The sequence below is a fragment of the Yonghaparkia sp. Soil809 genome (genome assembly GCF_001429705.1).
In the GTDB taxonomy this organism is placed as follows: domain Bacteria; phylum Actinomycetota; class Actinomycetes; order Actinomycetales; family Microbacteriaceae; genus Microcella.
Genome location: NZ_LMSV01000001.1, coordinates 1,347,378 through 1,401,977, shown reverse-complemented (window position 1 = coordinate 1,401,977; position 54,600 = coordinate 1,347,378). Strand labels below are relative to the sequence as shown.

Sequence of the window (54,600 nt, the reverse complement as noted above, 5' to 3'; positions counted from 1 at the left end):
CTGCGCCATGACCTCGGGGCGCCCCGTGGCCTCGATCACGACGCTCGCGCCGCGCCCGTCGCTCTCGCGAGAGAGCACGGCCTCGAGCTCGTCGGGCGACACCGCGACGTGCGCCCCGAGCGAGAGCGCCTTCTCGCGGCGGTGCTCGCTCGGCTCGACGACGATCGTCTTCGCGCCGAGCTTGGCCGAGGCGGCCGTGACGCACAGGCCGATGGGGCCCGCGCCGAGGACGACGAGCGTGTCGCTCGCGTTGACGTTCCCGACCCTCATGAGGGCGTAGTAGGCGACGCTGAAGGGCTCGACGAGGGCCGCGTTCGTCCAGGAGACGCCCTCGGGCAGCTTGTGCAGCCACGACTCCTTCGCGACGAAGAACTCGGCGGCGGCGCCGCTGATCGAGAAGCCGAAGTGGTCGTCGCCGATGACGCACTCGCCGACGACGCCGTCGCCCTTCTGCAGTCCGGTGACCTTCGAGCCGACCGCCATGACCTCGCCCGACCACTCGTGGCCGGGGATGATCGGGTACTGGAACGGGATGATGTAGCGGCCCTCGAGCAGCTCGATGTCGCTGTGGCAGACCCCGACGGAGCGCGCGGCGACGAGAACCTCGTCGTCGGCGATCTCGGGGATCGGCAGCTCGTCGACCTGCGGGGTGTCTTGCGCGACGTAGCGCAGTGCCTTCATGGCGATGCTCCTCGGTTCGGGGGTGATTAGAAGGCGCGGACGAGGACCTTGACCTGGTCGCCCGTCGGCGAGAGGAGGGTCTCGAAGCCCTTCTCCACGATGTCGGCCATGTCGATCTTGGCGCTGACGACCTTCTCGACGTCCATGCGGCCGCGGCCGATGAGGTCGATGATGCGCGGCCAGTCGGTCACCGGGTAGCACCAGGTGCCGCGGAGCGTGATGTCGCGCTCCGACAGGACCATCGGGTCGATCGCGGCGGGCTTCGTGTGCAGACCCGTCTGCGAGACGCTGCCGGATGCCCGCACCGAGGCCAGCGCCGTCTGCAGCGCGATCTCGTTGCCCGAGCACTCGATGACCGCGTCGACGCCGATGCCGCCCGTGCGGTCGCGGAGCTCTGCCGCGACGTCGGTCGAGCGCGGGTCGAGCAGCTCGCCCACGTCGAGCGAGCGCGCGAGCTCCTGGCGCTTCGGGTTGACCTCCGACATGAACACGGTGGCGCCGAGCGAGGCGGCGTACATCGAGGCGAGCGCGCCGATCGGGCCGAGGCCCGTCACGAGCACGGTGTCGCCGGGGCGCACCTGCGCCTTGTCGACGCCGTAGGCGGCGACGGCCGTGGGCTCGACGAGGGCGCCCTGGATGTCGTTCATCGAGTCGGGCAGCTTCGCCACCTTCGACTCGTGGACGATCGCCTGCTCGGCGATGCCGCCCCAGCTGTCGCTCAGACCGACGCAGGCCATGGAGGTGCAGAGGTGGTTGAGGCCGCGCTGGCAGAAGTAGCAGGCGCCGCAGAACAGCAGCGGCATGACCGAGACGCGGTCGCCGGCGCGGACGCTGCGCACGTCCTTCCCCACCTCGAGCACCTCGGCGGAGAACTCGTGCCCGAGGATCTGCGGTGCGGTCGACCCGTTGAGCCTGTGCGGCTGGGTCGGGATGACGATCGGGCCCACGGCGTACTCGTGCAGGTCGGTGCCGCAGATGCCGCACCAGAACGGCTTGAGCCGCACGTCGTTCGCGCCGAGGGCGCCGGGCTCGGCGACCTCCTCGACACGGATGTCCTTGGCGTCGTGGAAAACGGCTGCTCTCATCGCAATGGCCTCTCTGTGGGTAGCGGCGGTGTCAGGACGTGCGGGTGGGGTCGAACAGGACCTTCCCGCGGATCTCGCCGGCGGCGAGCCGAGTGAGCTGGTGCGGAACCTCGTCGAGCCCGAAGACGGCCTCGACGAGCTCGTCGCCGAGGTTCGTGCGCGCGAGGATCTCGAGCGACGGCGCCATGTCCTCGCCGCACACGTGGGCGACCGTCGTGGCGATCGTCACCTCGCTCAGGACGAGGTGGTGGACGTCGAGCTCCTGCGGCTTCGAGGGCAGGCCCACCCCGAGGATGGTCCCTCCCTGCCGCACGAGGTCCACGCACAGCTCGAGCTGGCCCGGAGCGCCAGTGGCCTCGATGACGACGTCGGCGCCGACCGGTCCGACGATCTCGCGCAGGGCATCCTTCAGGCCGTCGTCGACGGGCACGACGCGCGTGGCCCCGAGACGGAGGGCCCGGTCCAGCCGCTCCCCCGCGAAGTCGACGACGGTGATGTCCGCATCGGCGAGGGAGGCGAGCCCGGCGAGGATGAACGTGCCGATCGCGCCTGCGCCGAACAGCACGACGCGGTCGCCGTCGGCGACGGTCGACCGGCGCGCGGCGTGCAGGCCCACCGCGAGCGGCTGCGCGACGCCGGCGGCGTCGAGGTCGCAGTCGGCGGGGATGCGCACGAGCGTCGACGTCGCGACGGCGACGTACTCGGCGAGACCGCCGTCGATGTTGAGCCCGTGCGTGACGTAGTGCTCGCACAGGTTCGTGCGACCCTGCCGGCAGCGGAGGCACTCGCCGCACGCGACTCCGGCGCCCGAGGCGACGTGGTCGCCGATCACGAGTCCGCTGTCGGAGCCGCCGGGGAGGTCGACGATCTCGCCGACGAACTCGTGGCCCATGATCAGCGGACCGTGGTGGCCGCTGTGCGGGTGGGGCCGATCGATCGGGAACATGATCGGGCCGGCCTTGTACTCGGTGGCGTCCGTGCCGCAGATCCCGCTGCGGAGGACGCGGACGAGCGCCTGGCCCTCGACCGCGATCGGGACGGGGACGGTCTCGACGCGCACGTCGCCGCGGCCGTGGTAGACGGCTGCGCGCATGGTTCCGGTGACTGCGGGCATGGTGATCGCCGTCACTTCCCGCCGCGGCCGTCGAACGTGTTGAGGTGCGACTGCGAGTCGCGCAGCGTGCTCAGCTCGCCGCCGACCGAGTAGTAGCGCTTGCCCGCGACGAGCAGCTCCTCCGCGGGGAACTTCGTGATGACCTCGCAGCCGGTGGCGGTGACCACGACCTCCTCCTCGATGCGGGCCGCGCCCCAGCCGTCGGCCGCGGGCCAGTACGTCTCGAGGGCGAACACCATGCCCTCCTCGAGCACCTCGGGGTGGTCGAACGAGGTCAGGCGCGAGAAGATCGGCTTCTCCCAGATCGACAGTCCGACTCCGTGCCCGTACTGCAGCGCGAACGCGGCCTCCTCGTTCGGGAACCCGAACTCCTCCGCCTTCGGCCACACCGCGACGACGTCGGCCGTGGTCGCGCCGGGCTTCACGAGGGCGATCGCGCGATCCATGTACTCGCGAGCGCGGGTGTACGCGTCGCGCTGGGCGACGCTCGCCGAGCCGACCGCGAAGGTGCGGTAGTAGCAGGTGCGGTAGCCGTTGTAGCTGTGCAGGATGTCGAAGAACGCCGGGTCGCCCGGGCGGATCAGCCGGTCGCTGAAGACGTGCGGGTGCGGCGAGCAGCGCTCGCCCGAGATCGCGTTCACGCCCTCCACGTACTCCGAGCCGAGATCGTACAGGGTCTTGGCGACGAGGCCGACGGTCTCGTTCTCGCGCACCCCGGGCCGCAGGAACTCGTAGAGGTTCTCGTAGGCGGCGTCGACCATCGAGGCGGCCTGGGTCAGCAGGCGGATCTCGTCGTGGGTCTTGATGCGGCGGGCCTCGAGGAAGATCTGCTGGCCGTCGACGACCTGGATGCCCTCCCGCTGCAGCGCGAAGAGGATGGGCAGCTCGATCACATCGACTCCGAGCGGCTCGTTCGCGAGCCCGAACTTCTCGAGCTCGCGCTTGACCTTCCGCGCGACCTCCTCGGCGATGCCCGCATCCGGCGGGAACGCGCCGCGCAGGGTCGAGATGCCGGCGCGCGAGCCCGATTCGAGCCGCGGGCGCGTCGCGCCATGGTGCGGCGCGTGCGGGTCGGCGTCGGCCTCGGAGTGCGTGTGGTCGAGCCACGGGTTGTAGAGCGAGTGGTGCTTCGCCGCCGAGCCGAAATCCCACACGATCGGGTCGGTCTTGCGCGTCAGCAGCGAGAAGCGGATCAGCTTGTCCATCGCCCACGTGCCGATGTGCGTGGCCGACATGTAGCGGATGTTCGAGAAGTCGAACGCGAGCACCGCGCCGACATCCGACTTATCGAGCTGCGCCTTCAGCCGCATCAGCCGCTCGGTGCGGAGGCGATCGAAGTCGACGCGCGCCTCCCAGTCGACGGCGTTCGTGCCCGTGGTACCAGTGCTCTTCATGGTCGTCGCTCTCTCTGCGAGGGAGGGAAGGGTGATCTCGTCGATCAGACGAGGATCATCCCGCCCTCGATGGGGATGATCTGCCCGGTGATGTAGTCGGAGTCGCTGCCCGCGAGGAAGATCCCTGTGGGCACGATGTCGGAGGGGTCGGCCGGACGACCGAGGAGGATGCCCGACGACATCGACGCGAAGTTGTTGTGCGCCTCGCCGATCGCCTCGAGGTCGCGGTCGAGCTTGTCCCAGAGCGGGGTCGCGACCACGCCCGGGGCGAACCCGTTGACGGTGATGCCCTGATCGGCGAACGCTCGCGCGCCCGACTGGGTGAGCGAGATGACCGCGGCCTTCGCGGCGCTGTACGGAGCGAAGGAGGAGAAGCCCTGGCGGCCGGCGATCGACGCGGTGTTGACGATCTTGCCGCCCCCGCCCTGCTCGAGGAACTGCTTCGCGGCCTCCTGGGTGCCGACGAGAACGCCGAGAACATTGACCTTCATGAGCAGCTCGAAGTTGCTCTCCGTGATGTCGAGGTACTTCATCGGGGCGTTCATGCCGGCGTTGTTGAAGTAGGCATCGAGCCGTCCGAAGCGCTCGACGGCCGCGGCGATTCCTGCGCGCACCTGGTCGCGATCGGTGATGTCGACCTTGACCGCGAGAGCGCTGCCACCGGAGTCGCCGATGCGGTCGGCGAGCGCCTGGCCCGCCTCGAGATTCAGGTCGGCGATCACGGCGTTGGCGCCTTCGGCTGCGAAGCCCTCGCACAGCGCTGCGCCGATGCCCGAGGCGCCGCCCGTCACGATGATCGTGCGGCCGTGCAGTCGTCCAGCCATGAGGAGGCTCCTTTGCGTCCGGGTGTGCAACCGTCGAGCCCTGCGGCTCGTGTGTTCACTATAAGTGAACTTACCCAGCGTCGCCATCCAAATCAAGTGAACACGGATGCTCGATCCGTGGCTTCCAGGACGGCTCCAGCGAAGCCAACTCGGGAGCGATGCGTCCCCGCTTCCGGGGCGATCGGCGGGATACCGGCGTTGTGCGTCTTGCCGGGGCCCCATCGAGTGGTGTTGAGTCTGGGTACAAGCCGTTCAGCGAGCATCCGCTCGATCGAACGAACTCAGACCCGCAAGGAGCGACCATGGCGTTCACCGTCACCGGCGTGCACCACGTCGGCATCACCGTGCGAGACATGCAGCGCTCGTTCGACTGGTACACCCGCATGTTCGGCGTCGAGCCCGGCCCCGTCAACCACGGCGAGGGCCCCGACCTCGAGCGCGGCGTGCAGGTGCCGGGCGCGAAGCTGTCGTTCTCGATGATCCGGATCGGCAACGTGAACGTCGAGTTCCTCGAGTACCACGAGCCCGAGGGCAAGGAGTGGGATCGCACCAACGGCGACGTCGGCTCGGCCCACATCTGCCTCGAGGTCGACGACATGGACGCCGCCTACGCCGAGCTCATCGAGCGCGGGGCGGTCTTCAACGGGCCGCCGGTGACGCTCGCGGACGGCGACCTCGCCGGCTCGCAGTGGGCGTACCTCCGCGACCCCGACGGCATCCAGCTCGAGATCTGGCAGTACCCCAAGGAGTAGGGGGCGTCCGTCGGGAGACGAGCCCGTCAGCTCGGGATGCGCGGCGGCGGCCTTCGGGCCGTCGCCGCGTTCTTGTTCACAAAAGCTCAACAGAACGGTCGGATAACGCTTCTAGATTCAGTTTGGTCAAACTCTTTCTATGTGAACGCATGAAGATGTACAGTGCGGCTGAATGCACCGCCCGACGATCACCGTCGATCGTCGCTCCCCCTGCATCGGTTTCAAAGGAGAAATCACATGAGGAAAGCACAGCCGGCGCGGTTCCGCCGACTTCTCGCGGTCAGCATGACCGCCGTCGCCGCTCTCGCCCTCGCGGCGTGCGCGAGCGCCGAGCCCGCCCCCGTCGCCGAGGGCGACGCCCCCGCCGAGGAGACCCTGCAGGTCGCCTTCATCTCGTTCGCCGTCGCCAACACCTACGACGAGCCGATGCTCGCCGAGATCGAGCGCGTCGCGGCCGAGAACAACATCGAGATCACCGTCTTCGACGGCAACCTCGACCCCAACCTCCAGGTCACGCTCATCCAGGACGTCATCGCCTCGGGTCAGTACGACGGCATGATCACCCAGCCCGTCTTCGGGCCGGCGCTCGTCGACGTCGTGCAGCAGGCGATCGACGCCGGACTCACGGTCGTCAACATCGACCAGATCCTCGGCGACGACTTCACCACCGGTGCGACGCAGCTCGAGGGCCTCGCGGCGAACGTCGTGTTCGTGCCGAGCGACCTGGGCACCAAGCTCGGCGAGCAGGTCGTCGACGCGTGCGCGACGCAGGACCTCGACCCCTGCAACGTCGCCTTCCTGCACGACGTCAAGGCCTCGGCCATCGGCATCGCGCTGTACGACGCGTTCAACGCCGTCATCGAGGGCACCCCGGTGACGATCGTCGCCGAGGGCGAGACCTTCTACAACCCGGCCGCAGCGCAGACCGCGGTGAGCGACATCCTCACGGCCAACCCCGACATCGACCTCATCGCGACGTCGGACCAGGGCCTGCAGGGCGCCGTCCAGGCGATCGAGTCGGCCGGCGGGGCGCTCAGCGACTACCTCATGGTCGGCTACGGCGGCTCGGTCTGGTCGCAGCAGCGGGTCTCCGAGGGCGCCGTCTACGCGAACGTCCTCCAGGTCCCCGCGACCGAGGGTCGCCTCGGCATGGAGGCCATGGTCGACGCTCTCCGCAACGGCAACAACCAGGGCGACGTCGACCCGTTCGCCGACCTCCCCGGCGGTGGCGTGATCACCCAGGAGAACGCGGCCGAGTTCACCGGCGAGTGGGCCGGATAATCCATGCCCCACACGGCAGCCGCCGGCGCCCCGCAGCTCCTCGTGGAGCTGCGGGGCGCCGGCAAGTCCTTCGGCGGTCTCCCGGTCCTCTCCGACATCGACCTGCGGCTCGAGCCCGGCTCGGTGCACGCGCTCGTCGGTGAGAACGGCGCGGGCAAGTCGACGCTCAGCAAGATCATCTCCGGCGTGTACACGGCCGACTCCGGTCAGCTGCTCGTCGACGGCGAGGAGGCCAGCTTCAGCTCGCCTCGCGAGGCGCTCGACCGCGGCATCGCGACGATCGCGCAGGAGCTCGCCCTCGTGCCCGAGCTCTCCGTCGCCGAGAACGTGTTCCTGGGGCGCGAGCCCCGCACGCTCGGCTTCATCGACCGGCGTAAGCTCCGACGCGACTACCTCGCGATCGCCGAGAGCACGGGCTTCGAGCTCGATCCCGACGCGCCCGTCGGGGGGATGCGCACGGCCGACCAGCAGAAGGTCGAGATCATGCGCGCCCTCGCGCGCGGGGCATCCCTCATCATCATGGACGAGCCGACGGCGGCGCTCTCGGCGCACGACACCGTCCTCCTCCACGGCGTCGTGCGGCAGCTCGCCGCCTCGGGTCGCACGGTCGTGCTCATCTCGCACTTCCTCTCCGAGGTCCTCGACCTCGCCGACACCATCACGATCCTGCGGGACGGTCGCCTGATCCGGACGGCCCCGGCCTCCGAGGAGACCGAGTCGACGCTCATCGAAGGGATGCTCGGCCGCTCGCTCGGCTCCGTATTCCCCGACAAGCCCGACGTCGTGTCGCAGGGCGAGGTCGTGCTCACGGTCACCGACCTCGTGGCACCCGGCGTCTACGGGGTCTCGTTCGAGGTGCGGGCCGGGGAGATCGTCGGCCTCGCCGGCCTCGTCGGCGCGGGCCGCAGCGAGATCGCCCACGCGATCTTCGGCTCGGTCGCCCGCGCTGCCGGCACCGTCGAGATCGACGGGGTGGGGGCGCCCGCGTCCGTCCCCGGCGCGCTGAAGAGCGGCATCTTCCTCATCCCCGAGTCGCGCAAGGAGCAGGGGCTCGTGCTCGGGCGCCCGATCCGCGACAACGTGACGCTCTCCAACATGGGGCAGGTCGCCACGGGCGGATGGGTGTCGGCCGCGGTCGAGCGCCGCGCCTCGCGCACGCTGCTCGACCGCGTCACCGTCGCGGGCGACGACCGCCGCAGCATCTCGGCGCTGTCGGGCGGCAACCAGCAGAAGGTGCTGTTCGGCCGGGCGCTCCAGCGCACGCGCAAGCTGCTCATCGCCGACGAGCCCACGCGCGGCGTCGACGTCGGCAGCCGGCGGGCCATCTACGACCTCATCGTCGAGCAGGCCGCGAACGGCATCGGCGTGCTCGTCATCTCCTCCGACGTCGAGGAGGTCATCGGGCTCGCCCACCGCGTGCTCGTCGTCCGCGGCGGCACGATCGTCGGCGAGTTCGCCGGCCGTGCCATGACCGAGGAGAACATCATCACCGCGGCCTTCGCGGATCCGATCACGAACGGGAGCGAGTGAGCTCATGAGCAACGACACCCTCGAGAAGCCGCGGGCCGCATCCCCCGCCGGTCTCCGTCCTCCGACGCGCCGCATCCCCTGGCGATCGCTCGCGATCGTCGTGCCCTTCCTCGCCGTGTTCCTCGCGCTGACGATCGGAAGCCCCGCCTTCTTCTCGGTGCAGAACATCGGCAACGTCCTCGACCGCCAGTCGGGCATCCTCATCGTGGCGGCGGCGGCGACGCTCGTCCTGATCGCGGGCGGCATCGATCTGTCGATCGGTGCGACCTACATGTTCACCGCGGTCATCTGCGGCACGATCATCGTGCGCGTGGGCGGGGAGACGGGAGCGGCGCTCGGCATCATCGCGGGCATCCTCGCCGGACTCATCGTCGGCCTGCTGAACGGCGTCATCAGCACGTACCTCAAGATCAATCCGCTGATCGCCACGCTCGCGATGAGCTTCATCATCCTGGGCGCGACGAAGCTCGTGTCGCAGTTCGGCAAGGAGGGCATCGGCCAGATCCGCGTCGACGTGCCCGAGTTCCGCTGGCTCGCGCTCACGAAGCCGCTCGGCGTCTCGCTGCCGACCTGGATCGCCCTCATCGTCATCGTGATCCTCGGCGTCGTGCTGTGGCGCACCACCTTCGGCCGCTACGTGTACGCGGCGGGCGGCAACGCCGAGGCGGCGCGGCTCGCGGGGATCCGGGTCAACGTGGTGCGGATCACGACCTTCGCGCTCGCCGGCACCGCCGCCGGGCTCGCGGGCGTGATCGACCTCGCGCGCACGCCCTCAGCGCCCGAGAACGACGCGATCGCGACGACGCTGACCTTCACGGTGCTCGCGGGAATCGTCGTCGGCGGGACCTCGATCATGGGCGGCGAGGGCGCCGTCTGGCGCACCGTGCTCGGCATCCTGTTCATCGCGATGCTCTACAACGGCTTCACGCTGCTGCGCATCGACCCGCTGTTCCAGGGAATCGCGCTCGGCGTGATCATCCTGGTGGCTGTCGGGTTCGACGCCTGGTCGAAGGTCCGACGGACCTGAGGCGTCCGCTCCTGTGGTGAGGGGCGACGGATGGCGGCCGGGGTGCTCACGCACCCCGGCCGCTTCCGTGTGCGGGCGCGCGCTGCTCGCCCCACTCCGCACGAGCGGCAGCAGAGGGGGAGGCACCGCGCCCGCCGTCGGCGGTGCAGTGCTGCCTAGTGCTGGTGCCCGTCGTCCTCCGAGAGGTACATGTACGGGTTCGCGATGGGCTCGTCCTCGGGCAGAGCGGGGTTCATCCACTCCTTCCAGGCGTCCTCGCCGAGCTCGCCGCGCACGTACTCGACCGAGGCCGCGACTCGGTCCGCGACCGGCTTCAGGGGCAGGCCGATGCGCTGACCGTCGTACTTGACGACCTTGCCGTTGACGACGACGGTGTGCACGTCGGCGGTGCCGGCCTGGTACACGACGTGCGCGTACGGGTTGAGGATGGGCGTCATCGCGGGCGACTCGTCGTTCTTGAGCAGCACGAGGTCGGCCTTCTTGCCCACCGTGATCGAGCCGATCTTGTCGGCCATGCCGAGCGTGTGCGCGCCGCCCATGGTGGCCTGCCACACGGCGTCCTCCGCCTTCATGCGGTTGACGTTGACGGTGTCGCCCTTGCTCTGCGCCTCGAGGTGGTCGCGCGAGCGGAACGACGACAGGGTCGCCCGCATTGCCGAGAAGAAGTCGGCGCTCCACCACACGCTCGTGTCCATCGACAGCGACGCGGTGATGCCGTACTTCTTGGCGACCCACGCCGAGGGGTAGCCCTGGCCGGCGCTCTGCTCGCTCTCGGTGGCGATCGAGATCGTCCCGCCCGTGGCGGCGATCTTGTGGTAGCTGTCCGGCCCGAGCGACGAGGCGTGCACGTACGTGACCGTGTCGGTCATGAAGCCGTTGTCGTACATGTACTCGATGTTGGGATCGCCGTTGACGCCCCAGACGCCCGCGTGGGTGGTGACGCGCAGGCCCAGCTCGCGCGCCGCCTCGAAGGCCGCCTTCTCGTGGAAGTCGGGGCCCGAGTTGACGTCGAAGGCCACCTGCAGGCCCATCATGTCGTCGGCCCTGAAGTTCTTGACCCACTGCTGGAAGCCGGGCTCGTTCATCCACTCCCACGGGGCCCCGAGGTAGTTGCCGTACGCGAGCACGAATCGACCGGGGATGCTCCGCAGAGCCTCCACGGCCGCGTCGGCGTAGTCGGGCGTGCGCAGGGCGTGCGACCAGTCGACGGTCGTCGTGACGCCCTGGTCGACCGACTCGAGCGCGCTGAGCTGGTTGCCCGCGGCGATGTCCTCCGCGCGGAAGACGTGGCCCCACGTGAGGTAGTAGAAGACGAAGTACTGGCTGAGGGCCCAGTCGCCGCCGTAGCCGCGGAGGGCGGTCTGCCACATGTGGCGGTGGGTGTCGATCATGCCGGGCATGATGATGCCGCCCTTGGCGTCGATCTCGAGCGTGCCAGCCGGCACCTCGAGGTTGTGCCCGACTCCCGCGATCGTGTCGTCGGTGACGAGCACATCGGCGTTCTCGAGAACGCCGGCGGAGTCGACCGTGATCACCGTGGCATTCCGGAAGACGACGGGTCGTCCGGGAACGAAGTCCTCCGCGCGGGGCGCGACGGCATCGGTCATGAGTTCCTCCTCGTTGAGCAATTCACTATTGGTGTACGACTATGTACAGCCTCAATGAAATACTAAGTCTATTCGTCCGCATAAATCGAGTGCTCGGGCCGAATCTCCAGGGAGGATCCGCGGATGTCCGTCGACGAGCGCGATTGGGGGCGACGGGTCTCCGTCATGGCGGTCATCGCCGCGACGGGCGTCGCCGTCATCTACATCCCGCAGCCCATCCAGACCCTCGTCGGCGCCGAGTTCGGCGTCGAGGGATCGGCGACCGCGGCGGCCGCCATCGCGATCCAGGCCGGCTACGCGCTCGGCGTCGTGCTGCTCGTCTCCCTCGGCGACCGCTACTCGGCTCGACGACAGGTGACGACGCAGCTCGTCGCGACGGCGATCGCCCTCGCCGGAGCCGCGCTCGCCCCGAGCTTCGCCCTCTACGTGGCCCTGTGCTTCGTCGCGGGGGCGACGGCGACGATCGGCCAGATCCTGGTCTCCGCCGCGCTGCGCCTGGCCCCGCCCGCGGTGCGCGCGCGCACGACCGCCGTGCTCCTGGGCTCCTTCATCGTCGGCCTGTTCGTCGTCCGCACCGCGCTCGGCGCCGTGGCCGACGCGATCGGGTGGCGCGGTGCGCTCGTCGCGTGCGCGGTCTTCGTGCTCGCGCTCGTCCCGCTCAGTCTGCGCTTCTCGCCGCGCGATGCCCCGGCGGAACCGCCCGCCTACGGGCGCATCCTCGCCTCCATCCCCCGCGTCGCGGCCCGGTCGGCGACGCTGCGCATCATGACGGGCATCCACGTGCTCGTCTTCGCGGCGTTCATCGCTCTCTGGTCGATGACGACCGTCCATGCCGTCGGGGAGCTCGGGCTCTCGGTCTCCCAGGCGGCGCTCCTGGGTCTTGCCGGTCTCGCCGGCGGCGTCGCCACGATCGCCGCCGCATCCGTGCACGCGATCGTCGGGCAGCGCCTCTCGCTCGCGACGTGCGTCGGGGCCGCCCTCGTGGGGGTCGTGCTCGTCACGATCGCGCCGGGCTCGCTGCCGGTGCTGGTCGTCGGCCTCTTCCTGGTCTCGCTGGGCATGAACAGCGAGCAGGTCTCCACGCAGGCGATCGCGCTCGCCTCGGTCGACCCGAGCGAGAACGGTCGAGCGAACACCGTGTTCATGGGGGCGACGTTCTTCGCGGGGGCGATCGCGACGGCGGTCGCCGCCCAGCTCGTCGCGATCGGCGGCTACGTCGCGGTCGGGATCCTCGCGCTCGTCCTCGTCCTGACAGCAGCATCCCTCGCCGTCGTTGCCGATCGGCGAGGGATGCTGGGCGGGCGACCGGCTGGCCGGGCGCCGGGCGGTGCGAGCGCCTAGGTGAGGCGCCAGCCGCGGTCGACGTAGAGGCTCGTGCCCGAGATCCCCTTGTTGTCGAGCAGGAACATCGTGGCGCCGACGATGTCGGCCATCGTGGCGAGCTTGCCGCCGGGCGTGCGCGACTCGTAGCCCTCGAGCACCGCGCTCGGCTTGTCCGCCCAGAAGGGGCTGTCACCGATGATGCCCGGGTGCAGGCCGTTGACGCGCATGGGGGCGAGCTCGAGCGCCATCGAGTGCGTGAGGCCCTCGACGCCGCCGTTGATGGTCGCGACCGTGGTCGAGCCCGGGTACGGGGCGTCCTTCGCGCGGCCGCCGAAGAGCACGATGCCGGTGTCGTTGGTCGCCGGCAGGCGGTCGAGAAGCGCGTGAACGGTCTCGGTGTAGCCGACGAGCTTGAGGGTCACGAGGCGGCGTGCGCGAGCGATGTCGTACTCGCGCACGCTGTTGGCGTCGCGCTCGATCGCGGCGAGGACGAGGCCGTGGACCTCCTCGATCGGCTTGAGGCTCTCGGCGATCGCCTCGGGCTCCGAGATGTCGACGGCGAGGCCGCTCGCGCCGTCGCCGAGCGAGGCGGCGATCGACTCCGAGCGCTCCTTGTCGCGCCCGGTCAGGATCACGCGATCGCCGCGGTCGACGACCTCCTTCGCGATCTCGAGTCCGATGCCGGACGTCCCGCCGACGACGAGGATGGTTCTCTGGGTCACTGCTCCTCCTTGAGCTGTTCGGCACCGAGCTTGTCGGTGAGGTAGGTCCAGTCCCGCGCGAAGCGGTAGGCGTGGCGCGGAGGCATCTGGGGCGACTGGGTCTCGAGCCAGCGCACCGGCTCGCCCACGGCCGTGAACGAGTGCACGCAGCCGACTCCGGCCCAGGCGATGTCGCCCGGCTTCATGCGCACCTCGTGGCCGTCGAAGGTCGCGTCGACCTCGCCGTCCATGATCAGGTACGCCTCCTCGAGCGGGTGATCGTGGGGCCCGGCGACGCCGTCGGGCTCGTACTGCACCATGAACATGGTGTGGAGCACCGAGCCGAGGTCGCTGTCGACCATCATCTTGAGCGAGATGCCGCTGTAGACCAGCAGCGCGGTGCGCATGCTCGCCGACTGCGCGAGGAGCTCCTGCGACTGGCGTCCCGGGTTCATCTGCTCGGTCGTGATGGCGCCGAACGAGCGCGTGCGCGGGTCGCGCGCGTCGACCTTCACGGGCGTGCCGGGCTCGACGTCGGCGACGCGGTACGTGTCGGAGCCGTGCTCGATGCGCGGGGGCGGCGAGAGGATGTCGCTCCACACCGCGGCGGTGTCGCCGACCGAGAGCCAGGAGTGCGGGACGCCGAGCGGGATGACCCCGTAGTCGCCGGCGACGAGGTGCACGGTCGCCTCGGGGGTCACGAGGATGACCTCGCCCTCCACGAGGTGGAACGACTCCTCGAACGAGTGGATGTGCGTGGGAACGGCACCGCCGGGCTCGAGCCGCGACATCCCGAAGTCGGTGTGCACGGCGCCGTCCGCGTAGCCGACGGCGCACCAGCGGGTGTACCCGTGGGAGTCGGGGGCCAGGGGGCCCGGGTCGCGGTAATCGGCTTCCTCCGACGTGCGGACGACGTATCGCGTGGTCATCTTCGACTCCTTCGGGACGTGCTCGTGGTGCGGTTTTCGTTCACCGACGGTGAACACAAGTCAATGCGATCGCATGCAGTCTGTCAAGCGCCCAGGGCGCCGATGAGGAGGTCCACGTTCGCCGGCGACGGGTTCAGCTCCCCGCGCTCCACGCGCTCGGCGATGCGCAGCACGGCCTCGTTGACGGGCGCCCGTCCCCCGAGCCGAGCGCGCTGCTCGACGATGTAGCCGCTGAACGCGTCGAGCTCGGCGCGGCGCCCCTTCTCCCAGTCCTGCAGCACCGCGACCCGGGTGGTCGGGCGCGAGAAGCTCTCGAGGATCGTGTCGAGCAGGTCGAGCGCGTACTGGTCGGAGTCGGGCACCTGGTCGGCGGTCTTGCCGAGGGTCGGGAGCATGGTGATGCCGAGGTCGATGGCGAGGGCGTACGCCTCTCGCGACATCGCGTCCATGACCGGGCGCACCCCGGGCATCCGCGCCGCCTCGAGCAGCGGGACGCCGAGGATGGCCGACGGCAGCATCTCCGGGATGTTGGCGATGAGCTTCATCCACTTGGCCGAGCGGATGTCGTCGGCGATCTCCACGTGCGCGGCGTGGGAGAGCACGGCGGCGACCTGCTCGAGCCGCTCGGTGCGCTCGCCCGACATGGTGCCCACCGAGAACCAGGTGTCGGCGGGGGCGAACTCGCGCACCACGACCCCCGGCTCGTACATGTTCGCCGCGATGCCGAGAACGCAGCCGATCGAGCGCTCGGCGCCGAGGATCTCGGCGACGGCGTCGATCGTCATGCCGTTCTGCAGGCCGACGAAGACGGAGGTCTCGTGCATGAGCGGGCGGATGAGCTCGGCCGTCCAGCGAGTGTCGTAGGTCTTGACCGACGAGAGCACGATGTCGAAGGGCTCGCGCAGCTCGGCGACCTGGCAGACGTGGAAGGGCTGCACGGGCGTGACCTGGGTCTCGTCGGGCAGGTGCACGGTCAGACCGTGCTCGCGCATGGCCTCCACGTGCGCCGGCCACTGCTCGATGAAGGTGACGTCGAGCCCGGCGCGGATGAGGTCGGCGCCGACGGAGGCACCGTTCGCACCCGTCCCGACCACGGCGATGCGCAGGCCGCTGAGATCCATGATTCTCCCTCGAACATGTTCACCACTGTTGAACATTTTCGAGCGTAGCGCGACACGGCCCGCCCGTCGAGGGGAGGGCTTGCCGTGATCGGCGCAGCGCGGCTCAGCGCAGCGAGCGCCTCCGGGCGACCTCGTAGAGCGTGACGCTCGCCGCGATGCCCGCGTTGAGCGACTCGGTCGCCGCCGTGATCGGGATCGACACGATCGCGTCGCAGGTCTCGGTCACCAGCCGCGAGAGCCCCTTGCCCTCGCTGCCCACGACGATGACGATCGGCTGATCGGCGAGCTCGAGCTCGGGCAGCGACACGTCGCCGTCGCCGTCGAGCCCGAGGATGAACAGGCCTTCGCTCTTGAGCTGCTTGAGCGTCTGGGTCAGGTTCGGGGCCATCGCGACGGGCGTGCGCGCCGCGGCGCCCGCCGAGGTCTTCCACGCCGCGGCCGTCACGCCGACCGACCGACGCTGGGGCACGATGACGCCGTGCCCGCCGAACGCGGCCGTCGAGCGGATGATCGCACCGAGGTTGCGCGGGTCGGTCACGCCGTCGAGCGCGATGATGAGCGGCGCCTGGCCGCGCTTGCTCGCGGCCTCGACGAGGTCGAGCGGGTGCGCGTACTGGTACGCGGGCACCGAGAGCGCGATGCCCTGGTGCACCGAGTCGGGGCCGGTGAGCCGATCGAGCTCGGGCCGCATGATCTCGAGGACGGGAATGCCCCGCTTGGTCGCGAGGCCCAGCGCCTCCTTGACGCGGTCGTCCATCTCGACGCGCGCCGCGAGGTAGAGCGTCGAGGCGGGGATCTTCGCCCGCAGCGCCTCGAGCACCGAGTTGCGGCCGCTGAGGATCTCGGCGTCGCCCGACTTCTTCGCCGACCGCGGGCCGCCGCTCGTCGAGGTCGCGCCGGAGGGCTTGCCGCCGGCAGCCCTGCCGCCGCCCGCGCCGCCGCCGCCCGCGCCACCGCGGCCGGTGCGCGAGCGCGCCGCCTCGAGGCGATCCTGCGCGGCCTTCCGCTTGCCGGCGACGTGCCAGGAGCGGTCCTCCGCCTTCGGGGTCGGCCCGCGACCCTCGAGGGCCTGCCGGCCCTGACCGCCCGAACCGACGGTCGGGCCCTTCTTCTTCTTGCTCGCTCCGGGGCGTGCGGGCTTAGCCATCGATACTCCAGTCGGTTCCCGTGGGGGTGTCTTCCACCACGATGCCGGCCGCCGCGAGGTCGTCGCGGATGCGGTCGGCAGTGCTCCAGTCTCGCGCATCGCGCGCGGAACGGCGTTCGACGATGAGGCGATCGACGAGGGATGCCAGGGCCCGGTGCGTCGCATCGGCTCCGCTGCGGGCATCCGCCGCCTCGAAATCGAGCCCGAGCACGTCGATCATGGCGAGCACCGCGGCCCGCGCCGCGCCTGCCGCCGCGACGTCGTCGGCGTCGAGCGCGGCGTTGCCCGAGCGCACGGTCTCGTGCAGAGACGCGAGCGCCGACGGGGTGGAGAGGTCGTCGTCCATGGCCGCGCCGAAGGCCTCGGGCACCTCGGCCGGCAGCTCGGCGAACCGCGTGCCGTCGACGCGCTTCGCGGCGCGGGCGAGGAAGGTCTCGATGCGATCGAGCGCGGACTCCGCCTCGGCGAGCGAGCCCTCCGTGTAGTCGATCGTCGAGCGGTAGTGGGCCGACCCGAGCCAGTACCGCACGACCGCGGGCCGCGCCGACGCGAGCAGGTCGGCGGCGAAGACGGAGTTGCCGAGCGACTTCGACATCTTCTGGCCGCCGACGGTGACGAGACCGTTGTGCACCCAGTGGCGCGCGAACCCGTCGCCGGCGGCGCGCGACTGCGCGAGCTCGTTCTCGTGGTGCGGGAACCGCAGGTCGAGCCCGCCGCCGTGGATGTCGAACGCGTGCCCGAGGTAGCGCTGCGCCATCGCCGAGCACTCGATGTGCCAGCCGGGGCGGCCCGGGCCCCACGGCGATGCCCAGTGCGCGCTCGCCGGCTCCTCGGCCTTCGCACCCTTCCAGAGGGCGAAGTCGCGCGGGTCGCGCTTGGCGCGCGCGGGCGCGTCGCCGGCCTCCTCCATGTCGTCGGGCGACTGGCGGGTGAGCTCGCCGTAGGCGGGCCAGCTGCGCACGTCGAAGTAGACGTCGCCCGAGCCATCAGCGGAGGCGTAGGCGTGCCCGCGCTCGATGAGCGCCTTGATGATCGCGTGCATGCGATCGATGGATGCCGTGGCGCGCGGCTCGTAGGTCGGCGGCAGGATACCGATGGCGCGGTACGCGGCCGCGAACTCGAGCTCGACGCGGTACGCGACCGCGTACCAGGGCTCGGCCGCCGAGGCGTTGGCGAGGATCTTGTCGTCGATGTCGGTGACGTTGCGGATGAACGTGACGGCGTAGCCGCGGTGCGCGAGCCAGCGCCGCCACAGGTCGTAGACGAGGGCGCTGCGCACGTGGCCGATGTGCGGGGCCGACTGCACGGTGGGGCCGCACACGTACATGCCGACGCGGCCGGGCTCGAGCGGTTCGAAGTCGACGACCGCCTGCTGCAGGCTGTCGTACAGGCGCACACTCACGCGGGCCAGCCTATCGGCGGGTGTCGGCGGCGGGAGGGTCGGCGCTCGCGGCGAGCAGCGCGGTCGCGACGGCCGTGACGCCTTCGCCGCGGCCGGTGAAGCCGAGCCCGTCGCTCGTCGTGGCGGCGACGCTCACGGGTGCGCCGACGACACGGGAGAGGTGCGCCTCGACCTCGTGGCGGCGCGGCGCGAAGCGCGGGCGGCGCGCGACGATCTGCACCGCGACGTTGACGACGGCGAAGCCGGCCGCGCGCACGAGCTCGAGCGAAGCGGTGAGGAACACCTCGCCGCGCGCGTCGGCGAAGCGCGGGTCGTCGACGCCGAAGCGGGAGCCGATGTCGCCGAGCCCGGCCGCCGACAGCAGTGCATCGCACACGGCGTGGCTGATGGCGTCGCCGTCGCTGTGACCGGCGAGGCCCGGCTCGTCCGGCCAGTGCAGCCCGCCCAGCCACAGCGGAGCGCTCTCATCGTAGGCGTGCACGTCGATGCCGATGCCGGTGCGCAGCGCGGGGCGCTCGGCACCGAGCAGCTGCTCGGCCCGCCGGAGGTCCCACGGCGTCGTGATCTTGAAGCCGCGCGCATCGCCCTCGACGACGACGACGGGATGCCCGGCGGCGCGATGCACGCCCGTGTCGTCGGTGTGGTCCGCAGCCGCCTGCGCGAGCGCCTCCCGGTAGAGCTCGAGCGGGAAGCCCTGCGGCGTCTGCACGATCGCGAGATCGGAGCGGTCGACGGGCTCGACGACCCGGTCGTCGACGTCGCGGCGCGCGATCGTGTCGACGACGGGAAGCACCGGCACGACGCCCACGCCGTCGGCGCGGACGCGCGCGACGACGCGCTCGAAGACCGCGACGGGCTGGAGGGCGCGCGCTGCGTCGTGGATCAGGACCTCGCGCGTGCCCTCGGGCAGGGCAGCGAGCCCGGCGCCGACCGACTGCTGCCGGGTCGCCCCGCCCGTGACCACGCTCACGCTCGCGACGGCCGGGCCGGCCACGCGCGACGCGATCGCGACGGCCTCGTCGCGGTGCGAGGCGGGAGCGACGACGACGATCGTGGCGGGCTCGGCGAGCGCGAACGCCGCTTCGAGCGCGTGCTCGAGGAGCGTGCGCCCGCCGACCGCGACGAACGCCTTCGGCTGCGGATGCCCGAGTCGGGTTCCGCTGCCCGCGGCGACGATGACGATGCCGACCGCGGGAGCCGCGGACGGATCAGCGGGCGTCACGGGTCAGGACGCGAGGACCTCGTCGAGGACGCTCGAGGCCTTCTCCTCGTCGGTCTTCTCGGCGAGGGCGAGCTCGGAGATCAGGATCTGACGCGCCTTCGCGAGCATCCGCTTCTCGCCCGCGCTGAGGCCGCGGTCCTGATCGCGGCGCCAGAGGTCGCGGACGACCTCCGAGACCTTGATCACGTCGCCCGACGCGAGCTTCTCGAGGTTCGCCTTGTAGCGACGCGACCAGTTGGTCGGCTCCTCCGTGAAGGGGGCGCGCAGGACCTCGAAGACCTTGTCGAGGCCCTCCTGCCCGATCACGTCGCGAACGCCGACGAGGTCGACGTTGTCAGCAGGAACCTCGATCGTGAGGTCGCCCTGGGTCACGTTGAGCTTGAGATAGAGCTTCTCTTCGCCTCGGATGGTTCGGTTCTTCACTTCGATGATCGTCGCGGCCCCGTGATGGGGGTAGACGACGGTCTCGCCGACCTGGAAAAGCATGGATGGTGGTCCTTCCGCAGAACCTTGATTCTACCACAGGCATTTCTCAGCATCCCCGGGTGGGTCGCGCCCCGACGTCGCCCCGTGCGCGCGGTAGAGAGTCCGCGACCTGGCTAGACTGGGGGAGGTCGCTCCTGGGCAGACGGAGGTTTCGCGCCGGCGACCGCCGACTCGACGGGCTCTGGAGGCTATTCGTGAAAAACCGCTGGGCGATGACGACTGCCCTTGCCGCGGCACTGATGGTGGGCACGAGCGGGTGCACCTTCGGCGCCGCGATCGCCACGAACATCCCCTACTCCCCCAGCGACGGCACCGGCACCGTGGTCGGCGACATCGCCGTCCGCAACGCCCTCCTCATCACCGACGACGGCGACCGGCTGAACCTCGTCGTCTCCCTGGTCAACCGGGGCGAGGCCGATCGGGCCGTCACCGTCCAGTGGGAGGGCGCGAGCGGTCGCGAGAGCGAGCGAATCCTCGTCGACGGCAACGACACCGCGCAGCTCGGTGGCCCCGACGAGCCCCAGATCATCATCGAGGGCGTCGACGTCACGCCCGGCTCGCTCTACCCGGTCTTCTTCCAGTACGGCGACGAGCCCGGCAGCGAGCTCCAGGTTCCCGTCCTCGACGGCACCCTGCCGGAGTACGAGCTCTACGTGCCCGAACCCGCCACCGGGCCCCAGCCGGGCAACTGAGCGCGGCCGGCGCGCGCGGCCCGATCGATGGGGCTGCCCCTGCCGGGCATCCGCCGCCCGCTACGCCTCGAAGCGGTAGCCGAGCCCTCGAACCGTCAGCAGCAGCTGCGGGTTCGAGGGGTCGGCCTCGATCTTCGAGCGGATCCGCTTGACGTGCACGTCGAGCGTCTTGGTGTCGCCGAAGTAGTCGGCGCCCCACACGCGGTCGATGAGCTGCCCGCGCGTGAGCACGCGGCCGGCGTTGCGCAGCAGCAGCTCGAGCAGCTCGAACTCCTTGAGCGGCATGGCGACCTCGCGCCCGTTGACGCTCACCTGGTGGCGGTCGACGTCGACGCGGACTCCCCCGGCCTCGAGGACGCCGTCGTCGATGTCGTCCTCGTCGACCCGGCGGCGCAGAACGGCCCGGATGCGCGCGAGGAGCTCGCGCGTCGAGTACGGCTTCGTCACGTAGTCGTCGGCGCCGAGCTCGAGCCCCACGACGATGTCGACCTCGCTGTCCTTCGCCGTCAGCATGATGATCGGCACGCTCGACCGCTGGCGGATCTCGCGGCACACCTCGGTGCCCGGAAGTCCCGGGAGCATGAGGTCGAGCAGGATCAGGTCGGCGCCCGCCCGATCGAACTCGGCGAGGGCCGCGGGGCCGTCCTCCGCGACCGCCGTCTCGTACCCCTCGCGGCCGAGGAGGTAGGCGAGGGGCTCGCTGAGCGAGGGCTCGTCGTCGACGATGAGGATTCGGGTCATGAGCGTGCTTTCGACGGGAGGGACGTGGTCGGGGAGTCCGCGGTCGCCCGCGGCAGGAGGAGCGTGAAGGTCGAGCCGTGGCCGGGCTGCGACCAGACCCGCACGTCGCCGCCGTGGTTCTGCACGACGTGCTTGACGATGCTGAGGCCGAGGCCCGTGCCGCCCGTCGCGCGGGCCCGCGCCTGGTCGACGCGGAAGAAGCGCTCGAAGACGCGGTCGAGATCCTCCTCGGGGATCCCGATGCCCTGATCGGTGACGGCGATCTCGACGATGTCGTCGTGCGCGGTCACGCCGATGCCGACGCGCGACGGCGAGGGCGAGTACTGCACCGCGTTGATGATGAGGTTGTGGACGGCGGTCACGAGCATCCCCTCGTCGCCCCACACGCGCTCGCCGCTCGCGGCGCCGGAGACGAGCGAGATCCGGTTCGACTCGGCGGCGACGCGGTTCTGGTCGATCGCGGCCTGGATGACGCGGTCGACCTCGACCACCTCGGGATCGGCGAGGGCGTCGGCCGCCTGCAGCCGGCTGAGCTCGATGATCTCCTGCGTCATGTGCGCGAGCCGCTTGGACTCCTTGCTCATGCGCTTGGCGAAGCGCCGCACCTGCTCGGGGTCGTCGGAGGCCTGCTCGAGCGCCTCGGCGAGCAGGCTGATCGCCCCGATCGGCGTCTTGAGCTCGTGGCTGATGTTGGCGACGAAGTCGCGACGCACCGCCTCGAGGCGCACCGACTCGGTGCGGTCCTCCGCGAGCAGCAGCACGAAGCGCGTGCCGAGCCGCGCCACGCGCACCGTGAGGTGGATGCTCGCATCGCTGAGCGGGCCGCGCGCGATGTCGACGTCCTCGGTCAGCGGATCGCCCGAGCGCCGCACGCGGTCGACGAGCTCGATGAGCGGGGCGTGCACGAGCGAGCGCTGCCACACGAGGCCGAGGGTCAGCGCCCCCGGGCTCGCGTTGACGACGTTGTTGCTCGGGTCGAGCACGACGCCGGCCGACTCGAGCACCTCGAGCACGTGGCCGACGCCGTCGGGCACCGCGGTCGACACCACTTCGGCCGCGACACGACCGCGCCGGGCTGCGGCGACGACCGTGGCGACGGCGCCTCCCCCGATGATCGCGCCCAGAAGCAGCGCGAGGGGCACCAGCAGTGCCGAGTCCATGAGGACTAGATTAGACACCAGTCACCGCCCCGGATCGCCGGGGAGGGGGGCCCGGGCACCGGAGACCCAGAGTTCATCCTCGGGTCACCTCCCGTTCACCGGCGGTGGCCAGTGTGGGCCGCGACTGTGCGCCCCGAGAGACAGAGCTAGGACGTGACCTGATGCGCGAAGTTTTCCAGCAGGAGCTGCGAGAGGTGCAGGAGCGCCTGGTCGAGATCTCGACCCTCGTCGCCATCTCGATCGAGAACGCCACGCGCGCCTTCACCGAGTCGAACGTCTCGCTCGCCGAGACCGTCATCGCCGACGACGACAAGATCGATGTGGCCGCCGCCGAGCTCGACGAGCTCGCGATCAACATCCTCGCCCGTCAGCAGCCGGTCGCCCGCGACCTGCGCATCGTCGTGAGCGCGCTGCGCATCAGCGCCTCGCTCGAGCGCATGGGCGACATGGCCGAGCACATCGCCCAGCTCGCCCGCTACCGCTTCCCCGAGAAGGTCGTGCCGAAGAGCCTGCGCCCGACCTTCGCCGAGATGGGCCAGATCGACGTGCAGATGGCGCGCATGCTCGTCGAGCTGCTCAGCACGGAGGACGTCACGATCGCCGAGGCGATCCGCAACGAGGACGACAAGGTCGACGCCCTCCACCTCAGCGTCTTCGACAAGGTGCTCGGCGAGACCTGGAAGGGCCAGGCCGTCGACACGGTGGACGCGACCCTCGCCTCGCGGTACCACGAGCGCTTCGCCGACCACGCCGTGTCGATCGCGAAGAAGGTCCAGTACCTCGCGACCGGCGACTGGGTGCCCCAGGGCGCCTGACTCTCACGACGGGCGGCGGCGCCGTGCAGGCGGCGTCGCCTGCGACTCCTGAGCTAGTCTCAGCGGATGCCCCGCCTCCCGCTCCTCGTGCCGGTCTCGCTCGCCGCCGTCGCGGGCGTGCTCGCGGGCGTGCTCGCGGGATGCGCGCCCGCGCTCAGCGAGGGCGAGAGCCGAGCGCTCACCCTCGCTGAGCGCGTCGCCATCGGCATGGCCGACGACGTCACGCGCAGCCGCGTGGTCGTGGGCCTGCCGATCGAGCGGCTCGCCGCCGAGATGCTCACGGACCCGCGGCTGCCCGACGACCCCGGCGTGCGACCCGATTCCTTCACCATCGACGTGCTCGACTGGGGCGGCATCACGTCGTGGACGGACCCCGGCTTCATCGATCTGCGCATCCGAGCCGACGTGGACGCCGGCCAGGGCGAGGCCAGCGGGTTCATCCCGACGCAGACGTTCCCGGCCGGCGAGGCGACGGCCTGCTTCCGCGTGCTGATCCCCGTGGCCGGTGACGACCTGAGCGCCGGCGTCTCGCGCGAGGAGTGCGTGGCCGGCGCAGTGGCCCGCACTCCCGCGGGAGCGGAGACATTCGCACTGCCGCCCGACGCGCGTGAGCGCGTGAGCGCGCTGCTGCTGAGCGACGCGCCGCTGAGCGAGGCGTGGACGCTCTTCGACGCGCCCGTCACGGTCGACGCGCGCGTGATCGAGGGGCGACGCGTGATCGCGGCACGGGGCAGCGACGTCGAGGACTGCATCGTGCTCGCGCTCGTCGACGGAGTGGTGACGGAGATTCCGCTCACGCGCGAGCAGCGGATGCCCGGCGAGATCGGCTGCGTCGCCGACGCCGTCCGGCTTCTCGACTGAGGCCCTCCCCCTCGGGCGAACCACAACGCCTCTCAGCTCGGGGAGCGGAACATCGCCGCGAAGCGGTCGAGCGACGACTGCAGCGCGTCGTCGTAGCCGAGCTCGGCGAGCTCGTAGAACGCGCGACGGCCCGCCGCAACGGCAGCGCCGCCGCGCGCCGCTCCCTCGAGCCACGCGACGACCGCCGGTTCGACCTCGGCCGGCTCGCGCACGGCGTTCACGAGGCCCACCTCGCGCGCCCGCTCGGCCGTGAACGGCTCGCCGCAGCCGATGTTCTCCATCGCGAAGCGCGCCCCGATGCGGTGCACGATCGGAACCTGCGCGATCATCGGCCAGACGCCGACGCTCACCTCGACTGTGCCCAGACGCGCGGTCGGGGTCGAGACGGCGTAGTCGCAGACGGCGACGATCGAGGCTCCCGACGCCACGGCATCCCCGTTCACCGCGGCGGCGATCGGGGTGCGGAGGGTCGGGAAGACGCGGAGCAGGCTCACGAGGGCCGACGCGAAGGCGACCGGGTCGGCGCCCGCGCGGATCGCGCCGACGTCGAGGCCGCCGCAGAAGCTCCCGCCCGCGCCGGTGAGGAGGATGCCCGTGACCTCCGGGTCGGCGTCGGCGTCGAGGATGCTCCGCTCGAGCCCGGCCATGACGGCCGGGTCGAGCAGGTTCGGGCCAGAGCCGCTGATCTCGATGCGAGCGATGCGCGTCATGGTGGGGCCTCTCTGCACTAGCGGACGGTGACTGACGGTTCCCGCTGCTACAGCAGCGGGAACTGATCCACGACGCGGACGCGGTCGGGGTCGCCGTCGGGCGCGAGGTCGAGCACCGCGACGGCGCGGAGCTCGAGGCGCTCGCCGCGCTCGATGCGGCCCGCGCGGTCATCCGACTCGGCGGCGACGGCCACGAACGGCCGGTAACGCCGCCCCACCGTGGACGGGTCGACGACGCGGACCCCGAGATCTCTGAGGTCGACGACGAGCGCGAGGTGGGCATCCGCCAGATCGCCGTCGTCGACGACGAGCGTCGCCTCGACCTCGTCGGCGCCCACGAGCTCATCGTCGCCGCCGCGCGCGACGAAGACGCCGTGGCTCGAGTACGCGGCCTCGACCGCCGAGACGACCTGGTCGAGGTCGGCCTCGGTCGATGCGGCGCCGAGCAGGCTCACGTGCAGAGGCACCTCGTCGGGCTCGAACTCGGCCTCGAGCGCGACGTCGTCGAGGAAGGCGACGACTGCGAAGCGCAGCATGGGCGCGGGGCGCTCTCGGCTACTTCTTGCCCTGGCTCGCGACCGCGGCGGCGCCCGCGGCGGCCGCCTCCGGGTCGAGGTACTCGGCCGGCTTGACCGGCATGAAGTCGTCGCCGAGCTCGTACACGAGCGGGATGCCCGTGGGGATGTTGAGGCCGGCGATGTCGTCGTCGCTGATGCCGTCGAGGTGCTTCACGAGCGCGCGCAGCGAGTTGCCATGAGCCACGACGAGGACGGTCTCGCCGGTCGCGAGGTCCTTCGTGATGTCGCTCTCCCAGTAGGGCAGCATGCGGTCGATGACGAGCTTGAGGCTCTCGGTGCGCGGCACCTCGCCGTCGATGCCGACGTAGCGGGGGTCGTGGACCTGGCTGTACTCGGCGTCGTCGGCGAGCGGCGGCGGCGGGGTGTCGAAGCTGCGGCGCCAGGTCATGAAGAGCTCCTCGCCGTGCTGCTCGAGGGTCTCCGCCTTGTTGAGGCCCTGCAGCGCGCCGTAGTGGCGCTCGTTGAGGCGCCAGCTGCGCTTGACCGGCAGCCAGTCGAGGTCGGCGGCGTCGAGCGCGATGTTCGCGGTCTGGATCGCCCGCTTGAGGAGGCTCGTGTAGAGCATGCGCGGCGCGAGGCCCGACTCGGCGATGAGCTCGCCGGCCCGGTGCGCCTCGGCGCGGCCCTGCTCGGTGAGCTCGACATCCACCCAGCCGGTGAAGATGTTCTTCTCGTTCCAGACGGAGTGGCCGTGGCGGAGCAGGATGAGCGTGTGCGACATGGGATCCAGCCTAGCCAGCGCCGGGCATCCGCGAGAATGACGGCATGACGGCGACGCGGGGGGCGAGGGGCCGCATCACGCGCGGCACGACGGGCGTCAACCGGCTGCGCCGCATGGACCGCTGGATCGCCGCCCACCCCGCGCTGCGCCACGCGGCCGACCCGCTCGTCGTCGACCTCGGCTACGGCGCCTCGCACCGCACCCCGCTCGAGCTGCTCTCGCGGTTGCGCGCCGTGCGGGCCGACGTCCGGGTCGTCGGCATCGAGATCGACCCGGCGCGCGTCGCCGCCGCCGCGCCGTTCGCGCGCGACGGGCTCGCCTTCGCGGTCGGCGGCTTCGAGGTGCCTCTCGCGGGGGATGCCCGGCCCGCCGTGATCCGCGCCGCGAACGTGCTGCGGCAGTACGACGAGGCCGAGGTCGCCGAGGCGTGGGCGACGATGCTCGCGCGGCTGCACCCCGGCGGACTGCTGCTCGAGGGCACGTGCAACGAGGTCGGCCGGGTCGGGAGCTGGGTCGGGCTGCGGGCCGCGGGGGTGCCGGGGCTGGAGTCGCCGGGGCCCGAGACCTTCACGATCTCGCTGCACCTCGACTCGCTCGCCGACGCCGGCGGGCCGTCGGTCGTCGCCGAGCGGCTGCCGAAGGCGCTGATCCACCGCAACGTGCCGGGCGAGCGCGTGCACGAGCTGCTGCGGGCGCTCGACGCGCAGTGGGCGCGGCACTCTCCGCTCGCGACCTTCTCGGCGCGGCAGCGCTGGGTCGCCGCGGTGCAGGGGCTGCGCGATGCCGGCTGGCCCGTGCGCGACGGGGTGACGCGCTGGCGGCTCGGCGAGCTGACGCTGCCGTGGGCTGCGGTCGCGCCGCGCGACGGCGCACTCGCGCTCGAGGCGTAGGCGCGGCGTCCGCTAGATCGGCGGGAGCGCCTGCCGCGCCTGCTCGGGCGTGAGCCCGACGGTCACGAGCACGTCGAACACGAGCGAGCGCAGCAGCACGACGATGACCTGGTCGGGCACGGTGACGGCACCCGGCACGAGCTCGGGGGCGAGCTCGCCCGCCATCGCGAGCCCGAGCAGTCGCGCGCGATCGCGCTCGGCCGGGTCGTCCACCGAGCCGCCGAGCGCCCGCACGATCACGGCCGACTCGTCGAGCAGACCCGCGAGCCCCGGGCGCTCGACGCCGTCGCGCACGAGGATGTCGACGCGGCGCGCGATCGAGCGCACGTGGCGGGTGACGAGGTCGGCGGCGGCCAGCTGGGCCGACTCGGCCGCGAGCCGTGCGCGCCCGCGACGCAACCACGGCGAGTACGCGGCGACGGCGCGGGCCGAGTCGAGGGTCTGCGTCCACTCGTCGATGAGGGGCTGCGTGCGGCGGCTGCGCGCGAGCGCGAGGTCGGCGGCGGGCTCGTCGCCGCGCCGCAGCGCGTCGGCGAGGCCCGTGAGCGACTGGTCGAGCACCGAGAAGAGCGCGCGCGACTCCCCGCGCGAGCGCAGCACGTCGAGTCGCGGGATCAGCGCGGTGATCGCGAGCGCCACGACCGCCCCGACGAGGCCGTCGAGCACGCGCGCGAAGACTCCGCCCTCGGGCGCCGGCAGCACCGCCACGAGCATCGACTGCACGCCCGCGGCGATCGCGAACGCGGCCGAGGGCGACAGGGCTCGGGCGATCACGAGCGTCACCGCGAGGATCACCGCGATCTGCCACACCCCCTGGCCGAGCACGAGGACGAGCACCGCGGCCACGGCGATGCCCACGGAGATGCCGACGACGACCTCCGCGACCCGGCGCGGGCGGGCGTCGCGCGCGAGCCCGAGGGCGGCGATCGTCACCGTGACCGCCACGAGGGGCAGCTCGTGCCCGAGCCCGTAGGTCGCGACGGCGTAGGCGGTGACGGCCGCCACGACGATCTGCGCGATGGCCGGCAGCGAGCGCACGACGCGCTGGGCGGCCATGCGGGCATCCATGCGGCGACGGATGCTGCGCTCCAGCCGCGCCATCGCATCGCGGTTCTCAGCCATCGCCGCCTCCGCGGGCCGCGCGCGCCGACACGTTCACGGCTCGACGCTAGCGGCGGACGGCGCCGAGGCGCGGGATCCGCGGAACCCCCGCGGTCGCCCCCGCCTCGGGCGGCACGACGACCTCCTGGGCGGCGGCGATCTCGGCGGTCTCGCCCGTGGGGGCGCCGTCGGCGCCGGGCACCTCGGCGGTGACGACGAGCGGTGCGTCGACCGCGAGGGAGCGCTTGACGACGGCGAGCGCGATCGGCCCGAGGTCGTGGTGGCGGGCGGCGGCGGTCACGCGGCCGACCTCGGTTCCGGCGCTCCGCACGGGCGATCCGGGCGCGGGCAGCAGCGAGAGCGTGCCGTCGAGGTGGAGCATGACGAGGCGGCGCGGCGGGTGCCCGAGGTTGTGGACCTTCGCGACGGTCTCCTGCCCGCGGTAGCAGCCCTTCGACAGGTGCACGGCCGAGCGCAGCCAGTCGAGCTCGTGCGGGATCGACCGCTCGTCGAGGTCGGTCTGCCGCGGCCGCCACGCGGCGATGCGGAGCGCCTCGAGCGCGAGCGAGCCGGCGACGTGCGCGAGGCCGGCGCCGAGACCCGCGACGAGACCGGGGAGCGAGCCGCGCGGCACGAGCAGCTCGACCGCCGGGAACTTCGCCCCGGGGTGCGTCTCGACGCCCGCGTACTGCCAGCCGCCCGGCTGCACCGAGCCCCACGGGTCGTGCCACACGAGCGGCACGCCGTTCGGGGCGGCCGCCGACACCAGCAGCGACGAGCCAGACGGCTGCAGCTGCCCGACCGTCGCCCAGTCGGCCGACGCGTCGGCGACCTCGACGCGCATCATGAACCGCATGCGGTCGAGCCACGCGGCGAGCGGCGCGGCCTGCCCGCCGTCGACGAGCAGCCACGCGGTCGTGCCGTCGTCCATGAGGCGGATGCTGTGCTCGAGGTGCCCCTGGGGGTCGAGCAGCAGGGTCTCCGCGCTCGCTCCCGGCGCGAGCTGCCCGACGGCCTGCGAGGTGAGCGAGTCGAGCCAGCGCAGGCGGTCCTCGCCCGTGACGGTCACGACGCCGCGGTCGGAGAGGTCGACGATCGCACGGCCCGCGCCGAGCATCCGCTGCTCGGAGACGGGGTCGCCGTAGTGCGCCGCGGTGACGACCGGGGCGTCCGGCGAGCCGGCGACCGCGCCGGGCAGGGTCAGGAACGGGGACTCAGTCGACACGGGTCAGCGTCCCCGAGGCGTGGGTGCGGAGGTCGTTGCCGAGCGCGGCGATGTCCCACGCCCACAGCAGTCGGTCGTCGACGAGACCGTAGAGGCGCGTGGCCGCGGCGTACTCCTTCGCGCTCGCCGAGCGCATGACGGCGTCGGTCTGCAGGTCGATGCGCGGGCCGTTCACGGTGCCGAGGTAGAGCTCGCTCACGCCGCCGGGGTGGATGAGCGCGACCTCGATCTCGAAGTCGCCGCGCGTCGTGCGGAGCGACTCGACCGACTCGGCGGTCGGGTACGGGCGATCACCGACACCGGGCAGGAGGCCGGGGCCCGGGTCGCCCGGCAGCGACGGACGATGCAGTCGCCAGTAGCCGGCCTCGGCGTTGAGGGGAGTGACCGCCTCGTCGAGGATCCACGTCGTCGACGAGTAGTTCAGGTACGGCAGCCCGTCGTGGCTGAAGCTGACGCGCTGGCCGAACTCGTGCTCGCGCGTCGTGCCGGCGTCGTCGTAGTGGACCACGCCCGTGCCCTCCCAGACCCCGATGAGCCACGAGAGGGGGGCGAGCTCGGCGGGCAGGCTCGTGTCGAGATTGAACACGACGCCGCCGACGTCAGCGCTGGCCGCGGTAGAGGTTGCGCAGCACCACGATGGACACGCCGCCGATCGCGAGCGACGCCAGAGCGAGCAGGCCGAGGAAGAAGATTTCGATCGCGAGCAGCATGCGCTCAGTCTACGCGCTGGGGACTGTGAGAATCATCGCGAACGAGGCGATCGCGAGGATCACCACGACGCCCGTCACGCTCACGAGCATGCGCTTCACGAGGCCGTCCTTCGACTGCAGGCTCACCTGCACGAGGAAGGTCAGCAGCAGCGCTCCGGCGCCGATCACGGGCACCGACGGCAGCCACACCGCGGGCCGACCGAGCACGACGAGGACGACGAGACCCACGATGACGGCCACCCAGACGGGGATCGCGGTCGCGAGAGTCCGGCGCATCCCCCCATGTTAGAGCGCTTGTAGACTGAGCCGGACACCCTGGAGGACGAGTGGCTCAGCTGTTGATCCTGACCTCGCAGGTGAACAGCGACGTTCTGCCCGCGCTAGGACTCCTCAGCCACCGGGTCCGCATCATCCCGGCGGAGCCGGCGGCTCTCGTCGGAGCGCCCTCGGCCGACGCGATCATCGTCGACGGCCGCACCGACCTCGCCGCCGCCAAGGGCCTGTGCAAGATCCTCGCCGCGACCGGCGCCGGCTCGCCGCTCCTCCTCGTGATCACCGAGGGCGGCCTCACGGCGGTCACCGCCGAATGGGGCATCGACGACGTCATCCTCGACGCGGCGGGGCCCGCCGAGGTGGATGCCCGGCTCCGCATCGCCATCGGCCGCCAGTCGCGCGATACCGGGTCCAGCATGATCAAGGCCTCCGGCGTCGTCATCGACGAGGCCAGCTACTCGGCGAAGGTGCACGGGCGCACGCTCGATCTCACCTTCAAGGAGTTCGAGCTCCTCCGCTTCCTGGCCGCGAACCCCAGCCGCGTCTTCACGCGCGAGCAGCTGCTGAGCGAGGTGTGGGGCTACGACTACTTCGGCGGCACCCGCACCGTCGACGTGCACGTTCGACGCTTGCGCGCGAAGCTCGGCGACATGGAGTCGCTCATCGGCACGGTGCGCAACGTCGGCTACCGCTTCACCCTCCACGAGGAGGAGGCCGCGGAGCGCGTCGACTCGTAGTCGCAGGGCTCAGCCGGGGAGGATCTCGCCGAGGAGCACCTCGATGCGGCGCTTGATCTCGTCGCGGATGGGGCGCACCGACTCGATGCCCTGGCCGGCCGGGTCGTCGAGCTCCCAGTCCTCGTAGCGCTTGCCGGGGAACACCGGGCACACGTCGCCGCAGCCCATCGTGATGACGACGTCGCTCTCCTGCACCGCCTCGGTCGTGAGGACCTTCGGCACGTTGTGCGCGATGTCGATGCCCTCCTCGGCCATGGCGTCGATCGCGACGGGGTTGATCTGGTCCTTCGGCGCCGAGCCCGCGGAGAGCACCTGCACGCGGTCGCCCGCGAGGTGCTGCAGGTAGCCCGCGGCCATCTGCGACCGGCCGGCGTTGTGCACGCACACGAAGAGAACGGTGGGGATGCTGTTGTCGCTCATACCCGTAAGCATAGATGGTGGTCTATGCGATTTCCACTCGCTGCCGGACGATTCACCGGCTGTTCACGCGAGGGAGTCGAGCAGCCCCCGTACGCGGGCGTCGATGTCGTCGCGGATCCGGCGCACCTCCTCCAGCGGGCGCCCCACCGGGTCGTCGACCGCCCAGTCGAGGTAGCGCCGGCCCGGGTAGACGGGGCACGCGTCGCCGCAGCCCATCGTGACGACGACGTCGGCGGCGCGCACGGCCTCGTCGGTGAGCGGCTTCGGGAACTCCCCCCCGAGCGGCACGCCGATCTCGTCGAGCGCCGCGACGACGGAGGCGCGCACCGCCTCGGCGGGAGCCGAGCCGGCCGTGCGCACGCTCACGCGCTCGCCGCCGAGCTGGCGGAGGATCGCCGCGGCGAGCTGCGAGCGCCCCGCGTTCTGCACGCAGACGAAGAGCACTTCGAGGGGCCGGTCGGCCTCATCGCGGCGATCGACCGCGGCGAGCGCCGCGAGGCGATCGGCCGCGAACCGTGCGGTGAGCGAGGGCAGGAACCGCGTGATGCGGGCGCCGTCGGCGAGGAGGTCGTAGCTCTCGAGCACGTAGCGCTCGACCGTGCCGCGCGAGAAGGTCCCCTCGAAGCGCAGGGCGAGGTCGCCGATGATGCGCTGCAGGACGTGGCCGGTCATCCGCGCGGCCGGCGCGGCGTCGAGCACGTCGGCGACGCGATCGAGCTCCTCCGGCGCGACGGAGTACCAGACTCGTCGCCCCTCCGGCTCGCCCGTGACGAGGCCGAGATCGCGCAGACGCGCCATGTGGTGCGAGACGGTGGGCTGGGTGAGCTCGAGCGCGTCCGCGAGCGCCCCGACGGTGGCGCGCCCGTCAGGGGCGGAGAGGAGGCGCCGGAGGATGGCAGCGCGCGTCGGGTCGGTGAGCGCGCGCAGCGCGCCATCCGTCATCGCCTCGCCACTCATAGACGACAGTCTATCGACGGGCGTAGCATCGCACCATGAACCGCCCGACTCCGCGCCGCGTCGAGGGGACGTACTACGCGCTCACGCTCGGCAGCACGCTCGCGGCGTCGTTCATCTGGGGCATCAACACGCTCTTCCTGCTCGACGCCGGGCTCACCAACCTCGAGGCGTTCGCGGCCAATGCGTTCTTCACCGCGGGCATGGTGATCTTCGAGATCCCGACCGGAGTCGTCGCCGACACGCTCGGCCGCCGCGCCTCGTACCTGCTCGGCACACTCACCCTCGCCATCACGACCTTCGCCTACTGGGTGATGTGGGTGCAGCAGGCGCCGTTCTGGGCGTGGGCGATCGTCTCGGTGCTGCTCGGTCTCGGCTTCACGTTCTTCTCCGGCGCCGTCGACGCGTGGCTCGTCGACGCCCTGCGCGCGACCGGCTACCGCGGCGCGCTCGAGACCGTCTTCGGCCGCGCGCAGGTCGTCGCGGGCGTCGCGATGCTCACGGGCTCGGTCGCCGGCGGCGTCATCGCCCAGGCGACCGACCTCGGCGTGCCGTTCCTCGTGCGCGCGGGCGTGCTCGTGGCGATGCTCGTGATCGCGGCCGTGCTCATGCGCGACCTCGGCTTCACGCCCGTCCGCGGAGCGACGCCGATGGCCGCGGTGCGCGACGTCATGCGCTCGTCGGTGCGGCACGGGCTCGGGCGGCCGCCCATCCGCTGGCTCATGATCGCCTCGCCGTTCACGACGGGCGTCGGCATCTACGCCTTCTACGCGCTGCAGCCCTACCTGCTCGAGCTCGGCGGGGATGACGGGGCATACGCGCTCGCGGGCCTCGCGGCCGCCGTCATCTCCGGCGCCTCGATCGCGGGCGGAGCGCTCGCGCCGGTCGTCCGCCGACTGGTCCGCCGCCGCACGACCCTCCTGCTCGTGTCGGCCGCGACCTCCGCGGCGGTGCTCGTCGCGTTCTTCTTCGTCCGCGAGCTGTGGGTCGCGATCGCGCTGCTCGCGGCGTGGGGCATCGCCTCGTCGATCGGCCAGCCGGCGCAGCGCGCCTACCTCAACGACATGATCCCCTCGGCGCAGCGCGCGACCGTGCTCTCGTTCCACTCGCTCCTCGGCAGCGCGGGCGGCGTCGCCATCCAACCCGCCCTCGGCCGCGCGGCCGACGTCGGCGGCTACGGATTCTCGCTGCTGTGGGGCGGAATCATCTCGACGGTCGCGATCCCGTTCCTCGCCGCGAGCCGCGCGCAGCACGACCCCGCCGACACGGCGGTCGCGCCGGGCGAGGTCGTCGGCGACGAACCGTCGCCCCGGCCCGCCGACTGAGCGACGACGCGGAACCCCGGCCGGGCATCCCGCCCTGGCATGATGTGCCCATGCAGGACGAGGAGTACCGCACCGATTCGAGCTACCAGGTCGATGGGGGCGTCGGGGGCGACTTCCTCGACGACTGGGACGAGACCACGAGCGTCGACGACGGCACGCTGCCCGTCGAGCGGTACCTCGACCGCGAGCTGAGCTGGCTGCGCTTCAACCAGCGGGTGCTCGAGCTGGCGGAGGACCCGTCCGTCCCGCTGCTGGAGCGCGTCAACTTCCTCGCGATCTTCGCCTCGAACCTCGATGAGTTCTTCATGGTCCGCGTCGCGGGCCTCAAGCGGCGCATCGTCACCGGACTCGCCGTGCCGACCAACATCGGGCGGGCGCCGGCGGATGTCCTCGCCGACATCAATCGGACGGCCCTCGAGATGCAGCACCGGCACGCCCTCTGCTTCCACAGCCTCGTGAAGCCCGAGCTCGACGATGCGGGCATCCACATCGAGAACTGGGCGGACCTCGACGAGGCCGACCGCATCCAGGTCGATCAGACGTTCTCGAAGCAGATCTTCCCCGTCCTCATGCCCCTCGCGGTCGACCCCGCCCACCCCTTCCCCTACATCTCGGGGCTCTCGCTCAACCTCTCGGTGCGCGTGCGCAACCCGAAGACGGAGAAGGTCGAGTTCGCGCGCCTGAAGGTGCCGCAGGTGCTGCCGCGCTTCGTGCCGCTGCCGGACGACGGCTCGGGGCTGCAGCGCTTCCTCACGCTCGAGGACCTCATCTCGAACCACCTCGGCGAGCTCTTCCCCGGCATGGAGATCCTCGAGCACCACGAGTTCCGCGTCACCCGCAACGAGGACGTCGAGATCGAGGAGGACGAGACCGAGAACCTCATCCAGGCCCTCGAGCGCGAGCTCCTCCGTCGGCGCTTCGGCCCGCCCATCCGCCTCGAGATCACCGACGACATGGACGACCTGACGCTCGGCCTGCTCGTGCGCGAGCTCGGCATCACCGAGCAGGAGGTCTACCGCCTGCCGGCGCCGCTCGACCTCGGGGGGCTGTTCGAGATCTCCAAGATCGACCGCCCGCACCTGAAGTACCCCAAGCACGTGCCCGTCACCCCGCTGCAGCTGCAGCCGATCGAACCGAACGCGACGCCCGACCTCTTCCGCGCGATCGGACGCTCCGACGTGCTCGTCCACCACCCCTACGAGTCGTTCGCGACGAGCGTCCAGGCCTTCCTCGAGCAGGCCGCGCGCGACCCGAACGTGCTCGCCATCAAGCAGACGCTCTACCGCACGAGCGGCGACAGCCCCATCGTCGAGGCGCTCATCGACGCCGCCGAAGCGGGCAAGGCCGTGCTCGCGCTCGTCGAGATCAAGGCGCGCTTCGACGAGCAGAACAACATCGAGTGGGCGCGCAAGCTCGAGAAGGCCGGCGTGCACGTCGTCTACGGCCTCGTCGGCCTCAAGACCCACTGCAAGCTCGCGCTCGTCGTGCGCCAGGAGAAGAACGGCGAGCTGAAGTACTACTCGCACGTCGGCACCGGCAACTACAACCCCAAGACCAGCCGCATCTACGAGGACCTCGGGCTCTTCACCGCCGACCAGCAGGTGGGCAAGGACCTCACGCGGCTGTTCAACGAGCTCTCCGGCTACGCCATCGAGAAGAAGTACAAGCGCCTGCTCGTCGCGCCGCGCTACCTGCGCCGCGGGCTGCTGCGCGGCATCAGCGGCGAGATCAAGGCCGCGAAGGAGGGGCGCGAGTCGGGCATCCGCATCAAGGTGAACTCGCTCGTCGACGAGGCGATCATCGACGCGCTCTACCGGGCCAGCAACGCCGGAGTACCGGTCGACATCGTCGTGCGCGGCATCTGCGCGCTCGTGCCCGGGCTCGAGGGGGCGAGCGAGAACATCCGCGTGCGCAGCGTGCTCGGCCGCTACCTCGAGCACTCGCGCATCTTCTCCTTCCGCAACGGCGGCGAGCCGAACGTGTGGATCGGCAGCGCCGACATGATGCACCGCAACCTCGACCGCCGCATCGAGGTGCTCGTGCGCCTCACCGACCCCGTGCACCTCGCCCAGATCGACGCGCTCTTCGACCTGTCGATGAGCGAGGCGACGAGCGCCTGGACGCTGCAGCCCGACGGCGAATGGCAGCGCCGGCACCGCGACGAGAAGGGCCGCGCCCTCGCCGACATGCAGAATGTGGTCATGGCCACCGTGACCGCACGCCGACGGCTCGGCGGCGCCCGATGACCCCGACGGATGCCCGGCCCGAGCTCGCGACCGACACGGTCGTCGCGGCCGGCGCCGTCGTGTGGAAGCTCGTCGACGGGAAGGTGCGGGTGCTGCTCGTCCACCGCACGCAGCACAAGGACGTCACGATCCCCAAGGGGAAGGTCGACCCGGGCGAGACGCTGCCGCAGACCGCGGTGCGCGAGATCCAGGAGGAGACCGGGTTCGACGTCGACCTCGGCGCCCCGCTGGGCTCGGTCGAGTACACGCTGCCGAACGGGCGCCCGAAGATCGTGCACTACTGGTCGGCCGAGGTCGACCCAGGCGCCGCCGAGCGGCACAGCTACGAGGCCAACGGCGAGATCCTCGCCCTCGAGTGGCTGCCGATCGCGAAGGCCGCCAAGCACCTCACCTACGAGCACGACGCCGACGTGCTCGACCGCTTCGCCGCGCAGGTCGAGGCCGGTCACGCGCGCACCTTCGCGCTCGTCGTGCTGCGCCACGGCAAGGCCACGCCGCACGAGCAGTGGGACGGCCCCGATCACACCCGGCCGCTGCTGCACCGCGGCATCGAGCAGTCGCTGTCGGTCGCCGGGGGCATCGCCGCGTACGGCCCGGAGCGGCTCGTCTCGTCGACCGCGGCCCGCTGCCTCTCGACGATCGGACCGACCGCCGCGATCACGGGCCTCGACGTCAAGGCGTCGGCGACGCTCAGCCAGGACGCGTGGACGGGCGACGGCGCCCGCGTGAGCGCCGCCGTGGCCAAGCGGATCGCCAAGCGCCAGTCGGTCGTCATGTGCTCGCACGGCCCGGTCATCCCGCAGATCATCGAGGCCGCGGCATCCCTCGGCGGCGCGACGATCACGCGCGACCTGCGGCGCAGCGCCGCCCTCGGCACGGGCGAGTTCTCGGTGCTGCACTTCTCGCTCGAGAGCGAGACCCCCTGGCTCGTGGCGGTCGAGACGCACTCCTCGGGGCTCTAGCGTTCCCCGCTCGTTCACCTTCCGTTCACCGACGAAGGCGACGGTGGACACCAGCGCTTCGTAGCGTCGGTCCTCGTGCGGCATCCCTTGCGCCGCGCAGAACCCGTCACCGATCCCCGAAGGGAACACAGTGAACATCACGCGTGCGAGCGGCTTCACCGCTCTCATCGCCGCCAGCGCCATCGTGCTGAGCGGATGCGCCGCCAACGAGACCGGCGGCGCCGCGCCGGAGGAGACCGAGGGCGCACCGTCGCTCGAGGGCACCCTCGTCGGCGCGGGCGCCTCCTCGCAGCAGTCGGCCCAGGAGGCCTGGGTCGCCGCATTCCAGGACGCCAACCCCGAGGTCACCGTCGAGTACGACCCCTCGGGCTCCGGCGCCGGACGCGACACCTTCATCGCGGGCGGGTCGGCCTTCGCCGGCTCCGACCGCGCGTTCAACGACGAGGAGATCGCCGCGGGCGAGTTCGGCCGCTGCGTGCCCGAGTCGGGCATCGTGGAGATCCCCGCCTACGTGTCGCCGATCGCCGTCATCTTCAACCTCGAGGGCGTCGACTCCCTCAACCTCGACCCGGCCACCATCGCGGGCATCTTCGCGGGCACGATCACCAACTGGAACGACGAGGCCATCGCGTCGCAGAACGAGGGCGTCGAGCTCCCCGACCTCGCGATCACGCCCGTCCACCGCGCGGATGACTCGGGCACGACCGAGAACTTCACCGGCTACCTCTTCGAGGCGGCGGGCGACGTCTGGACCGCCGAGCCCGACGGCGTGTGGCCGTTCGAGTCCGGCGAGGCCGCTCAGGGCACCTCCGGCGTCGTCGACGCCGTCACCAACGGCACCGGCACCATCGGCTACGCCGACGCGTCGCGCGCCGGCGACCTCGGCACCGTCGCGGTGAAGGTCGGCGACGAGTACGTTCCGTTCTCGCCGGAGGCCGCTGCCGCCGTCGTCGACGCCTCGCCGTTCGTCGAGGGCCGGACCGAGGGCGACCTCGCCATCGAGCTCGACCGCGCGACCGACGCCTCGGGCGTGTACCCGGTCGTCCTCGTGAGCTACCTCATCGGCTGCGTCGAGTACCAGGACGCCGCCGACGCCGAGCTCGTGTCGGCGTACTTCAGCTACATCATCTCGGAGGAGGGCCAGCAGGCCGCCGCCGAGGCCGCCGGTTCGGCGCCCATCTCGGACACGCTCCGTGAGCGCGCGACCGCCGCGGTCGAGCTGATCGGCTAGTTCCACATCACTCCTGCCGGGCGCGGGCGCCTCTCGCATTGTGCGAGGCACCCGCGCCCGGCAGACTGTCCAGGGGAATTCCCCCGGCAGCACCATCCGCCCCCGCGTCACGCAGCGCCCCGAGCGAGGACACTCTCCGATGACCGCACTGGGAACCCCGCCCAGAATCGCAGCCAAGCAGCGCCCCGGCGACCGCGTCTTCGCCGGCTCCGCCGTCCTCGCCGGATCCCTGATCCTCGCGACCCTCGCCCTCGTGGCGGCGTTCCTGGTGATCCAGAGCGTTCCCGCGGTCACCGTGCCCGCCGACCAGCTGAGCATCCTCGGCGGCGACACCTTCCTCGAGTACGTCGTCCCGCTCGTCTTCGGCACCGTCTGGGCGGCCCTGATCGCCCTCGTGCTCGCCGTGCCCGTCTCCCTCGGCATCGCGCTCTTCATCTCGCACTACGCTCCCCGGCGGCTCGCCGAGGGGCTGGGCTACGTCATCGACCTGCTCGCCGCGGTGCCCTCCGTGGTCTTCGGCCTCTGGGGCGGCAACGTTCTCGCTCCCGCCATCCAGCCCGTCTACACCTGGCTGTGGGAGAACCTCTCCTTCATCCCGCTCTTCGCCGGACCTCCCTCGGGAACCGGCCGGACCGTCCTCACCGCGGGCATCGTCCTCGCCGTCATGATCCTGCCGATCATCACGGCGCTCTGCCGCGAGGTCTTCCTGCAGACGCCCGTGCTGCACGAGGAGGCCGCGCTCGCGCTCGGCGCGACGCGCTGGGAGATGATCCGGATGACCGTCCTCCCCTTCGGCCGCCCCGGCATCATCTCCGCCGTCATGCTCGGCCTCGGCCGCGCGCTCGGCGAGACGATGGCGGTCGCGATGGTGCTCTCCGCGACCGGCGTCATCACCGTGAACCTCATCAGCTCGATCAACCCCTCCACGATCGCCGCGAACATCGCGCTGTCCTTCNCCCTCGTCGTCAACGCCATCGCGCGCGTCGTCGTCAATCGCCGCAAAGACTTCTCCGGAGCCAACTGATGACCGCGACCACCGCGATCCGCACCGACGAGTCCAACTCCTTCGCCTCCGGCCGACTGCCGAGAGCCGCCCCGTGGTGGGTGCTCGCCGCCTGCCTCGCCGCCTCCGCCGCCGTCTTCGCACTGCTCGGGGCGGGCGCGCCCATCGCCGAGTTCAACATCGTCGGCACCGTCTTCATCGGCATGGTCGCCTACACGATCGTCATCGTCGCGATCGCTCGACTCGTGGAAGGCCAGCGGCGGGCGACCGACCGCTTCGTCACGACACTCGTCACCCTGGCGTTCGTGATCGCGCTGCTGCCGCTCATCTCGCTCGTCTTCACCGTCATCACCAACGGCCTGCCCCGGTTCGACCTCGAGTTCTTCACCTACTCGATGCGCAGCATCGTCGGCGAGGGAGGCGGCGCCATCCACGCGATCGTCGGCACCCTCCTCATGACGGGCACCGCGGCTGTCATCTCGATCCCCATCGGCCTGATGGCCTCGATCTACCTCGTGGAGTACGGCCGGGGCCGCCTCGCGCGGGCGATCACGTTCTTCGTGGACGTCATGACGGGCATCCCCTCGATCGTGGCCGGCCTGTTCGCCTACGCCGTGTTCAGCGCGCTGCTCGGGCCGGGCGAGCGCCTCGGACTCGCGGGCGCGATGGCTCTCGCCGTCCTCATGATCCCCGTGGTCGTGCGGTCCTCGGAGGAGATGCTGCGGCTCGTCCCGAACGAGCTGCGCGAGGCCGCGTTCGCGCTCGGCGTGCCGAAGTGGCTCATGATCGTCAAGGTCGTCCTCCCGACCTCCATCGCCGGGATCACGACCGGCATCATGCTCTCGATCGCTCGCGTGATCGGCGAGACCGCACCGCTGCTGATCGCCGCCGGATTCACCAACAACCTCAACTACGACCTGACGGAGGGCCGCATGCAGTCGCTGCCGGTCTTCGTCTACACCTCCTACGTGGCCCAGGGCACCGACGCGCAGGCCTACCTCGATCGCGCGTGGGCCGGAGCGCTCACGCTGATCCTGATCGTCATGCTGCTCAACCTCATCGCCCGCCTCGTCGCCCGCCAGTTCGCTCCGAAGCTCGGCCGCTGAGCCACCCCACCGGATAGGAAGCCCTCGCACCGTGTCCAAGCGCATCGAAGTCAACGACCTCAACGTCTACTACGGCAAGTTCAAGGCCGTGGAGGACATCACCATGACCATCGAGCCCCGGAGCGTGACCGCCTTCATCGGCCCGTCGGGGTGCGGCAAGTCGACCTTCATCCGCACGCTCAACCGCATGCACGAGGTGATCCCCGGCGCGTACGTCGAGGGCGAGGTGCTCGTCGACGGCGACAACCTCTACGGCCCCGGCGTCGACCCCGTGCTCGTGCGCCGCCAGGTGGGCATGGTGTTCCAGCGCCCCAACCCCTTCCCGACGATGTCGATCCGCGACAACGTGCTCGCCGGCGTCACCCTCAACAACCGCCGGATCTCCAAGTCGGACGCCGACGACCTCGTCGAGAAGTCGCTCCAGGGCGCCAACCTCTGGAACGAGGTCAAGGACCGCCTCGACCGCCCCGGCTCCGGCCTCTCCGGCGGTCAGCAGCAGCGCCTCTGCATCGCGCGGGCGATCGCCGTCGAGCCCGAGGTGATCCTCATGGACGAGCCCTGCTCGGCGCTCGACCCGATCTCGACCCTCGCGATCGAGGACCTCATCGAGGAGCTCAAGCTCGAGTACACGATCGTCATCGTCACCCACAACATGCAGCAGGCGTCGCGCGTGAGCGACCGCACGGCGTTCTTCAACATCGCCGGCACCGGCCAGCCCGGGAAGCTCATCGAGTACGACGACACCCGCGTGATCTTCTCCAACCCCAGCGTCAAGGCGACCGAGGACTACGTCTCCGGCAAGTTCGGGTAGTCGGACGCCGCGCACACGACGACGGGCCCGGGAGATCCTCCCGGGCCCGTCGTGCTGCTGCGTGCGCGGTGCGGGCTACGCCTGCGTCGGGATCGCCACGATGGGCGTCGTCGTCGGGGCGGGGCTGCCCGTGCTCGGCTCGACGGTCACGCCGACGATCGTGCCGGCCTCGAACGCGCCGTCGAGCACCTGCACGACCTGGCCGTCGGCATCGACCGTGAAGAGGCCGGCCGGGGTCGGCTGACCGTCGGTGATGTACCAGAGGGCGTAGGCCTCGTCGTCGCTCAGCTCGGGCAGGCCCTCGAAGACCATCGCCGAGAGGCCGAGCGACTCCGAGCTCACGAGCGTCGCGCTGCCGCCGTCGGACACGGGGGCCGCCACGGTCTGCACGTCGGGCGCCGCGACGATCGCGGCGAGCTGCTGCGCCGCGTCGTCGCCGGGCTGGAAGAGGTTCGCGGAGACGACTCCCCCGAAGAACAGGGCGACGGCGGCCGCCGCCGCGACGAGGGTCGCGGAGGTGCGCGTGAACCAGCGGGCGCTCGCGCGCTGCTCGGCGGGCGAGGCGGGCCGGGCATCCGTCGCCGAGGACGCCGCGGGGGCGAGGCTCGGCACGGGTGAGAGGCCCGCGGTCGGGGCGGGCTCGACGGCCTGGGCCGGGAGCTGCGGGGTCACGGCGACCTGCGACATCAGCCGCGCCTTCAGGTCGGGCGAGGGAGACACGGGAGGCAGCGCGAGCGCGAGCTCCGTCGCGACGTCGCCGAACTCGGCGTAGTCGAACTCGGCCTCGACGTCGGTGTCGGCCGCGCCGGCGCCGAGGCGCCGCAGGTCGATCGGGTCGTGGGATTCAGAGCGGCTCACGATGCCACCCCCATTTCTTCGCGCAGGCGGATCATGCCATCGCGCAATCGTGTCTTGACCGTGCCGATCGGCACGCTCAGCATCTCGGCCACCTCGCTGTGCGAGTAGCCGCCGTAGTAGGCGAGCTCGACGGCCTGTCGCTGCAGGTCGGTCAGTCGAGACAATGCCTTCTCCACTCGGTCGTGCTCCACGCGGATCTCCACGCTCTCCGAGACCGAATCGAACTCCCGGTCCAGATCGCGGATGCCCACCTTCGTATCGCGGTCACGACTCGACTGCGCGCTGCGCACGCGATCGATCGCTCGGCGATGGGCCATGGTGAGCATCCAGGTCACCGCTTTCCCCTTATTCGGATCGAACCGGGCTGCGGTTTGCCAGATCTCGAGCATCACTTCCTGAACGACCTCCTCCGACTGGGAGTGGTCCTTCAGGACGTGCCGCACGAGGCCCAGCATGCGCGAGGCGGTCAGGTCGTACAGGTCGCTGAAGGCCCGCTGGTCGCCGGTCGCCACGCGCTGCAGGAGCGCGTTCGCCGCGTCGGGGGAGGCGAGCGGGTCGCGCTCGGCCTCGGAATCGGTACTCACGAGTACCAGCATTCCAGGTGGACGCTGATCCCGCGGCGCGCGCGCCGGTCGCGTGCGATGCGCGGCGGGCCCGCGATCGCGGCGCGGGCGGGCGGCGAGCAGGGTCATGACGTCGGCCGCCGGCGCAGGGCCAGGAGCGCGGTCGCGGCGAGCGCCGCGACGAGCTGGGCGACGAGGGCCGTCGTCTTGTCCGGGTAGAAGGCCGGCTCGAAGAGCAGCGGCAGTCCGATCGCGGTCAGATCGAGCGGGACGAGGGCCGTGACGATGATGAGCGCGGCCCCGCCGGCGGCGATGACGAGGGCGAGGGCATCCGCCCATCGATGCCGCGCGATGACGACCACCGCGACCGCGACGAGGTTGGCCGCGGCCTGGATGCGGAAGAGGTCGCCCTGCGTGACGATCGTGCCCGCGATCGCGTCGAAGGGGGCGGCGAGCCGGAGGTGGATCACGGCGTTGATGACGAGGGCGACGGCGAGGAGGCCGGTGGCGATCCAGCGGAAGTAGCGCATGAGCGGGCCCTTCGGTGCGGTGACGATGCGGAGGTGCTGCGGAGGTGCTGCGGAGGTGCTGCGGAGGTGCGGAACGAGAACGGCCGGTGGAGGTGCCTGGGGGCGCCCTCCACCGGCCGAGGCGGTGCAGTTACTGCAGGATCTCGATGACTACTGGAGCTCGAGGTTGGTGGCGATGCCGCCGGCGAGCGCGTTCGCGGTCATCGGCATGTGGCTCGCGGCCTCCTTGAGGAGGTCGAAGTAGGCCGGGTCGTTCGCGATGTTGGCGTCGATCGCGGCAAGCAGCGAGACGGCGTGCATCTCGAGCTCGGCCTGGACGGCCTCAGCGGGCAGCTCCGGGACGACCGAGTTGATCAGCTGACCGAACGACACGGCGTAGCCGTTGAGGTCGGAGACGGCCTGGTCGACGCCGGCCTGGTCGCCCGTGGCCTTCGCGACCGTGTAGTTCACGAAGAACGGGATGTGCGAGCGCCACGAGTCGAGGAACGGCTGCTCGGCGTCGGGGTAGGCGGAGCCGACGAGCGCGGCGACCTCGACCGAGTTCTCGTCGAGCGCGGCGACGGCGGCGCCGACCTGCTCGGTGGTGAGGTCTCCGCCGTCCTGCAGCGCCTGGTCGATCGCGGCACCGGCGAGGTACACGTGGTCGGCGAGCAGCGCGGTGAGCTGCGCGCGGAGGTTCGAGCCGTCGCTGTTGACGGTGTCGATCATGGGCGCCTCGGCCTCCTCGGAGGTCATGGGCTCCTCGGCGGCCTCCTCGGCGGGAGCCGAGCAGCCGGAGAGGACGAGGGCCGCGGCGAGGCCGAGGCCGGCGAATGCGATGGTCTTGCGCATGGAGTGCTCCTTGGTTGTGTGGTGTGCGGTAGCGGAACGTGCGGTCGTGCGGCTCGCGCCTCAGCCCTCGACGATGACCATGGCGTTCATGGTCAGGTGCGGCTGGCAGAAGTACGGGTACTCGCCTGCCTCGTCGAAGGTGAAGGTGAACGTGTCGCCCTCCTGCCCCTTCGGCGCGAGCGCGTGATCGAAGAGGCCGTCGGCCGTCTGGGAGCCACGGAGACCCGTGCTCTCGTTGACGTCGCCCCAGGCACCCGAGGTGATCGTGTGCCCGATGGTCTCGCCGTTGCGCCACGTGACCGTGGTGCCGACGGGGACCGTGATCGTCTCGGGCATGAACTTCAGCCCGATCGTGATCACCTCGTTCTCTCCCGGTGCGAGCGACTCGTCGGCCGGAGCTGATTCGCTCTGCTGCCCTGGAGCGCCCTCGGTCGGCGCCGGTGCGGCGCATCCCGAGAGCACGAGCAGAGCCGCAGGGATCATCAGCAGGCCGGCGAGGCGTGCTCGCCCGGGGCGGAGGGTCCGAGTGGTGGGTGACATGCAAGGGGTTCGGCACCCTCGGCCCGAGGGTTTGCGCATTCGGGCCGAGTTCGGCTGACTCTCAGGTTCGGCGGGCCGCTCGGGCGACGGGATGGTCGAGCGCAGCATCCGGGCACAGAAGTGCCGGCCCGCAGAACGCCTCTCGGCGCGTGGCCGCTCGAAGCGGCTGAAGTTGGAGCCCGGGGTTACTGCGGACCGGCACTGTCGAGTGTAACGGCGGGGTCGGCCGCGGCATTCCGCGAGCGTCCAGGTTCGGCCCGGCGACCAGCGGGGCCTCCGTTCTCGGCGCGCGGCGGGTGCCCTCGGACCCAGCATGCGCAACTCAGGAACCGCAGACGCGCATGCCCGTCATCGCAGGCACGGCGGGGTCGAAGAGACGAGCGATTCCTGAGTTGCGCATCGGCCTCGATCCCGACCGAGGAGCGGCGCGTCCCGGTTCGCGCTAGTCGAGGTCGCCGGCGCGCTCCAGCCGCGCGCACGCGGCGAAGTCGCGAGCCGACGCCGCGAGCCGCGCGGCGCGCGTCGTGAGTTCGGCGGCTCGCGCGTCGTCGACGGCGTCGTCGGCGTCGTCGGCGAGGTCGGCGGCTCCCGCGGCGGCGGTGCGGCAGAACGCGGCGGCGCGCTCGAGGGCGACGGCGAAGTCGCCGACGTAGGCGCCGCGCAGCACGGCGTCGGCGAGGTCGCGGATCTGGTCCGGGCCGGTGGGTGCCTCGGCGCCGGCGACGACGACGTCGGCGGTCGCGAGCACCTCGCTCCCGCGCTGGAAGAGCAGCGCGGTGCCCGCGGGGTCGGCGCGGATGAGGGCCCGTAACAGCGACAGTCGCCATAGGGCGCCCGGCAGCGAGCGGGCGCCGGCGCGCGACCAGAGCTCGGCGAGCGTGTCGAGACCGTGCTCGTCGGTGTAGGCCACCATGCGCTCGATGAGGTCGGGGTCGTCGCTCGCGCGCACGCGGTGCACGAGAGCGCGCGCGCTGTCGTGCGCGATGCGCAGGGTCACTGCGGGGTCGAGCCCGCCCTCGTAGGCCTCGAAGTGCGCGCTCGGCACGCGCACGGGTCGGTGGTGTCGATCGGCCATGCGATCCACGGTACTCGCGCGGTCTGGACGCCCCGCCACCGCCGCAGCGCACCCCGGCGCGCGGTAGATTCGTACTGCGGGCCTCTAGCTCAGTCGGTAGAGCAGCGGACTTTTAATCCGCGGGTCGTGGGTTCGAGCCCCACGGGGCCCACCGCTCAGTCCTCGGTACCGGCGCGGGGGCCGGGCATGTCCTTCGTCACGGTGAAGGCGCCGATGATCGTCTCGCCGTCGCTCGCGTACACGTCGACCACGCGCTCGCCCGACTCGAGCGAGCCGGCGACGTTGCGCGCCAGCTCGAGCTCGCTCACGCGCACGTAGCCGATCTGGCCGTCGTCGGTGGGCGCCGCGAGAAGGTCGGGGACCTGGCTGCCGTTGGCGCTGCCGTAGGTCTCGCCGCGCTCGTTGACCGGGAACTCCACGGCGGCCCCGTCGGCGCCGGCGATCTGCGCCTGGCCGCCGCTGACGCTGTCGCCGATCGCCGGCGCCATGATGAGAAGAACGACGATCGCGGCGACTCCGGCGACGGCGGCGATGATGATCTTGACGGTGCTGGTCATGCGAGACTCCGAGTCCGACCTCCGGCCCACTCCCCCGATGGATGGCGCGGTCGATCTGGATCTCATCCAACCAGGCGCCGGGCATCCTCGATACCGCGCCGGTGCCCCCACTTAACGGGGCCGCCTCACCGACGACGAGGCGACGGATGCCCTACGCGGGCCGGCAGATCCCCCAGCTGCCCGACCACGACTCGCCGGGCTGCAGCCAGCGCAGTCCGATGCCCGAGTTGAGCGCGTCGGCGGGAGCCGTCATCGGCTCGACCGCGATCCCGGTCTGCTGGCCGTGCGCCCCGGGGAAGATGCGGGTGACGAAGACCTGCAGCCACTCCCACTCGCGACCCTGCCACAGCTCCGTCTCGGTGCCGTCGGGCGCCGAGAGCACCGTGCGGATGATCCCGTCGCCGTCGGGCTCGACGCGCCAGGCGTCGTCGAAGCGGGCGTCCTTCACCGCGACGCCGTCGCTCAGGTCGAAGAGCGTCCCCGCGACCGGCTCGAGGCCATCGGGGTTCAGGCGGTCGTCGACGATGACGTGCTCGACCGTGCGTGCGGTGATCGTGAGCTCGTCGACCGGGTGGTCGCCCACCGCGAGGAAGGGGTGCGCGCCGAACGCGATCGGGGCGGCGTGGGTTCCGATGTTGGTCGCCGAGTGCGTGACGCGGATCCCGTTGCCGGTCAGCGCGTACTGGACGGTCGTCCAGAGATGGAAGGGCCAGCCGTGCTGCGGGACGATCGCCGCGCCCAGCGTCACCGAGTCGTCCCACTTCTCGACGACGCGGTACGGGGTGTTGCGCAGCAGGCCGTGGATGGCGTTGCTCCGCTCGACCTCCGTGATGTCGAGCTGCAGCGCCGTCCCCTCGTGCACCCAGCGGCCGTCGCGCACGCGGTTCGGCCAGGGGGCGAGCACGATGCCGTGCCCGAACGGCGGGGTCGACTCGCGGGGGAAGCCCTGAACGAGCGCGTGCCCGTCGACCGAGAGCAGCCGCAAGGCGGCCGCGACCTCCGTGATGGTCGCCTCGACGGTGCCGTGGGCGCCGTCGTGGCGGAGGTGGAACTGCTCACCGGTGGGGGCTGCGATGCGGGTCACGTCGCCAGACTAACGCCGGGCGGCTCCGGCGCGCGGCCTCAGCGGCGTCGGGGCGGGACCGCTCTCACTCGCAGCCCGGCCGCATCGAGAGCCGCGGCATCCCCCTCATCGAGACCGGTGTCGGTGATGAGCTCGTCGATCTCGTCGAGGTGCGCCACGCGGCCCAGGTGCGCCTGGCCGATCTTGCTCGAGTCGGCGACGAGCAGGCGCCGGGCGGCGCTCGCGACCATGCGACGCTTGACCTCCGCCTCGGGCAGGTTGACGTTCGTGACGCCGTGCTCGACGTGGACGCCCGTCGCGCCGAGGATCGCGAGGTCGGCGCGCACGTCGTCGAGCAGCGTCGTCGCGAGCGGGTTCACGAGCGAGTGCTGCAGCGAGCGCACCGTGCCTCCCGTGACGACGACCGTGAAGCGGGGGATGGCCGGCTCGAGCGCGAGCGCGATGGCGAGCCCGTTCGTCACGACGACGAGCTCGCTCAGGTCGGCGCGCGCGACGAGGGCGTGGGCCACCGCGAGGGTCGTGGACCCGACGTCGAGCAGCACGCTCTCGCCCGAGCGCACCTGCTCGGCAGCGGCCGCCGCGATCGCCTCCTTTGCCCGGGTGAGCCGGGCGCGCGACTGCTCGAGGCTCGACTCGCGCTCGGCGACGAGGCCCTTCGGCATCGCCCCGCCGTGGACGCGCGCGATGCGGCCGTCGCCCTCGAGCGCGGCGAGGTCGGTGCGCACCGTGACCTCGCTCACGCCGAGCTCGCGGGCCAGGTCGGTGACGCGGGCGAACCCGCGCCGGGCGATGGAGGCGGCCATGCGCTCGCGGCGCAACGGGGCGGAGTCGGCCACGGGCATCCTCGTCGTCTCAGTCGGGCTTTCGGAAGTCGTCGATATCGAAAGCGTACGGCTTGTGAAAGCGCAAGGCGAGGTTCGTAGCATGGAGCGTGCCCATCACCATGCGCCCCACGACGCTCGCCGACGGCCGCGAGCTCATCTACTTCGACGACGCGGACTCGACCCTCGGGTCCGAGCGCTCGATCGATGCGCGCCTGCTCGACCCGCGGCCCGACACCGCCCGCATGCGGCAGGACGTCCTGACCGGCGAGTGGGTGTCGATCGCGAGCAACCGGCAGAACCGGGTGTTCCTGCCGCCCGCCGATCAGGACCCGCTCGCGCCGCAGAGCGCCGCCAACCCGAGCGAGATCCCGTCGAACTACGACGTCGCCGTCTTCGAGAACCGCTCGCCGAGCTTCGGGCCCGACCTGCAGCACCCCGAGGCGCCCGCGGGCCTCGCCGACCTGCGCGCGATCGGCCTCGAGCGCACGCGCGCGAGCGTCGGCCGCTGCGAGGTCGTGTGCTTCGCCCCCGACCACGAGGGCTCGTTCGGCTCGCAGACCGTCAGCCGCGCGCGCACCGTCATCGAGGCGTGGGCGCAGCGCACCGAGGCCCTGTCGCGCATGCCCGGAATCGAGCAGGTCTTCGTCTTCGAGAACCGCGGGCAGGAGATCGGGGTGACCCTGCCCCACCCGCACGGGCAGATCTACGCGTACCCCTTCATCACGCCGCGGACGTCGACGCTGCTGCGCTCGATCGAGACTGTCGGGCCCGACCTCTTCGGGCGGATCCTGGAGACCGAGCAGGCGGGCCCGCGCGTGCTCGCCCGCACCGAGCACTTCACCGCCTTCGTGCCGTTCGCCGCGCGCTGGCCGCTCGAGATCCACCTCCTGCCGCACCGGCACGTGCCCGACCTCGCCGGGCTGACCGACGAGGAGCGCGACGACCTCGCGCCGCTCTACCGCCGCCTGCTGCGCGGGCTGGACGCCGTCTACGACTCCCCGACGCCGTACATCGCGGCCTGGCACCAGGCGCCCGTGAACGAGGGGCGGGATGCCGTGCGCCTGATGCTCCAGGTGACGAGCCCGCGCCGCGCCGCTGACAGACTGAAGTACCTCGCCGGGTCGGAGGCCGCCATGGGCGCCTTCATCGGCGATGTGGCCCCCGAAGCGCAGGCCGCCGTCCTGCGCGCGGCGATCGAGAAGGCAGATCAGAGTTGAGCACCGACATCCGCGACGACACCCGCGCCGGCTTCACCGAGCTCTTCGGACGCGAGCCCGAGGGGCTCTGGTCGGCTCCGGGCCGCGTCAACCTCATCGGCGAGCACACCGACTACAACGAGGGCTTCGTGCTGCCGTTCGCGATCGACCGGCGCACGGTCGTCGCCGTCGGGCTGCGGGATGACCGGGTCGTCCGCGTCGCGTCGACGATCGCCGACGATGTGGTCGAGATCGCGCTGTCGGACCTCGCGCCGTCGGTGCTGAGCGGCTGGCCGGCGTACCCGCTCGGGGTCGTGTGGGCGTTCAGCGAGTTCGGCGCCGACCTGTCGGCCGTGCCGGGCCTCGACCTGTTCATCGACTCGGACGTGCCGCTCGGGGCGGGGCTCTCGTCATCGGCGGCGATCGAGTCGGCGGTCGCGCTCGCGCTCAACGACGTCTGGCGGCTGGGCCTCGACCGCCCCACGCTCGCCCGCGTCGGCCAGCGGGCCGAGAACGTCGCCGTCGGTGCCCCGACCGGGATCATGGACCAGTCGGCGTCGCTGCTGGGGCGCGCCGACCACGCGGTCTTCCTCGACTGCCGCACGCTCGAGAGCGAGCTCGTGCCGCTCGGGCTCGCCGAGGCGGAGCTCGCGATCCTCGTGATCGACACCGGGGTGAAGCACTCGCACGCGACGGGCGGCTACGGAGAGCGCCGCGCGGCGTGCGAGCGCGGGGCCGCCGTGCTCGGCGCCGCCTCCCTGCGCGACGTCTCGGTCGACGATCTGCCGCGCGCTCAGGAGCTGCTCGACGACGTCACCTTCCGGCGCGTGCGCCATGTCGTGACCGAGAACCAGCGCGTTCTCGACACCGTCGAGGTGCTGCGATCGGGCGGCGGCGCGGCCGCGATCGGCGATCTGCTGGATGCCTCGCACTGCAGCATGCGCGACGACTTCGAGATCTCGGTGCCGGAGCTCGACCTCGCCGTCGAGACGGCCGTGCAGGCCGGAGCGATCGGCGCCCGCATGACGGGCGGAGGGTTCGGCGGCGCCGCGATCGCGCTCGTGCGAGTCGGCGACCTCTCGCGTGTGCAGGTCGCGGTCGACAACGCCTTCGGCGAGCACGCGTTCGGCCAGCCCGACACCTTCGTGGTGTTCGCGTCGGACGGCGCCGCGCGCAACTAGCGGCGACCGCCGCCCGACGACGCTGGGTGCGCGATGTGACGGCAGCTTCCCGCGTGCACTCGCGCGGAGTGGACCGCCTAGCGCGCGATCGCGAGCGTCGCAGCCGTCTCGCCGAGGATTCGGTCGGCGACGTCGGGGTCGTCGCTCACCTTCCCGCCGTACGACGGGATCATGCGCGAGAGCGCGGGCGCCCACCCCTGGACGCGGTCGGGGAAGCAGCGAGCGATGAGCTCGAGCATGATGGGGGCCGCCGTGGAGGCTCCGGGCGATGCGCCGAGCAGGCCGGCGATCGTGCCGTCCGCCGAGGCGACGACCTCGGTGCCGAACTGCAGCACTCCGCCCTTCTCGGGGTCGCGCTTGATGACCTGGACGCGCTGACCGGCCACCATCTTGTACCAGTCCCGGCCATCCGCCTTCGGGTAGAAGTCGCGGAGGGCGTTCAGGCGGTCCTCGCGGCTCGCGGTGAGCTCGCCCAGCAGGTACTTCACGAGGTCGAAGTTGCGCAGGCCCACCTGCAGCATCGGCACGATGTTGTGCCAGCGGATCGAGGCGAACAGATCCAGCCACGAGCCCGTCTTCAGGAACTTGGGGCTGAACCCGGCGTAGGGGCCGAAGAGCAGGGAGGTCTCGCCGTCGACGACGCGCGTATCGAGGTGCGGCACCGACATGGGCGGCGCGCCGACCGAGGCCTTGCCGTAGACCTTCGCGAGATGCCGGGCGACGACCTCGGGGTTGTCGCTGCGGAGCCACTCGCCGCTGATCGGGAAGCCGCCGAAGCCGCGGATCTCCGGGATCCCGCTCTTCTGCAGCAGCGGCAGCGCGTGGCCGCCCGCGCCGACGAACACGAAGCGCGCCTCCACCTCGGTGGGGGTGCCGCCGACCTCGTGGCGCATCGACACGCGCCACGCGTCGTCCTTCAGCTTCTTCAGCCCCGTGACGCGGTGCTCGAGGTGCAGCGACGCCCCGTTCGCGACGAGCCCGTCGACGAGCAGCCGGGTGAGCGCCCCGAAGTCGACGTCGGTGCCCGCGGCCATGAACGTCGCGGCGATCGGCTGATCCTTCGCGCGGCCCGGGATGAGCAGGGGCGCCCAGGCGCGGATCTGCGCGACGTCCTCGCTGTACTCCATGCCCGCGAACAGCGGGTGGTCCTTCAGGGCCTCGAAGCGCTTGCGCAGGTACTCGACGTTCGCCTCGCCCCACACGAAGCTCATGTGCGGGGTCGAGTTGAGGAAGGCCTTCGGCTCGGGCAGCAGGCCCTCGCCGACGAGGTACGACCAGAACTGCCGCGACACCTGGAACTGCTCGTTGACCTTCACCGCGTTGGCGATGTCGATCGTGCCGTCGGGCCGCTCGGGCGTGTAGTTGAGCTCGCAGAGGGCGGCGTGACCGGTGCCGGCGTTGTTCCACGGGTTGGAGCTCTCGAGCGCGACATCGCTCAGCCGCTCGTAGATCCGGATGTCCCACTCCGGCTCGAGCTGCTGCAGCAGGGTGCCGAGGGTCGCGCTCATGATGCCCCCGCCGATCAGGGCCACGTCGATGCGTTCAGTCATGATTGACGAGTTTACGCCCGCGGCCTGCGCGTCCGCGCCGCGCGACTAGGGTGGAGCGAGTGATTCTGCCCCTTCTTCTCGTCGGCGCAGTCGGCGGACTTCTTTCGGGCATGTTCGGCGTCGGCGGCGGATTCATCATGGTCCCCCTGCTCATGTGGCTCGCCGGCATGGACCAGCGCCGAGCGGCCGCCACCTCCCTCCTCGCGGTCGTTCCGATCGCCGCGGTGAGCGCGATCGGCTACGGCATCCAGGGCGAGATCGACCTCTTCGCGGCGCTCATCGTCGGCGGAGGGGCGCTCGTCGGCGCGCCGATCGGAACCTGGCTCCTGCGCCGCCTCCCCGTCGGCTGGCTCCTGTGGATGTTCATCGTCGGCATGCTCGTCGTCGCGCTCCGGCTCGTCCTCGTCGCCCCCGAGCGCGGCGCCGAGGTGGAGTTCTCGACAGGCGTCCTGTTCGGCTACCTGCTGCTCGGCCTCGTCATGGGCACCGCCTCGGGCATGTTCGGCATCGGCGGCGGCGTCATCGCGGTGCCCGTGCTCATGACCGTCTTCGGCATGGGCGATCTGCTCGCGCGCGGCACGTCGCTCATCGCGCTCATCCCGGCCGCGATCCTCAGCTCGTCCCTCAATCTGAAGGCGGGGATGCTGTCGGTGCGCGACGCCGCGATCGTCGCGGCCCCTGCGCTCCCCGCCTCGATCGCGGGGGTGTGGCTCGCGTTCCTGGTCCCGCCGTCGGTCGGCGGCATCCTGTTCGCCGCCCTGCTGCTCGCCCTCGCAGCGCAGCTGGCGATCCGGGACCTCAGGAAGCGGCGAGCAGCTCGCTGACCCCGTCGACGATCGCGGCGACGCCTCCGAGGTAGGAGAACACGATGACGGCGCCGCGGGCCGCTCGCGTGCTGACGCGCGTCGAGAGCGCCTCGCCCGCGGTCAGTCCGATGACGATGCCCGCGATCACGATGACCCAGATCCACCAGTCGATCTCGGGCAGCCGCCCCCCGCCGGCGACGACCTTGGTGAAGAACGACGTCGCCCCCAGGGTGATGAAGTAGGGCTGCAGCGTCGCCGCGAACGACGACTGCTCCCAGCGCGTGAGGATGCCGTAGATGCTGATCGGCGGACCGCTGATGCCCGCGGTCGCGCTCATGAACCCCGAGGCCGAGCCGGTGGCGAAGGCGGCGGGCTGGTTCGCGTAGACGCGGTCGGCACGCGTGACGCGCAGCGAGATGGTGAGCGCGATGACCAGGATCACGCCGATGATGATCTGCAGCCACGGGCCGCCGAGCAGCACGCTCACGATCGACCCGGGGATGATCGCGAGCAGCGCGGGGATGACGATGCGCGCGTACTGACGCCAGTCGACGCGCCGCCAGACCCGCGTCAGCACGAGCGACGACGACACCGCGCCGCAGATGTTGACGACCATGACCCCGTCGAAGGGGCCGATGAGAAGGACGAGCACGGGCGCGACGACGAGCGCGAAGCCGAAGCCCGAGACGCGCTGCGACATCGCGCCGACGAGGACGGCGGCGCCGACCAGCAGCGCCACCGCTCCCTGATCGATCAGCGCCCCGGCTGCCGGGTGAGCAGCGCGCGCGGGGTGGTCTCGAGGATGGCCTCGTGCACCTCCGGCCGGTCGGCGAGGGCGCGGCGCACCGACCCGACAGGGTCGGGGTCGGCCATGTCGAACGGGTAGTCGCTGCCGAGGCAGAGGCGGTCCTCGCCCACGCGCTCGAGCAGGAACCGCAGCGAGGCGTCGTCGTGCGTGAGCGTGTCGAAGAAGAACCGGTCGAGCAGCTCGGATGGCTTCACCGGCAGGTGCTCGCGCGACTCGGGTCGCACGCTCCAGCCGTGGTCGAAGCGCCCGATCTGGTACGGCAGGAACCCCCCGCCGTGGAGCAGCGCGAAGCGCAGCCCGGCGTTGCGGGTGAGCACGCCCTGGAACAGCAGCGACGCGGCCGCGATCGTCGAGTCGAGCGGGTTGCCCACGTAGTTGTGGATGTAGTGGTCGTGCATGCGGTCGACGCCGGCGACGTCGGCGCCCGGGTGCAGCACGATCGCCATGCCGAGCTCGTCGATGCGCCTCCAGACGTCCTCGTGCCGCGGGTCGCCGAGATTGACGCCGGCGACGTTGGTTCCGAGCTCGAGGCCCGCGACCTGCGGGATCGCGGCGAGCCGCTCGAGCTCGGCGATCGCGTGCTCGGGGCTCTGCATCGGCAGGTGCCCGAGGGCGACGAAGCGATCGGGGTGACTGGTCGCCATCTCGATGAGCGCGTCGTTGTGCAGCCGCGCGGCCGTCGCGGCCGCGGCATCCTCGACCCGGTAGTTGAAGTGGGGAGGGGGGACGCTGACGGCCTGCATGGTCACGCCCGCGGCATCCATGTCGGCGATGCGCGCCTCGATATCGAACATGCCGGCGGGGATGGGGCCGCTGATGCGGCCCCCCGGGTACTCGAACCACCAGGCCCCGTCGCGCTCGACCACCTTCGGCGCGACCTGCGGCACCTCGCTCGCGGCGGCCGCGATGAAGCCCTCGGGGACGGCGTGGGCGTGGATGTCGATCGTCATTGCTTCTCCAGGTCGGGTCGCGTGATCTCGGTGCGGCGCCAGAACACGATCTTGCGCTCGGCGTACCAGATGCCGAGGTAGACCACGAGGCCGATGACGAGGAAGAGGAAGATGATCACCCAGTAGGCGGCGGTGTCGTACCCGCCGCGGTAGCGGATCATCAGGTAGCCCAGGCCGCCGGTCGAGCCGATGAACTCCGACACGATCGCGCCGATGATGGCGGTCGTCGCACCGAGCTGCAGGCCGCCGAAGATGACGGGCAGCGCCGTCGGGATGCGGACCTTCGTCATGACCTGCCAGCGCGACGCCTTGAGCGAGCGCATGAGGTTGATCGCGCTCGGCTCGGCGA

At 71.4% G+C, this 54,600-nt stretch carries 56 protein-coding genes, 1 tRNA gene and 1 pseudogene (2 of these 58 running past the window's edge); 21 read left to right on the top strand and 37 right to left on the bottom strand.

Annotated elements, in window-relative coordinates:
* The 5 genes in view from ASG83_RS06825 to ASG83_RS06805 are tightly spaced (at most 44 nt apart) and all read right to left on the bottom strand, a layout consistent with a single transcriptional unit that may run on beyond the window.
* Positions 1-681, bottom strand: partial view of a zinc-binding dehydrogenase gene (locus tag ASG83_RS06825; protein WP_055858493.1) — the 5' portion only. It extends 294 nt beyond the left edge of the window; 681 of the gene's 975 nt are visible here — the first part of the coding sequence; its start codon is at positions 679-681; its stop codon lies beyond the left edge, outside the window.
* A 26-nt stretch (positions 682-707) separates the two neighbouring features.
* Positions 708-1,766 (bottom strand): 2,3-butanediol dehydrogenase, encoded by a 1,059-nt coding sequence (locus ASG83_RS06820; RefSeq protein WP_055858489.1) that lies wholly within the window; start codon positions 1,764-1,766, stop codon positions 708-710.
* Between the two features lie 31 nt (positions 1,767-1,797).
* On the bottom strand, positions 1,798-2,880 hold the full coding sequence (locus ASG83_RS06815; RefSeq protein WP_200932254.1) for a zinc-binding dehydrogenase: 1,083 nt from the start codon (positions 2,878-2,880) through the stop codon (positions 1,798-1,800).
* 11 nt (positions 2,881-2,891) lie between these two features.
* Positions 2,892-4,274, bottom strand: a complete 1,383-nt coding sequence (locus tag ASG83_RS06810; RefSeq protein ID WP_055858486.1) for a Xaa-Pro peptidase family protein — start codon at positions 4,272-4,274, stop codon at positions 2,892-2,894.
* Positions 4,275-4,318: 44 nt separating this feature from the next.
* On the bottom strand, positions 4,319-5,098 hold the full coding sequence (locus ASG83_RS06805; RefSeq protein WP_055858481.1) for an SDR family NAD(P)-dependent oxidoreductase: 780 nt from the start codon (positions 5,096-5,098) through the stop codon (positions 4,319-4,321).
* 302 nt (positions 5,099-5,400) lie between these two features.
* Here ASG83_RS06805 and ASG83_RS06800 point away from each other — a divergent pair, with 302 nt between their 5' ends.
* The 4 genes from ASG83_RS06800 to ASG83_RS06785 all read left to right on the top strand — a co-directional run bounded on the left by ASG83_RS06800 (position 5,401) and on the right by ASG83_RS06785 (position 9,688).
* Positions 5,401-5,850 carry a VOC family protein gene (locus tag ASG83_RS06800; protein ID WP_055858477.1) on the top strand — a complete coding sequence of 150 codons (450 nt, stop codon included), beginning with the start codon at positions 5,401-5,403 and terminating at the stop codon, positions 5,848-5,850.
* Between the two features lie 237 nt (positions 5,851-6,087).
* Positions 6,088-7,131 carry a sugar ABC transporter substrate-binding protein gene (locus tag ASG83_RS06795; protein WP_082599109.1) on the top strand — a complete coding sequence of 348 codons (1,044 nt, stop codon included), beginning with the start codon at positions 6,088-6,090 and terminating at the stop codon, positions 7,129-7,131.
* A 3-nt stretch (positions 7,132-7,134) separates the two neighbouring features.
* Complete coding sequence (locus tag ASG83_RS06790; protein WP_055858471.1) at positions 7,135-8,661, top strand: sugar ABC transporter ATP-binding protein; 1,527 nt, start codon at positions 7,135-7,137, stop codon at positions 8,659-8,661.
* 4 nt (positions 8,662-8,665) lie between these two features.
* Positions 8,666-9,688 (top strand): ABC transporter permease, encoded by a 1,023-nt coding sequence (locus tag ASG83_RS06785; RefSeq protein ID WP_055858469.1) that lies wholly within the window; start codon positions 8,666-8,668, stop codon positions 9,686-9,688.
* Between the two features lie 155 nt (positions 9,689-9,843).
* Here the strand turns inward: ASG83_RS06785 and ASG83_RS06780 are convergent, their stop codons facing one another.
* Positions 9,844-11,295, bottom strand: a complete 1,452-nt coding sequence (locus ASG83_RS06780; protein ID WP_055858464.1) for an amidohydrolase family protein — start codon at positions 11,293-11,295, stop codon at positions 9,844-9,846.
* 123 nt (positions 11,296-11,418) lie between these two features.
* On the opposite strand from ASG83_RS06780, the gene ASG83_RS06775 reads away from it, so the two are divergent.
* Positions 11,419-12,636 carry an MFS transporter gene (locus ASG83_RS06775; protein WP_055858462.1) on the top strand — a complete coding sequence of 406 codons (1,218 nt, stop codon included), beginning with the start codon at positions 11,419-11,421 and terminating at the stop codon, positions 12,634-12,636.
* Here the strand turns inward: ASG83_RS06775 and ASG83_RS06770 are convergent.
* The 7 genes from ASG83_RS06770 to ASG83_RS06740 all read right to left on the bottom strand — a co-directional run bounded on the left by ASG83_RS06770 (position 12,633) and on the right by ASG83_RS06740 (position 19,626).
* Entirely contained in the window at positions 12,633-13,340 is a 708-nt protein-coding gene (locus tag ASG83_RS06770) for an SDR family NAD(P)-dependent oxidoreductase (RefSeq protein ID WP_055858459.1), read from the bottom strand. The two genes, ASG83_RS06775 and ASG83_RS06770, sit on opposite strands and share 4 nt — an antisense overlap.
* Positions 13,337-14,248, bottom strand: coding sequence for a cupin domain-containing protein (locus ASG83_RS06765; RefSeq protein WP_055858456.1), 912 nt, complete (start codon positions 14,246-14,248; stop codon positions 13,337-13,339). Before ASG83_RS06765 ends, ASG83_RS06770 begins: the two co-directional genes overlap by 4 nt.
* A gap of 83 nt (positions 14,249-14,331) precedes the next feature.
* Complete coding sequence (locus tag ASG83_RS06760) at positions 14,332-15,369, bottom strand: ketopantoate reductase family protein (protein ID WP_055858453.1); 1,038 nt, start codon at positions 15,367-15,369, stop codon at positions 14,332-14,334.
* Positions 15,370-15,472: 103 nt separating this feature from the next.
* Positions 15,473-16,516, bottom strand: coding sequence for a 23S rRNA (guanosine(2251)-2'-O)-methyltransferase RlmB (gene rlmB / locus ASG83_RS06755; RefSeq protein ID WP_055858450.1), 1,044 nt, complete (start codon positions 16,514-16,516; stop codon positions 15,473-15,475).
* Positions 16,509-17,918, bottom strand: coding sequence for a cysteine--tRNA ligase (gene cysS, locus ASG83_RS06750; RefSeq protein WP_055858448.1), 1,410 nt, complete (start codon positions 17,916-17,918; stop codon positions 16,509-16,511). Before cysS ends, rlmB begins: the two co-directional genes overlap by 8 nt.
* Before the next feature lie 10 nt (positions 17,919-17,928).
* Positions 17,929-19,140, bottom strand: a complete 1,212-nt coding sequence (gene ispD / locus ASG83_RS06745) for a 2-C-methyl-D-erythritol 4-phosphate cytidylyltransferase (RefSeq protein WP_055858445.1) — start codon at positions 19,138-19,140, stop codon at positions 17,929-17,931.
* Between the two features lie 3 nt (positions 19,141-19,143).
* Positions 19,144-19,626: a CarD family transcriptional regulator gene (locus ASG83_RS06740; protein ID WP_055858442.1), complete on the bottom strand. Its 483-nt coding sequence runs from the start codon at positions 19,624-19,626 to the stop codon at positions 19,144-19,146.
* A 212-nt stretch (positions 19,627-19,838) separates the two neighbouring features.
* Between ASG83_RS06740 and ASG83_RS06735 the strand changes: the two genes are divergently transcribed.
* Positions 19,839-20,318 (top strand): hypothetical protein, encoded by a 480-nt coding sequence (locus ASG83_RS06735; protein ID WP_156710971.1) that lies wholly within the window; start codon positions 19,839-19,841, stop codon positions 20,316-20,318.
* 60 nt (positions 20,319-20,378) lie between these two features.
* On the opposite strand, the gene ASG83_RS06730 is transcribed toward ASG83_RS06735, so the two are convergent.
* The gene (locus ASG83_RS06730; RefSeq protein ID WP_055858436.1) at positions 20,379-21,059 is read right to left on the bottom strand and encodes a response regulator transcription factor; all 681 of its coding nucleotides are present in this window, start codon (positions 21,057-21,059) and stop codon (positions 20,379-20,381) included.
* Entirely contained in the window at positions 21,056-22,219 is a 1,164-nt protein-coding gene (locus ASG83_RS06725) for a cell wall metabolism sensor histidine kinase WalK (RefSeq protein WP_055858430.1), read from the bottom strand. Before ASG83_RS06725 ends, ASG83_RS06730 begins: the two co-directional genes overlap by 4 nt.
* A gap of 161 nt (positions 22,220-22,380) precedes the next feature.
* Here ASG83_RS06725 and phoU point away from each other — a divergent pair, with 161 nt between their 5' ends.
* Both phoU and ASG83_RS06715 read left to right on the top strand, forming a co-directional pair.
* The gene (phoU, locus tag ASG83_RS06720) at positions 22,381-23,034 is read left to right on the top strand and encodes a phosphate signaling complex protein PhoU (RefSeq protein ID WP_055858427.1); all 654 of its coding nucleotides are present in this window, start codon (positions 22,381-22,383) and stop codon (positions 23,032-23,034) included.
* A gap of 66 nt (positions 23,035-23,100) precedes the next feature.
* A complete protein-coding gene (locus ASG83_RS06715; protein WP_055858425.1) occupies positions 23,101-23,895 on the top strand; it encodes a hypothetical protein in 795 nt (264 codons plus the stop codon).
* Between the two features lie 32 nt (positions 23,896-23,927).
* On the opposite strand, the gene ASG83_RS06710 is transcribed toward ASG83_RS06715, so the two are convergent.
* From ASG83_RS06710 to ASG83_RS06700, 3 genes are read right to left on the bottom strand one after another with little or no spacing between them, the layout of a single operon-like run.
* Positions 23,928-24,605 (bottom strand): enoyl-CoA hydratase/isomerase family protein, encoded by a 678-nt coding sequence (locus ASG83_RS06710; RefSeq protein WP_055858424.1) that lies wholly within the window; start codon positions 24,603-24,605, stop codon positions 23,928-23,930.
* Between the two features lie 47 nt (positions 24,606-24,652).
* The gene (locus ASG83_RS06705; RefSeq protein ID WP_055858422.1) at positions 24,653-25,141 is read right to left on the bottom strand and encodes a hypothetical protein; all 489 of its coding nucleotides are present in this window, start codon (positions 25,139-25,141) and stop codon (positions 24,653-24,655) included.
* Between the two features lie 19 nt (positions 25,142-25,160).
* Positions 25,161-25,904: a phosphoglyceromutase gene (locus ASG83_RS06700; protein ID WP_055858419.1), complete on the bottom strand. Its 744-nt coding sequence runs from the start codon at positions 25,902-25,904 to the stop codon at positions 25,161-25,163.
* Between the two features lie 44 nt (positions 25,905-25,948).
* Between ASG83_RS06700 and ASG83_RS06695 the strand changes: the two genes are divergently transcribed.
* Entirely contained in the window at positions 25,949-26,794 is an 846-nt protein-coding gene (locus tag ASG83_RS06695; RefSeq protein WP_055858417.1) for a hypothetical protein, read from the top strand.
* A 12-nt stretch (positions 26,795-26,806) separates the two neighbouring features.
* Here ASG83_RS06695 and ASG83_RS06690 read toward each other — a convergent pair whose 3' ends face one another.
* The 4 genes from ASG83_RS06690 to ASG83_RS06675 all read right to left on the bottom strand — a co-directional run bounded on the left by ASG83_RS06690 (position 26,807) and on the right by ASG83_RS06675 (position 30,106).
* Complete coding sequence (locus ASG83_RS06690; protein WP_055858414.1) at positions 26,807-27,916, bottom strand: aromatic acid exporter family protein; 1,110 nt, start codon at positions 27,914-27,916, stop codon at positions 26,807-26,809.
* Positions 27,917-27,962: 46 nt separating this feature from the next.
* Positions 27,963-29,120, bottom strand: a complete 1,158-nt coding sequence (locus tag ASG83_RS06685) for a folate-binding protein YgfZ (RefSeq protein WP_055858411.1) — start codon at positions 29,118-29,120, stop codon at positions 27,963-27,965.
* On the bottom strand, positions 29,110-29,706 hold the full coding sequence (locus ASG83_RS06680; protein ID WP_055858408.1) for an FABP family protein: 597 nt from the start codon (positions 29,704-29,706) through the stop codon (positions 29,110-29,112). The genes ASG83_RS06685 and ASG83_RS06680 overlap by 11 nt, the downstream gene beginning before the upstream one ends.
* A gap of 133 nt (positions 29,707-29,839) precedes the next feature.
* The gene (locus ASG83_RS06675) at positions 29,840-30,106 is read right to left on the bottom strand and encodes a hypothetical protein (RefSeq protein ID WP_055858406.1); all 267 of its coding nucleotides are present in this window, start codon (positions 30,104-30,106) and stop codon (positions 29,840-29,842) included.
* A gap of 50 nt (positions 30,107-30,156) precedes the next feature.
* Between ASG83_RS06675 and ASG83_RS06670 the strand changes: the two genes are divergently transcribed.
* Positions 30,157-30,840: a winged helix family transcriptional regulator gene (locus ASG83_RS06670; RefSeq protein WP_055858404.1), complete on the top strand. Its 684-nt coding sequence runs from the start codon at positions 30,157-30,159 to the stop codon at positions 30,838-30,840.
* A gap of 9 nt (positions 30,841-30,849) precedes the next feature.
* Here the strand turns inward: ASG83_RS06670 and ASG83_RS06665 are convergent, their stop codons facing one another.
* Together ASG83_RS06665 and ASG83_RS06660 are read right to left on the bottom strand one after the other, a co-directional pair.
* Positions 30,850-31,260: an arsenate reductase ArsC gene (locus ASG83_RS06665; protein ID WP_055858400.1), complete on the bottom strand. Its 411-nt coding sequence runs from the start codon at positions 31,258-31,260 to the stop codon at positions 30,850-30,852.
* A gap of 63 nt (positions 31,261-31,323) precedes the next feature.
* Positions 31,324-32,217 (bottom strand): metalloregulator ArsR/SmtB family transcription factor, encoded by an 894-nt coding sequence (locus ASG83_RS06660; protein WP_235451348.1) that lies wholly within the window; start codon positions 32,215-32,217, stop codon positions 31,324-31,326.
* A gap of 35 nt (positions 32,218-32,252) precedes the next feature.
* On the opposite strand from ASG83_RS06660, the gene ASG83_RS06655 reads away from it, so the two are divergent.
* The 7 genes and pseudogenes from ASG83_RS06655 to pstB all read left to right on the top strand — a co-directional run bounded on the left by ASG83_RS06655 (position 32,253) and on the right by pstB (position 40,898).
* Positions 32,253-33,539, top strand: coding sequence for an MFS transporter (locus ASG83_RS06655; protein ID WP_055858399.1), 1,287 nt, complete (start codon positions 32,253-32,255; stop codon positions 33,537-33,539).
* A 50-nt stretch (positions 33,540-33,589) separates the two neighbouring features.
* Complete coding sequence (locus ASG83_RS06650) at positions 33,590-35,785, top strand: RNA degradosome polyphosphate kinase (RefSeq protein ID WP_055858396.1); 2,196 nt, start codon at positions 33,590-33,592, stop codon at positions 35,783-35,785.
* The gene (locus ASG83_RS06645) at positions 35,782-36,747 is read left to right on the top strand and encodes an NUDIX domain-containing protein (RefSeq protein ID WP_055858393.1); all 966 of its coding nucleotides are present in this window, start codon (positions 35,782-35,784) and stop codon (positions 36,745-36,747) included. Before ASG83_RS06650 ends, ASG83_RS06645 begins: the two co-directional genes overlap by 4 nt.
* A 130-nt stretch (positions 36,748-36,877) precedes the next feature.
* Entirely contained in the window at positions 36,878-37,978 is a 1,101-nt protein-coding gene (locus ASG83_RS06640) for a phosphate ABC transporter substrate-binding protein PstS (protein ID WP_055858391.1), read from the top strand.
* A gap of 139 nt (positions 37,979-38,117) precedes the next feature.
* Positions 38,118-38,933: pseudogene (gene pstC, locus ASG83_RS06635) on the top strand (phosphate ABC transporter permease subunit PstC); the annotation flags it as partial.
* Positions 38,934-39,001: 68 nt separating this feature from the next.
* Positions 39,002-40,087 (top strand): phosphate ABC transporter permease PstA, encoded by a 1,086-nt coding sequence (pstA, locus tag ASG83_RS06630; protein ID WP_055858386.1) that lies wholly within the window; start codon positions 39,002-39,004, stop codon positions 40,085-40,087.
* Between the two features lie 31 nt (positions 40,088-40,118).
* Positions 40,119-40,898, top strand: a complete 780-nt coding sequence (gene pstB, locus ASG83_RS06625) for a phosphate ABC transporter ATP-binding protein PstB (RefSeq protein ID WP_055858382.1) — start codon at positions 40,119-40,121, stop codon at positions 40,896-40,898.
* Positions 40,899-40,973: 75 nt separating this feature from the next.
* On the opposite strand, the gene ASG83_RS06620 is transcribed toward pstB, so the two are convergent.
* The 6 genes from ASG83_RS06620 to ASG83_RS06595 form a co-directional block, all read right to left on the bottom strand.
* On the bottom strand, positions 40,974-41,756 hold the full coding sequence (locus ASG83_RS06620) for an anti-sigma factor (protein ID WP_055858380.1): 783 nt from the start codon (positions 41,754-41,756) through the stop codon (positions 40,974-40,976).
* The gene (locus ASG83_RS06615) at positions 41,753-42,352 is read right to left on the bottom strand and encodes a sigma-70 family RNA polymerase sigma factor (RefSeq protein ID WP_055858377.1); all 600 of its coding nucleotides are present in this window, start codon (positions 42,350-42,352) and stop codon (positions 41,753-41,755) included. Before ASG83_RS06615 ends, ASG83_RS06620 begins: the two co-directional genes overlap by 4 nt.
* A 92-nt stretch (positions 42,353-42,444) precedes the next feature.
* Complete coding sequence (locus tag ASG83_RS06610; protein ID WP_055858374.1) at positions 42,445-42,849, bottom strand: hypothetical protein; 405 nt, start codon at positions 42,847-42,849, stop codon at positions 42,445-42,447.
* A 150-nt stretch (positions 42,850-42,999) separates the two neighbouring features.
* Complete coding sequence (locus tag ASG83_RS06605; RefSeq protein ID WP_055858371.1) at positions 43,000-43,680, bottom strand: hypothetical protein; 681 nt, start codon at positions 43,678-43,680, stop codon at positions 43,000-43,002.
* Positions 43,681-43,740: 60 nt separating this feature from the next.
* Positions 43,741-44,220, bottom strand: coding sequence for a plastocyanin/azurin family copper-binding protein (locus ASG83_RS06600; RefSeq protein ID WP_055858367.1), 480 nt, complete (start codon positions 44,218-44,220; stop codon positions 43,741-43,743).
* A 442-nt stretch (positions 44,221-44,662) separates the two neighbouring features.
* The gene (locus tag ASG83_RS06595) at positions 44,663-45,295 is read right to left on the bottom strand and encodes a hypothetical protein (protein ID WP_055858364.1); all 633 of its coding nucleotides are present in this window, start codon (positions 45,293-45,295) and stop codon (positions 44,663-44,665) included.
* A 78-nt stretch (positions 45,296-45,373) separates the two neighbouring features.
* Here ASG83_RS06595 and ASG83_RS06590 point away from each other — a divergent pair.
* A tRNA-Lys gene (locus ASG83_RS06590) sits at positions 45,374-45,446 on the top strand.
* A 4-nt stretch (positions 45,447-45,450) separates the two neighbouring features.
* Here the strand turns inward: ASG83_RS06590 and ASG83_RS06585 are convergent.
* From ASG83_RS06585 to ASG83_RS06575, 3 genes are all read right to left on the bottom strand, one after another.
* Positions 45,451-45,852 (bottom strand): hypothetical protein, encoded by a 402-nt coding sequence (locus tag ASG83_RS06585; protein WP_055858362.1) that lies wholly within the window; start codon positions 45,850-45,852, stop codon positions 45,451-45,453.
* Between the two features lie 151 nt (positions 45,853-46,003).
* Positions 46,004-46,936, bottom strand: a complete 933-nt coding sequence (locus ASG83_RS06580) for an aldose 1-epimerase family protein (protein WP_055858359.1) — start codon at positions 46,934-46,936, stop codon at positions 46,004-46,006.
* A gap of 38 nt (positions 46,937-46,974) precedes the next feature.
* On the bottom strand, positions 46,975-47,778 hold the full coding sequence (locus ASG83_RS06575; protein WP_055858357.1) for a DeoR/GlpR family DNA-binding transcription regulator: 804 nt from the start codon (positions 47,776-47,778) through the stop codon (positions 46,975-46,977).
* Positions 47,779-47,879: 101 nt separating this feature from the next.
* Between ASG83_RS06575 and galT the strand changes: the two genes are divergently transcribed.
* Both galT and galK read left to right on the top strand, forming a co-directional pair.
* On the top strand, positions 47,880-48,977 hold the full coding sequence (gene galT, locus ASG83_RS06570; RefSeq protein WP_082599152.1) for a galactose-1-phosphate uridylyltransferase: 1,098 nt from the start codon (positions 47,880-47,882) through the stop codon (positions 48,975-48,977).
* Positions 48,974-50,137: a galactokinase gene (galK, locus tag ASG83_RS06565; RefSeq protein WP_055858350.1), complete on the top strand. Its 1,164-nt coding sequence runs from the start codon at positions 48,974-48,976 to the stop codon at positions 50,135-50,137. The genes galT and galK overlap by 4 nt, the downstream gene beginning before the upstream one ends.
* Before the next feature lie 77 nt (positions 50,138-50,214).
* Here galK and ASG83_RS06560 read toward each other — a convergent pair whose 3' ends face one another.
* Entirely contained in the window at positions 50,215-51,687 is a 1,473-nt protein-coding gene (locus tag ASG83_RS06560) for a malate:quinone oxidoreductase (protein WP_055858347.1), read from the bottom strand.
* A gap of 59 nt (positions 51,688-51,746) precedes the next feature.
* Here ASG83_RS06560 and ASG83_RS06555 point away from each other — a divergent pair, with 59 nt between their 5' ends.
* Positions 51,747-52,511, top strand: coding sequence for a sulfite exporter TauE/SafE family protein (locus ASG83_RS06555; protein WP_055858344.1), 765 nt, complete (start codon positions 51,747-51,749; stop codon positions 52,509-52,511).
* On the opposite strand, the gene ASG83_RS06550 is transcribed toward ASG83_RS06555, so the two are convergent.
* The 3 genes in view from ASG83_RS06550 to ASG83_RS06540 are tightly spaced (at most 14 nt apart) and all read right to left on the bottom strand, a layout consistent with a single transcriptional unit that may run on beyond the window.
* On the bottom strand, positions 52,486-53,232 hold the full coding sequence (locus ASG83_RS06550) for a sulfite exporter TauE/SafE family protein (RefSeq protein ID WP_235451351.1): 747 nt from the start codon (positions 53,230-53,232) through the stop codon (positions 52,486-52,488). The genes ASG83_RS06555 and ASG83_RS06550 overlap by 26 nt on opposite strands.
* Positions 53,233-53,246: 14 nt before the next feature.
* Complete coding sequence (locus ASG83_RS06545) at positions 53,247-54,251, bottom strand: amidohydrolase family protein (protein WP_055858341.1); 1,005 nt, start codon at positions 54,249-54,251, stop codon at positions 53,247-53,249.
* A protein-coding gene (locus ASG83_RS06540; RefSeq protein ID WP_082514769.1) for an ABC transporter permease crosses the window boundary here: on the bottom strand, positions 54,248-54,600 show its final stretch. The gene runs 490 nt beyond the window's last position; 353 of the gene's 843 nt are visible here — the last part of the coding sequence; the start codon falls outside the window, past its right edge; it ends in the stop codon at positions 54,248-54,250. The genes ASG83_RS06545 and ASG83_RS06540 overlap by 4 nt, the downstream gene beginning before the upstream one ends.

What these genes read in the sequence shown, in the direction of transcription:
- pstA (WP_055858386.1), top strand. Translation starts at nt 39,002, where the DNA reads ATGACCGCGACCACCGCGATCCGCACCGACGAGTCCAACTCCTTCGCC.
- ASG83_RS06700 (WP_055858419.1), bottom strand. Translation starts at nt 25,904, where the DNA reads ATGTCGCACACGCTCATCCTGCTCCGCCACGGCCACTCCGTCTGGAAC.
- ASG83_RS06645 (WP_055858393.1), top strand. Translation starts at nt 35,782, where the DNA reads ATGACCCCGACGGATGCCCGGCCCGAGCTCGCGACCGACACGGTCGTC.
- ASG83_RS06615 (WP_055858377.1), bottom strand. Translation starts at nt 42,352, where the DNA reads ATGCTGGTACTCGTGAGTACCGATTCCGAGGCCGAGCGCGACCCGCTC.
- ASG83_RS06655 (WP_055858399.1), top strand. Translation starts at nt 32,253, where the DNA reads ATGAACCGCCCGACTCCGCGCCGCGTCGAGGGGACGTACTACGCGCTC.
- ASG83_RS06695 (WP_055858417.1), top strand. Translation starts at nt 25,949, where the DNA reads ATGACGGCGACGCGGGGGGCGAGGGGCCGCATCACGCGCGGCACGACG.
- ASG83_RS06560 (WP_055858347.1), bottom strand. Translation starts at nt 51,687, where the DNA reads ATGACTGAACGCATCGACGTGGCCCTGATCGGCGGGGGCATCATGAGC.
- ASG83_RS06545 (WP_055858341.1), bottom strand. Translation starts at nt 54,251, where the DNA reads ATGACGATCGACATCCACGCCCACGCCGTCCCCGAGGGCTTCATCGCG.
- ASG83_RS06610 (WP_055858374.1), bottom strand. Translation starts at nt 42,849, where the DNA reads ATGCGCTACTTCCGCTGGATCGCCACCGGCCTCCTCGCCGTCGCCCTC.
- ASG83_RS06790 (WP_055858471.1), top strand. Translation starts at nt 7,135, where the DNA reads ATGCCCCACACGGCAGCCGCCGGCGCCCCGCAGCTCCTCGTGGAGCTG.
- ASG83_RS06725 (WP_055858430.1), bottom strand. Translation starts at nt 22,219, where the DNA reads ATGGACTCGGCACTGCTGGTGCCCCTCGCGCTGCTTCTGGGCGCGATC.
- ASG83_RS06690 (WP_055858414.1), bottom strand. Translation starts at nt 27,916, where the DNA reads ATGGCTGAGAACCGCGATGCGATGGCGCGGCTGGAGCGCAGCATCCGT.
- ASG83_RS06740 (WP_055858442.1), bottom strand. Translation starts at nt 19,626, where the DNA reads ATGCTTTTCCAGGTCGGCGAGACCGTCGTCTACCCCCATCACGGGGCC.
- ASG83_RS06665 (WP_055858400.1), bottom strand. Translation starts at nt 31,260, where the DNA reads ATGAGCGACAACAGCATCCCCACCGTTCTCTTCGTGTGCGTGCACAAC.
- ASG83_RS06595 (WP_055858364.1), bottom strand. Translation starts at nt 45,295, where the DNA reads ATGGCCGATCGACACCACCGACCCGTGCGCGTGCCGAGCGCGCACTTC.
- ASG83_RS06795 (WP_082599109.1), top strand. Translation starts at nt 6,088, where the DNA reads ATGAGGAAAGCACAGCCGGCGCGGTTCCGCCGACTTCTCGCGGTCAGC.
- ASG83_RS06675 (WP_055858406.1), bottom strand. Translation starts at nt 30,106, where the DNA reads ATGCGCCGGACTCTCGCGACCGCGATCCCCGTCTGGGTGGCCGTCATC.
- ASG83_RS06760 (WP_055858453.1), bottom strand. Translation starts at nt 15,369, where the DNA reads ATGGATCTCAGCGGCCTGCGCATCGCCGTGGTCGGGACGGGTGCGAAC.
- ASG83_RS06585 (WP_055858362.1), bottom strand. Translation starts at nt 45,852, where the DNA reads ATGACCAGCACCGTCAAGATCATCATCGCCGCCGTCGCCGGAGTCGCC.
- ASG83_RS06735 (WP_156710971.1), top strand. Translation starts at nt 19,839, where the DNA reads ATGACGACTGCCCTTGCCGCGGCACTGATGGTGGGCACGAGCGGGTGC.
- ASG83_RS06730 (WP_055858436.1), bottom strand. Translation starts at nt 21,059, where the DNA reads ATGACCCGAATCCTCATCGTCGACGACGAGCCCTCGCTCAGCGAGCCC.
- ASG83_RS06780 (WP_055858464.1), bottom strand. Translation starts at nt 11,295, where the DNA reads ATGACCGATGCCGTCGCGCCCCGCGCGGAGGACTTCGTTCCCGGACGA.
- ASG83_RS06785 (WP_055858469.1), top strand. Translation starts at nt 8,666, where the DNA reads ATGAGCAACGACACCCTCGAGAAGCCGCGGGCCGCATCCCCCGCCGGT.
- phoU (WP_055858427.1), top strand. Translation starts at nt 22,381, where the DNA reads ATGCGCGAAGTTTTCCAGCAGGAGCTGCGAGAGGTGCAGGAGCGCCTG.
- ASG83_RS06800 (WP_055858477.1), top strand. Translation starts at nt 5,401, where the DNA reads ATGGCGTTCACCGTCACCGGCGTGCACCACGTCGGCATCACCGTGCGA.
- ASG83_RS06815 (WP_200932254.1), bottom strand. Translation starts at nt 2,880, where the DNA reads ATGCCCGCAGTCACCGGAACCATGCGCGCAGCCGTCTACCACGGCCGC.
- ASG83_RS06710 (WP_055858424.1), bottom strand. Translation starts at nt 24,605, where the DNA reads ATGACGCGCATCGCTCGCATCGAGATCAGCGGCTCTGGCCCGAACCTG.
- ASG83_RS06805 (WP_055858481.1), bottom strand. Translation starts at nt 5,098, where the DNA reads ATGGCTGGACGACTGCACGGCCGCACGATCATCGTGACGGGCGGCGCC.
- ASG83_RS06715 (WP_055858425.1), top strand. Translation starts at nt 23,101, where the DNA reads ATGCCCCGCCTCCCGCTCCTCGTGCCGGTCTCGCTCGCCGCCGTCGCG.
- ASG83_RS06575 (WP_055858357.1), bottom strand. Translation starts at nt 47,778, where the DNA reads ATGCCCGTGGCCGACTCCGCCCCGTTGCGCCGCGAGCGCATGGCCGCC.
- ASG83_RS06765 (WP_055858456.1), bottom strand. Translation starts at nt 14,248, where the DNA reads ATGACCACGCGATACGTCGTCCGCACGTCGGAGGAAGCCGATTACCGC.
- ASG83_RS06810 (WP_055858486.1), bottom strand. Translation starts at nt 4,274, where the DNA reads ATGAAGAGCACTGGTACCACGGGCACGAACGCCGTCGACTGGGAGGCG.
- ASG83_RS06605 (WP_055858371.1), bottom strand. Translation starts at nt 43,680, where the DNA reads ATGCGCAAGACCATCGCATTCGCCGGCCTCGGCCTCGCCGCGGCCCTC.
- rlmB (WP_055858450.1), bottom strand. Translation starts at nt 16,516, where the DNA reads ATGGCTAAGCCCGCACGCCCCGGAGCGAGCAAGAAGAAGAAGGGCCCG.
- ASG83_RS06650 (WP_055858396.1), top strand. Translation starts at nt 33,590, where the DNA reads ATGCAGGACGAGGAGTACCGCACCGATTCGAGCTACCAGGTCGATGGG.
- ASG83_RS06600 (WP_055858367.1), bottom strand. Translation starts at nt 44,220, where the DNA reads ATGTCACCCACCACTCGGACCCTCCGCCCCGGGCGAGCACGCCTCGCC.
- ASG83_RS06820 (WP_055858489.1), bottom strand. Translation starts at nt 1,766, where the DNA reads ATGAGAGCAGCCGTTTTCCACGACGCCAAGGACATCCGTGTCGAGGAG.
- ASG83_RS06705 (WP_055858422.1), bottom strand. Translation starts at nt 25,141, where the DNA reads ATGCTGCGCTTCGCAGTCGTCGCCTTCCTCGACGACGTCGCGCTCGAG.
- ASG83_RS06660 (WP_235451348.1), bottom strand. Translation starts at nt 32,217, where the DNA reads ATGAGTGGCGAGGCGATGACGGATGGCGCGCTGCGCGCGCTCACCGAC.
- galT (WP_082599152.1), top strand. Translation starts at nt 47,880, where the DNA reads ATGCGCCCCACGACGCTCGCCGACGGCCGCGAGCTCATCTACTTCGAC.
- ASG83_RS06775 (WP_055858462.1), top strand. Translation starts at nt 11,419, where the DNA reads ATGTCCGTCGACGAGCGCGATTGGGGGCGACGGGTCTCCGTCATGGCG.